52 protein-coding genes and 1 pseudogene (2 of these 53 only partly in view) are annotated in these 55,649 nt (G+C 64.9%); 12 read left to right on the plus strand and 41 right to left on the minus strand.

What is annotated here, in order from left to right; genetic code table 11:
• The 11 genes from ACK4FJ_RS00325 to dusB all read right to left on the minus strand — a co-directional run.
• Positions 1-5, minus strand: partial view of an inositol monophosphatase family protein gene (locus ACK4FJ_RS00325; protein WP_409762271.1) — the beginning only. Its footprint begins 850 nt before the window's first position; the window shows 5 of its 855 coding nt (coding positions 1-5); its start codon is at positions 3-5; its stop codon lies beyond the left edge, outside the window.
• A gap of 7 nt (positions 6-12) precedes the next feature.
• Positions 13-843: an inositol monophosphatase family protein gene (locus tag ACK4FJ_RS00330; protein ID WP_409762275.1), complete on the minus strand. Its 831-nt coding sequence runs from the start codon at positions 841-843 to the stop codon at positions 13-15.
• Positions 840-2,168 (minus strand): GTPase HflX, encoded by a 1,329-nt coding sequence (gene hflX / locus ACK4FJ_RS00335; RefSeq protein ID WP_409762278.1) that lies wholly within the window; start codon positions 2,166-2,168, stop codon positions 840-842. Before hflX ends, ACK4FJ_RS00330 begins: the two co-directional genes overlap by 4 nt.
• A 66-nt stretch (positions 2,169-2,234) precedes the next feature.
• The gene (hfq, locus tag ACK4FJ_RS00340) at positions 2,235-2,507 is read right to left on the minus strand and encodes an RNA chaperone Hfq (RefSeq protein WP_409762281.1); all 273 of its coding nucleotides are present in this window, start codon (positions 2,505-2,507) and stop codon (positions 2,235-2,237) included.
• 216 nt (positions 2,508-2,723) lie between these two features.
• Positions 2,724-3,620 (minus strand): D-amino-acid transaminase, encoded by an 897-nt coding sequence (locus ACK4FJ_RS00345; protein ID WP_409762284.1) that lies wholly within the window; start codon positions 3,618-3,620, stop codon positions 2,724-2,726.
• Positions 3,621-3,643: 23 nt separating this feature from the next.
• The gene (trkA, locus tag ACK4FJ_RS00350; RefSeq protein ID WP_409762287.1) at positions 3,644-5,020 is read right to left on the minus strand and encodes a Trk system potassium transporter TrkA; all 1,377 of its coding nucleotides are present in this window, start codon (positions 5,018-5,020) and stop codon (positions 3,644-3,646) included.
• Positions 5,021-5,038: 18 nt separating this feature from the next.
• Positions 5,039-6,430, minus strand: coding sequence for a sigma-54-dependent transcriptional regulator (locus ACK4FJ_RS00355; RefSeq protein ID WP_409762290.1), 1,392 nt, complete (start codon positions 6,428-6,430; stop codon positions 5,039-5,041).
• Complete coding sequence (locus tag ACK4FJ_RS00360; protein ID WP_409762293.1) at positions 6,420-8,753, minus strand: ATP-binding protein; 2,334 nt, start codon at positions 8,751-8,753, stop codon at positions 6,420-6,422. The genes ACK4FJ_RS00355 and ACK4FJ_RS00360 overlap by 11 nt, the downstream gene beginning before the upstream one ends.
• Positions 8,754-8,830: 77 nt before the next feature.
• The gene (gene ntrC / locus ACK4FJ_RS00365; protein WP_409762296.1) at positions 8,831-10,279 is read right to left on the minus strand and encodes a nitrogen regulation protein NR(I); all 1,449 of its coding nucleotides are present in this window, start codon (positions 10,277-10,279) and stop codon (positions 8,831-8,833) included.
• The gene (locus ACK4FJ_RS00370) at positions 10,276-11,400 is read right to left on the minus strand and encodes a two-component system sensor histidine kinase NtrB (protein WP_409762299.1); all 1,125 of its coding nucleotides are present in this window, start codon (positions 11,398-11,400) and stop codon (positions 10,276-10,278) included. Before ACK4FJ_RS00370 ends, ntrC begins: the two co-directional genes overlap by 4 nt.
• Positions 11,400-12,386: a tRNA dihydrouridine synthase DusB gene (gene dusB, locus ACK4FJ_RS00375; protein ID WP_409762302.1), complete on the minus strand. Its 987-nt coding sequence runs from the start codon at positions 12,384-12,386 to the stop codon at positions 11,400-11,402. Before dusB ends, ACK4FJ_RS00370 begins: the two co-directional genes overlap by 1 nt.
• Positions 12,387-12,541: 155 nt before the next feature.
• On the opposite strand from dusB, the gene ACK4FJ_RS00380 reads away from it, so the two are divergent.
• The 3 genes from ACK4FJ_RS00380 to ACK4FJ_RS00390 are packed head-to-tail and all read left to right on the plus strand — an operon-like array spanning position 12,542 to position 14,680.
• Positions 12,542-13,711: a bifunctional 2-C-methyl-D-erythritol 4-phosphate cytidylyltransferase/2-C-methyl-D-erythritol 2,4-cyclodiphosphate synthase gene (locus ACK4FJ_RS00380; protein ID WP_409762305.1), complete on the plus strand. Its 1,170-nt coding sequence runs from the start codon at positions 12,542-12,544 to the stop codon at positions 13,709-13,711.
• The gene (locus ACK4FJ_RS00385; protein WP_409762308.1) at positions 13,711-14,166 is read left to right on the plus strand and encodes a phosphatidylglycerophosphatase A; all 456 of its coding nucleotides are present in this window, start codon (positions 13,711-13,713) and stop codon (positions 14,164-14,166) included. The genes ACK4FJ_RS00380 and ACK4FJ_RS00385 overlap by 1 nt, the downstream gene beginning before the upstream one ends.
• Positions 14,167-14,170: 4 nt before the next feature.
• Positions 14,171-14,680 carry a CinA family protein gene (locus tag ACK4FJ_RS00390; RefSeq protein ID WP_409762311.1) on the plus strand — a complete coding sequence of 170 codons (510 nt, stop codon included), beginning with the start codon at positions 14,171-14,173 and terminating at the stop codon, positions 14,678-14,680.
• Here the strand turns inward: ACK4FJ_RS00390 and ACK4FJ_RS00395 are convergent.
• The 9 genes from ACK4FJ_RS00395 to ACK4FJ_RS00435 all read right to left on the minus strand — a co-directional run bounded on the left by ACK4FJ_RS00395 (position 14,677) and on the right by ACK4FJ_RS00435 (position 24,003).
• The gene (locus tag ACK4FJ_RS00395; protein WP_409762314.1) at positions 14,677-16,116 is read right to left on the minus strand and encodes a malonyl-CoA decarboxylase; all 1,440 of its coding nucleotides are present in this window, start codon (positions 16,114-16,116) and stop codon (positions 14,677-14,679) included. The genes ACK4FJ_RS00390 and ACK4FJ_RS00395 overlap by 4 nt on opposite strands.
• Before the next feature lie 42 nt (positions 16,117-16,158).
• The gene (locus tag ACK4FJ_RS00400) at positions 16,159-16,635 is read right to left on the minus strand and encodes a type II toxin-antitoxin system RatA family toxin (protein ID WP_409762317.1); all 477 of its coding nucleotides are present in this window, start codon (positions 16,633-16,635) and stop codon (positions 16,159-16,161) included.
• 7 nt (positions 16,636-16,642) lie between these two features.
• The gene (lipA, locus tag ACK4FJ_RS00405) at positions 16,643-17,599 is read right to left on the minus strand and encodes a lipoyl synthase (RefSeq protein ID WP_409762320.1); all 957 of its coding nucleotides are present in this window, start codon (positions 17,597-17,599) and stop codon (positions 16,643-16,645) included.
• A gap of 91 nt (positions 17,600-17,690) precedes the next feature.
• Positions 17,691-19,097, minus strand: a complete 1,407-nt coding sequence (gene lpdA, locus ACK4FJ_RS00410; protein ID WP_409762323.1) for a dihydrolipoyl dehydrogenase — start codon at positions 19,095-19,097, stop codon at positions 17,691-17,693.
• A gap of 11 nt (positions 19,098-19,108) precedes the next feature.
• Positions 19,109-19,810 carry an SDR family oxidoreductase gene (locus tag ACK4FJ_RS00415; RefSeq protein WP_409762326.1) on the minus strand — a complete coding sequence of 234 codons (702 nt, stop codon included), beginning with the start codon at positions 19,808-19,810 and terminating at the stop codon, positions 19,109-19,111.
• Positions 19,811-19,820: 10 nt separating this feature from the next.
• A complete protein-coding gene (locus ACK4FJ_RS00420) occupies positions 19,821-21,095 on the minus strand; it encodes a pyruvate dehydrogenase complex dihydrolipoamide acetyltransferase (RefSeq protein ID WP_409762329.1) in 1,275 nt (424 codons plus the stop codon).
• Positions 21,096-21,109: 14 nt separating this feature from the next.
• Positions 21,110-22,501 carry a pyruvate dehydrogenase complex E1 component subunit beta gene (locus ACK4FJ_RS00425; RefSeq protein WP_409762332.1) on the minus strand — a complete coding sequence of 464 codons (1,392 nt, stop codon included), beginning with the start codon at positions 22,499-22,501 and terminating at the stop codon, positions 21,110-21,112.
• A 21-nt stretch (positions 22,502-22,522) separates the two neighbouring features.
• Positions 22,523-23,539, minus strand: coding sequence for a pyruvate dehydrogenase (acetyl-transferring) E1 component subunit alpha (gene pdhA / locus ACK4FJ_RS00430; protein WP_409762335.1), 1,017 nt, complete (start codon positions 23,537-23,539; stop codon positions 22,523-22,525).
• Between the two features lie 152 nt (positions 23,540-23,691).
• Positions 23,692-24,003, minus strand: coding sequence for an FtsB family cell division protein (locus ACK4FJ_RS00435; protein WP_409762338.1), 312 nt, complete (start codon positions 24,001-24,003; stop codon positions 23,692-23,694).
• A 155-nt stretch (positions 24,004-24,158) separates the two neighbouring features.
• Here ACK4FJ_RS00435 and ACK4FJ_RS00440 point away from each other — a divergent pair, with 155 nt between their 5' ends.
• From ACK4FJ_RS00440 to ACK4FJ_RS00450, 3 genes are read left to right on the plus strand one after another with little or no spacing between them, the layout of a single operon-like run.
• Complete coding sequence (locus ACK4FJ_RS00440) at positions 24,159-24,770, plus strand: DUF1190 domain-containing protein (RefSeq protein ID WP_409762341.1); 612 nt, start codon at positions 24,159-24,161, stop codon at positions 24,768-24,770.
• 15 nt (positions 24,771-24,785) lie between these two features.
• The gene (locus ACK4FJ_RS00445; RefSeq protein WP_409762344.1) at positions 24,786-25,916 is read left to right on the plus strand and encodes a glutathionylspermidine synthase family protein; all 1,131 of its coding nucleotides are present in this window, start codon (positions 24,786-24,788) and stop codon (positions 25,914-25,916) included.
• Positions 25,917-25,953: 37 nt separating this feature from the next.
• Positions 25,954-26,379 (plus strand): DUF350 domain-containing protein, encoded by a 426-nt coding sequence (locus tag ACK4FJ_RS00450; protein WP_409762347.1) that lies wholly within the window; start codon positions 25,954-25,956, stop codon positions 26,377-26,379.
• Here the strand turns inward: ACK4FJ_RS00450 and ACK4FJ_RS00455 are convergent.
• The 6 genes from ACK4FJ_RS00455 to mtnA form a co-directional block, all read right to left on the minus strand.
• Positions 26,376-27,743, minus strand: a complete 1,368-nt coding sequence (locus ACK4FJ_RS00455) for an adenylate/guanylate cyclase domain-containing protein (protein WP_409762350.1) — start codon at positions 27,741-27,743, stop codon at positions 26,376-26,378. The genes ACK4FJ_RS00450 and ACK4FJ_RS00455 overlap by 4 nt on opposite strands.
• A 190-nt stretch (positions 27,744-27,933) precedes the next feature.
• On the minus strand, positions 27,934-28,272 hold the full coding sequence (locus ACK4FJ_RS00460; RefSeq protein WP_409762353.1) for a hypothetical protein: 339 nt from the start codon (positions 28,270-28,272) through the stop codon (positions 27,934-27,936).
• Complete coding sequence (gene eno, locus ACK4FJ_RS00465) at positions 28,272-29,549, minus strand: phosphopyruvate hydratase (RefSeq protein ID WP_409762356.1); 1,278 nt, start codon at positions 29,547-29,549, stop codon at positions 28,272-28,274. Before eno ends, ACK4FJ_RS00460 begins: the two co-directional genes overlap by 1 nt.
• 178 nt (positions 29,550-29,727) lie before the next feature.
• Entirely contained in the window at positions 29,728-30,294 is a 567-nt protein-coding gene (locus ACK4FJ_RS00470; protein WP_409762359.1) for a septation protein A, read from the minus strand.
• Positions 30,295-30,303: 9 nt separating this feature from the next.
• Entirely contained in the window at positions 30,304-32,358 is a 2,055-nt protein-coding gene (locus ACK4FJ_RS00475; protein WP_409762362.1) for a bifunctional aldolase/short-chain dehydrogenase, read from the minus strand.
• A gap of 17 nt (positions 32,359-32,375) precedes the next feature.
• Positions 32,376-33,470: an S-methyl-5-thioribose-1-phosphate isomerase gene (mtnA, locus tag ACK4FJ_RS00480; RefSeq protein ID WP_409762365.1), complete on the minus strand. Its 1,095-nt coding sequence runs from the start codon at positions 33,468-33,470 to the stop codon at positions 32,376-32,378.
• Positions 33,471-33,597: 127 nt separating this feature from the next.
• Here mtnA and ACK4FJ_RS00485 point away from each other — a divergent pair, with 127 nt between their 5' ends.
• Positions 33,598-34,770 carry an MFS transporter gene (locus ACK4FJ_RS00485; protein ID WP_409762368.1) on the plus strand — a complete coding sequence of 391 codons (1,173 nt, stop codon included), beginning with the start codon at positions 33,598-33,600 and terminating at the stop codon, positions 34,768-34,770.
• On the plus strand, positions 34,767-35,738 hold the full coding sequence (locus ACK4FJ_RS00490; protein ID WP_409762371.1) for an NADPH:quinone oxidoreductase family protein: 972 nt from the start codon (positions 34,767-34,769) through the stop codon (positions 35,736-35,738). The genes ACK4FJ_RS00485 and ACK4FJ_RS00490 overlap by 4 nt, the downstream gene beginning before the upstream one ends.
• Before the next feature lie 42 nt (positions 35,739-35,780).
• On the opposite strand, the pseudogene ACK4FJ_RS00495 reads toward ACK4FJ_RS00490, so the two are convergent.
• The 7 genes and pseudogenes from ACK4FJ_RS00495 to ACK4FJ_RS00525 form a co-directional block, all read right to left on the minus strand.
• Positions 35,781-37,373: pseudogene (locus tag ACK4FJ_RS00495) on the minus strand (ATP-binding protein); the annotation flags it as partial.
• A gap of 322 nt (positions 37,374-37,695) precedes the next feature.
• Entirely contained in the window at positions 37,696-38,814 is a 1,119-nt protein-coding gene (locus tag ACK4FJ_RS00500) for a type III PLP-dependent enzyme (protein ID WP_409764858.1), read from the minus strand.
• 501 nt (positions 38,815-39,315) lie between these two features.
• Positions 39,316-39,972, minus strand: coding sequence for a FecR domain-containing protein (locus ACK4FJ_RS00505; protein ID WP_409762374.1), 657 nt, complete (start codon positions 39,970-39,972; stop codon positions 39,316-39,318).
• A gap of 126 nt (positions 39,973-40,098) precedes the next feature.
• On the minus strand, positions 40,099-40,737 hold the full coding sequence (gene upp, locus ACK4FJ_RS00510) for a uracil phosphoribosyltransferase (protein ID WP_409762377.1): 639 nt from the start codon (positions 40,735-40,737) through the stop codon (positions 40,099-40,101).
• A gap of 40 nt (positions 40,738-40,777) precedes the next feature.
• Entirely contained in the window at positions 40,778-42,010 is a 1,233-nt protein-coding gene (locus ACK4FJ_RS00515; protein ID WP_409762380.1) for a URC4/urg3 family protein, read from the minus strand.
• A gap of 24 nt (positions 42,011-42,034) precedes the next feature.
• Positions 42,035-43,321, minus strand: coding sequence for a GTP cyclohydrolase II (locus tag ACK4FJ_RS00520; protein WP_409762383.1), 1,287 nt, complete (start codon positions 43,319-43,321; stop codon positions 42,035-42,037).
• The gene (locus ACK4FJ_RS00525) at positions 43,318-44,865 is read right to left on the minus strand and encodes an acyl-CoA carboxylase subunit beta (protein WP_409762386.1); all 1,548 of its coding nucleotides are present in this window, start codon (positions 44,863-44,865) and stop codon (positions 43,318-43,320) included. The genes ACK4FJ_RS00520 and ACK4FJ_RS00525 overlap by 4 nt, the downstream gene beginning before the upstream one ends.
• A gap of 202 nt (positions 44,866-45,067) precedes the next feature.
• Between ACK4FJ_RS00525 and ACK4FJ_RS00530 the strand changes: the two genes are divergently transcribed.
• Positions 45,068-45,535, plus strand: coding sequence for a carboxymuconolactone decarboxylase family protein (locus ACK4FJ_RS00530; RefSeq protein ID WP_409762389.1), 468 nt, complete (start codon positions 45,068-45,070; stop codon positions 45,533-45,535).
• A gap of 89 nt (positions 45,536-45,624) precedes the next feature.
• On the opposite strand, the gene ACK4FJ_RS00535 is transcribed toward ACK4FJ_RS00530, so the two are convergent.
• The 7 genes from ACK4FJ_RS00535 to ACK4FJ_RS00565 form a co-directional block, all read right to left on the minus strand.
• The gene (locus ACK4FJ_RS00535) at positions 45,625-46,050 is read right to left on the minus strand and encodes a PaaI family thioesterase (RefSeq protein ID WP_409762392.1); all 426 of its coding nucleotides are present in this window, start codon (positions 46,048-46,050) and stop codon (positions 45,625-45,627) included.
• Entirely contained in the window at positions 46,047-46,637 is a 591-nt protein-coding gene (locus ACK4FJ_RS00540; RefSeq protein WP_409762395.1) for a TetR/AcrR family transcriptional regulator, read from the minus strand. The genes ACK4FJ_RS00535 and ACK4FJ_RS00540 overlap by 4 nt, the downstream gene beginning before the upstream one ends.
• An 80-nt stretch (positions 46,638-46,717) precedes the next feature.
• Positions 46,718-47,500 (minus strand): SDR family oxidoreductase, encoded by a 783-nt coding sequence (locus tag ACK4FJ_RS00545; protein ID WP_409762398.1) that lies wholly within the window; start codon positions 47,498-47,500, stop codon positions 46,718-46,720.
• Between the two features lie 82 nt (positions 47,501-47,582).
• Entirely contained in the window at positions 47,583-48,356 is a 774-nt protein-coding gene (locus ACK4FJ_RS00550) for a glucose 1-dehydrogenase (RefSeq protein WP_409762401.1), read from the minus strand.
• 1 nt (position 48,357) lies between these two features.
• Positions 48,358-49,470, minus strand: a complete 1,113-nt coding sequence (locus tag ACK4FJ_RS00555) for a CaiB/BaiF CoA transferase family protein (RefSeq protein WP_409762404.1) — start codon at positions 49,468-49,470, stop codon at positions 48,358-48,360.
• A complete protein-coding gene (locus ACK4FJ_RS00560; RefSeq protein ID WP_409762407.1) occupies positions 49,467-49,886 on the minus strand; it encodes a rhodanese-like domain-containing protein in 420 nt (139 codons plus the stop codon). The genes ACK4FJ_RS00555 and ACK4FJ_RS00560 overlap by 4 nt, the downstream gene beginning before the upstream one ends.
• A gap of 36 nt (positions 49,887-49,922) precedes the next feature.
• Positions 49,923-51,074, minus strand: a complete 1,152-nt coding sequence (locus tag ACK4FJ_RS00565) for a hypothetical protein (protein ID WP_409762410.1) — start codon at positions 51,072-51,074, stop codon at positions 49,923-49,925.
• Between the two features lie 106 nt (positions 51,075-51,180).
• On the opposite strand from ACK4FJ_RS00565, the gene ACK4FJ_RS00570 reads away from it, so the two are divergent.
• Positions 51,181-52,059: a transglycosylase SLT domain-containing protein gene (locus ACK4FJ_RS00570; RefSeq protein WP_409762413.1), complete on the plus strand. Its 879-nt coding sequence runs from the start codon at positions 51,181-51,183 to the stop codon at positions 52,057-52,059.
• 3 nt (positions 52,060-52,062) lie between these two features.
• Here the strand turns inward: ACK4FJ_RS00570 and ACK4FJ_RS00575 are convergent, their stop codons facing one another.
• Entirely contained in the window at positions 52,063-53,001 is a 939-nt protein-coding gene (locus tag ACK4FJ_RS00575) for a 2-hydroxyacid dehydrogenase (RefSeq protein WP_409762416.1), read from the minus strand.
• A 174-nt stretch (positions 53,002-53,175) separates the two neighbouring features.
• Between ACK4FJ_RS00575 and ACK4FJ_RS00580 the strand changes: the two genes are divergently transcribed.
• Positions 53,176-54,897 (plus strand): IlvD/Edd family dehydratase, encoded by a 1,722-nt coding sequence (locus tag ACK4FJ_RS00580; protein WP_409762419.1) that lies wholly within the window; start codon positions 53,176-53,178, stop codon positions 54,895-54,897.
• 47 nt (positions 54,898-54,944) lie between these two features.
• Positions 54,945-55,649: the 5' portion of a hypothetical protein gene (locus ACK4FJ_RS00585; RefSeq protein ID WP_409762421.1), read on the plus strand. Its footprint extends 12 nt past the window's final position; the window shows 705 of its 717 coding nt (coding positions 1-705); the start codon lies at positions 54,945-54,947; its stop codon lies beyond the right edge, outside the window.

Genomic DNA, 55,649 nt, shown 5'->3' on the forward strand with positions numbered 1-55,649 from the left:
GTCATGGCAGGATCAGGGGTCGAAGATGCCGGCCTTGAGCCAGTTCCACTGATCCTCGCCGCAGGCCGCCACCAGGGGGCTGCCCCAGGGTTTGTCGGCGGCGCGATAGAGGCTGCCGTCCAGGCGTTTCGCCACGCCGCCGGCCTCGGTGATCAGCAGGCAGCCGGCCGCATGGTCCCATGGCAGGGCGCGGTTATAGACGGCGTAGTGGATATGGCCGTCGGCGATGGCAAGGTATTCCTGCCCGGCGCAGCGCAGGATCAGCACGCCGGCGGTCTTGTCGGCGCGGTGGCCGATGCGGGCGGCGAAATCGCGGTCGCCGTAGCGGATATTGGGCGCACCGGAAAGATGCGCCAGCGAAGGCGGCTTTGGCGTGGCTAGCCGGCGCTGGCTGCCATCGGCCTCGCGCATCCAGGCACCGCCGCCTTTCTCGGCCATGGCAGTAATGCCGCGCACCGGGTCGTGGATCCAGCTCGCCACGGCATCGCCATCCTGCACCAGCGCGACCATCACGGCGAACAGCGCATTGCCGACGGCGAAATTGGCAGTGCCGTCCACCGGATCGATCAGCCAGGCCGCACCGGGACGACGCAGGGCGTCCATGATGCTCTCCTCAGCGCTGGCTGCCTCCTCACCCACCACGGTGGAACCCGGGATAAGGTCCTGCAGTCGCGGGGTCAGGAAAGCCTCGGAATCCTTGTCCGCAATGGTCACGACGTCATGCGGCCCGGCCTTCTGGTCGATATCGCCGGTCTTGAGCTGGCGGAACCGCGGCATGATCGCCGTGTGTGCCGCCTCCTCGATCAGCAGCCGCACCACATCCATGTCGATCCTTGCGGTCATGCCCGCTGTCCTTCCTGTCGTTTGAGCCATTTGCCGGCTTCGGCCTGCGACAAGGCGACCGAAAGTTTCAGATGGCCGTCCTGTTCCCGTATATCCAGCACTTCGCCATGCCTGTGCAGCCAAGCCAAAGCCGCGCCGTCGCCGGCATCCAGCGTGACGGCCAGCTCGACCCGGTCGCTGGCCAGCATGCCATCGATCCGTTGCAGCAATGCGTCGCAACCCGCGCCCTCCAGGGCGGAAATCACGATGGCGTCCTGCTGGCGCGCGGCCTGGTTCTGCAGGGTTTCGCGCGCCTCGGGATCGAGCTGGTCGGCCTTGTTCCAGGCCTCAAACAGGCGATGGCCGCTGTCTTCCGTCACGCCCAGCGAAGCCAGCACATCGCGCACATCGGCGGCCTGCGCTTCGCAATCGGGATGCGACATGTCGCGCACATGCAGGATCAGGTCGGCCGAGATCACCTCTTCCAGCGTGGCACGGAAGGCCGCCACCAGATGGGTCGGCAGTTCGGAGATGAAACCAACCGTGTCGCTGAGGATCACGTTCCGGCCCGATGGCAGGCGCACCGTGCGCATGGTCGGGTCCAGCGTGGCGAACAGCAGGTCCTTGGCCATCACCTCGGCCGCCGTCAGGCGATTGAACAGGGTGGATTTACCGGCATTCGTGTAGCCCACCAGCGCCACGACCGGATAGGGCACCTTCTGCCGCGCCCGGCGATGCAGCGAGCGGGTATTCACCACCTGCTCGAGGTCGATCCTGATGCGGGCGATGCGCTCGCCGATCAGGCGGCGATCGATTTCGAGCTGGCTTTCGCCGGGGCCGCCAAGGAAGCCGAAGCCGCCGCGCTGCCGCTCAAGGTGGGTCCAGGACCGCACCAGCCGCGAGCGTTGGTAGTTCAGGTGCGCCAGTTCGACCTGCAGGCGGCCTTCCTTGGTGCGGGCGCGGGCGCCGAAGATTTCGAGGATCAGGCCGGTGCGGTCGATCACCTTGGCCTTCAGCGCGCGTTCCAGATTGCGCTGCTGCACCGGGGTTACGGCCGCATCCACGATCACGACATCGACCGGATGCTCGGCGATCCAGGCCGCCAGTTCCTCGGTCTTGCCGCTACCGATCAGGGTGGCGGGCCGCCAGGCCGACAGCCAGACGACCTCGGCATGCACGACCTCAAGGTCGATGGCGGCGGCCAGGCCAACCGCCTCGGCCAGGCGAGCCTCGGGGCGGCGGCGCAAGTCGGCTGCCGTTGCCTTGGGACCGGGGGATTTGAGCGTGGGATGCAGGACGAGCGCACGCCGGGTGCGCTCGTCGCCGCCTTCGATGTGATCTGGCATTACCGCCATATAAGCAATGCCCGCGGGATTACCAACCGGGACATCGCCATCGGGAACAAAAAAGGCTTAGCCCTGCTCTCCCGCCGACTGGGCGCCGCCGCCCTGGGCGGCCGGGTCGAACAGCTGGATCGGGCCGGACGGCATCACCGTGGAGATGGCGTGCTTGTAGACCAGCTGCATGTGACCGTCCCGGCGCAGCAGCACCGAGAAATTGTCGAACCAGCTGATGATGCCCTGCAGCTTGACGCCGTTGACGAGAAAGACCGTGACGGGGGTTTTGGTTTTGCGGATGTGGTTGAGGAAGACATCCTGGACGTTTTGAGGCTTGTCGGCGGCCATAGTTGTTGGACCTTTCTTTTCTTATCTTGTTGTCTTTGTTTTGTTTTTTACGCAATTCGGCCAAGTCGCACCGGACTGCACATGCGGAGGCGGCGGCCGCAGCCCCACGCATGTGCAGATTAAATCACTAATTGGCGAAAGTGGCAAAACAATGGCGCCTTCCGGCCAGCCGTCGGGCCGTGACGGGCATCACCAATGGTTGCTACAGAGACGAAATCAGGGAGCGAGGAACCCGGCTTCCCAGTCGGCAGAGCCGGCACCATGACTTGCGGCATGCGCTTCATAAAGCGCCCGCAGCCGGGCCGCCACCACACCGGGGCCGCCATTGCCGATCAGCTGGCCATCGAGGCTGACCACCGGCATGGCATAGGAGGTGGTCGAAGTGACGAAAGCCTCCTTGGCCGCCCGGGCTTCATCCACCGTGAAGGCCCGGTTTTCGACTTTCAGGCCTTCGCGGCGGGCCAGTTCCAGCACCGCGCTGCGGGTGATGCCGCCCAGGATGGCCGTGCTGAGCGCCCGGGTCACCAGCACGTTGTCCTTGGTCACGATCCAGGCGTTGGACGAACTGCCTTCCGTCACATACCCGTCGCGGTCGACCAGCCAGGCCTCATAGGCCCCGGCCTCCTTCGCCGCCTGCTTGGCCAGCGCGGCCGGCAGCAGCCCGACCGACTTGATGTCGCAGCGGCCCCAGCGGATGTCCGGACGAGTGATCGCCGCCACGCCCTTGGCAGCATTGGCTGCCGCCTTGGTCATGTCGACGCTGCGGGCAATCGCCACCACCGTCGGCGGAATATCGCCGGGGAAAGCGAATTCGCGCCGCGCCGCGCCGCGAGTGATCTGCAGATAGATATTGCCCTGCCTCACCCGGTTGCGGCGGATCGTTTCATTCAGCACCACCGTCAGGGCCGCACGGCTCATGGGATGCGGGATCCGCAATTCATCGAGGCTGCGCTCCAGCCGGACCAGATGCCCTTCCGCATCCACCAGCCGGCCATTCAGGATGGCGATCACCTCGTAGACGCCATCGGCGAACTGGAAGCCGCGGTCCTCGACATGAACGGCGGCCTGGCCGTAGGGAACATACTGGCCGTTGACATAAACGACGCGTGCCATCGCGCATTACCTTTGCTGGGAAATTAAAAGAATTCGAGACGTACGGCGAAGAGTTTTTCGACTTTCTTCACCGCATCGCGGCGCGCGAACAGGATCACCCTGTCGCCGGCCTCGATTTCGCTGTCGCCGCGCGCAATCATCACCCTGTCGCCCCTGATGATGGCGCCGATCATCAGGCCATCGGGAAGATTCAGCTCCGACAATGGACGGCCGACCAACGCACTGGTTTCCACTGCCTCCGCCTCGATCACCTCGGCCGCGCCATCCATCAGCGAATGAACCCCGCGGATGCGGCCGCGCCGCACATGCTGGAGGATGGAGGAGACGGTCGTAGAGCGGGGATTGACCACCACATCGACGCCCAGCGAACCGATCAGTGGTTCGTAGGCCGGATTGTTGACCAGCGTGATCGCCCTTTGTGCACCGGCACGCTTGGCCAGCAGGGACGTCAGGATATTCACTTCGTCGTCGTTGGTCAGCGCGATGATGGCTTCCGCCGCGCCCACCTTCGCCTCGTTCAGAATGTCCATATCGAGGGAATCACCATTCAGCACGACGGCATTCTTGAGCTGCCCGGCGACGAATTCGGCGCGGTCGCGGCTGGCCTCCACCACCTTCAGCAGCACCGAAGGCTGCGCCGCCTCGATTTCGCGCGCCAGGAACATGCCGATATTGCCGCCGCCACAGAGCACGATACGACGGGCTTCGCGTTCCTCGTGGCCGAACAGGCGCATGCCGCGCTGCACATGGTCCTTCAGGGCGCAGAAATAGATTTCGTCGCCGGCCTCGAGGTGGTCGTTGGCGTCCGGCACCAGCAGCGCGCCATTGCGGTTGATGCCGCAGACATTGATCGCCAGATCGGGGAAGAGCCCGGTCAGCTGACGCAACGGCGTGTTCAGGACCGGGCAATCCTCATCGAGGCGCACGCCGATCAGGCGCAACCTGTCGTCGGCAAAGGGGATCATGTCGAACGCTCCCGGCGTCATGATGCGGCGATGAATCGCCCGCGCCACTTCGATCTCGGGAGAAATGATGTAGTCGATTGAAATGTGTTTCTGGTTGAACAGGTCGGCCCATTCCGGCTTCAGATAGCTCTGCGCGCGCACGCGGGCGATCTTGGTCGGCACATTGAACAGGGCATGCGCAACCTCGCAGGCCACCATATTCACCTCGTCGGCGAAGGTGACCGCGATCAGCATGTCTGAATCTGCGGCGCCGGCCTGCTCCAGCACATCGGGATGCGAGGCATGACCGACGATGCCGCGCAGGTCGTAGCTTTCCGCCGCCTTGTTGGCGCGGTCGGACGACACGTCGATCATGGTCACTTCATTGCCATCGGCAGCAAGCTGGCGGGCGATGGTTGTTCCCACCAGGCCGGCGCCGCAAACGATTACCTTCATGGCAAATCCCCGCTCCCGTTATCCGTTGCGGTCGAGATTGATGACGCCCAGAGCCTTCAGCTTGCGGTGCAGCGCCGAACGTTCCATGCCGATGAAACTGGCCGTGCGGGAAACATTGCCGCCGAAACGGGTGATCTGTGCAAGCAGGTATTCCCGCTCGAACATTTCCCGTGCATCGCGCAATGGCAAGGCCATCACTTCTGTCGTCGTTTCAGGCCGCAATGCGACAGGTGGAGTCGCTCCCAGATCGGGAGGCAGCATATCCGCATGGATGGCACCCTTCTGGTCGGCAGGCATCATGATCAGCAGGCGCGCCAGCGCATTGCGCAACTCGCGGACATTGCCGGGCCATTCCGCCGATTGCAGAGCCAGAAGGGCATCTTCCGCCAGTTCACGCTCCGGCACGCCCTGGCGCTGGGCCTCGATACGGATGAAATGACGTGCCAGCAGCGGGATGTCCTCGCGCCGGTCACGCAGGGCAACGACTTTCAGCGGCACGACATTCAGCCGATGAAACAGGTCCTGACGAAAAGCCCCCTGCCCGACGCGTATGGAAAGATCATGCGACGTGCAGGATATGATACGGACGTCAACCTGCACCCGGGTGCGCCCGCCGACACGCTCGAAACCCTGCTCGGTCAGTACGCGCAGCAGCTTGGCCTGGGCCTCGGCCGACATTTCCGCCACTTCGTCGAGGAACAGCGTGCCGCCATGGGCTTCTTCCAGCACGCCGATCTTGTGCTGGCGCTGGCCATTTGTGACCTCCTCGATGCCGAAAAGCTGCGCCTCGACCTGATCGGGCGACATCGCCGCGACATTGAGGCTCACGAAAGGCCCGCCGGCACGCCGAGACCGTTTATGCAGAAGCCGCGCAACGAGTTCCTTGCCGCCGCCAGCCGGCCCGGAAATCAGGACGCGGCTATTGGTGGGCGCAATCCGCTCGATGGCCTGACGCAACGCGACGATGGCAGGTGACGAGCCAACCAGTTCCGAAACGGTCCCGGAACGCTGGCGTAGATCCTCGTTCTCGCGTTTCAGCCGCGCCTGTTCCAATGCACGCTCGACCAGCAGCAGCAACCGGTCGCTCTTGAAAGGCTTCTCGATGTAGTCGTATGCGCCGCGCTTGATTGCCGACACCGCCGTCTCGATGTTGCCATGACCGGAGATCATGATGACCGGCACATTGGCATGGTCCCGCATGATACGGTCCAGTATCTCCAGGCCATCCAGCTTGCTGCCCTGCAGCCAGATATCGAGGATGACCGCGCTGGGGCGGCGCGCCTCGATCTCGCGCAACGCGCCATCGGAGTCGGAAGCCATCCGGGTCTCATAGCCCTCGTCCTGCAGGATGCCTGCAATCAGATTACGGATGTCAGCTTCGTCGTCGACGATAAGAATATCACGCGCCATGACTACTCGATCCCAGCTTGCGAGCCGCTTCCGCATTGGCGGCCGGCTCGGCCGCGTCGGCATTTCCGACAACAAGATGCGGCAAGCGAATCCGCGCCAAACTACCATTTCCCGCAGCGGGATCAACCGCCGCCGCGTCCGTCAGCGTAATGCTGCCGCCATGTTCTTCGATGATTTTCTTGACGATTGCCAATCCGAGCCCGGTGCCCTTGCTACGCGTCGTGACATAGGGCTCGAACAGGCGATCGCGATTCTCGACCGGCAATCCGCGTCCATTGTCCTGCACCGTGATTTCCGCTGCGCCCGCGGCAACCGCGAGCGAAACGGCAATCCGGCCCTGTGGCAGGGCCTCCCCGGCATGCCGCTCGCGCCCATCGATGGCATCGATGGCATTCTGCAGGATGTTGGTCAGCACCTGGGCGATCTGGCGCGCGTCGCAGCTCAGATGGACAGGTTCGGCCGGGATGGAACTTTCGAAACGGATATCGTTGCGCGCCACCTGCTGCATGAATACGCCCTGCCGCACCAGTTGCCCCAAATCCTCCTCCCGATACACCGGCCGCGGCATCCGGGCGAAGGTCGAGAACTCATCGACCATGCGGCCGATATCGCCGACCTGCCGGATGATCGTGTCCGTGCATTGCGAGAAAACCTCCGGGTCGGTCTGCACTTCCTTCAGATACTTGCGCTTGAGCCGCTCGGCGGAAAGCTGGATCGGCGTCAATGGATTCTTGATTTCATGGGCGATGCGGCGCGCGATATCGGCCCAGGCCGCGTTGCGCTGGGCCGCCATCAGTTCGCTGACATCATCGAAAGTCGCCACATACCCCAGCAATTCGTTACCAGTGGATTCGCGGGCAATACGGACCAACAGGGTGCGATTGCCATCGGGCCGCGACACGACGACCTGCCCACGCTCTACGCTCTCATTATCGCCCCTCGCCAAGCGCTGGAACAATTCAGCCATTTCGGGTGCCACTTCGGCAAACGACCGGCCCACCATCTCATCATACGCTTTTTGCAGCATTGCCTGGGCGGACGGATTCGGCAGCGTCACCAAGCCCTGCGGGTCAATGCCGATCACACCGGCGGACACACCGCCCAGCACCGTTTCGGTGAAGCGGCGCCGTTCGTCGAGCTGGCGGTTGGCCGCGATCAGTTCGGCCTGCTGGGCGGCAAGTTGGCCGGTCATGCGATTGAAGGTGCGGCCCAGCGTGGCGATTTCATCACCATCGGCACGTTCTGTCACACGCGCGGTCAGGTCGCCGCTGCGGATTCGCTCGGCTGCGCCCACGACTTCACCGATTGGTGTCACGAGGCGATTGGCAATCAGCAACGCGAACCAGATCGCCGCCAGCAACAGCAGCAGTGAAACCAACAGAAACAGTATGGCGAAATTGATTTCCAGCGCCGAGCGAGCCTGCTCCAGCCGGCTATACTGCTGCGCCGCCATACGAGTCCGCTCCAACTCTCCCAGAACCTTGGCGTCAATGAAACGCCCCACATACAGGTATGCATCCAGATAGGCATCGAGCCTGACCAGCGCCCTGACGCGATCATCCGTTTCCGCCGTGATGATGACCACCTGGCCGGCATTGGCATCCTGGATGGCCCGCGTGGGGATGCGGTCGAACTCCATCAGCAGGCTAAGTTCGTTGCGTGCGAGGATTTCACCGGTCGAGGTAAAAACAATCGCCTCGCCCAGGCCGCGCAGACGGGAAAGCTGGCGGACGGCCTGTTGAAACGCATAAGGGTTGCGCGTCAGGCGCGGCGCTTCGCGGTTGAGATCAACAGCCATGGCCAGCACGTCGGCGCGTATGGTCTTGCGATGCTCCTGGATATAGGCCTCGGCAATGGCCACCGATGCCTTCACCGCCGAGTTCACCCGCTCGCTGAACCATGTCTGCAGGCCGAGATTGAAGAACAGCACGGCGAATACCGTCATCATCACTGTCGGCAGCGCCGTGACGGCGGCGAATAGCATCACCATGCGGGCATGCAGGCGCGAACCGGCCGCGCCGCGCCGCCGCTGCATCCACAACACCACCAGCCGCCGGGCGACCAGGCTGGTCAGGCTCAGCAGGATCACCAGGTCGGTCAGCAGCAGGATCTGAACGTCGCGCGGCGTCAGTTCCCGGTTGGCTCCCGGCGTCATCGCCAGGTAGGTCAGGGTGCCGGCGACAAGAGCGGCAATCGCGAGCGAAATTTCCAGATGGCGGATCAGCCGGCGGCGCCGGAACCAGTCGACCATCCGGCGCAGCAGACGCAGGGCCGGAGGACCCGCCGGCTGCCCGCTGGCAGCATGGATCGTCTCGTCGGTCATGGCTGGTGAATCACGGGCCGGAACATCCGGCGATCATACTCCAGCCCGGTCTGGCTAGCACCAGTCCGGAGACCGCCCTATTTCAGGCCGCGAATCACCTGGATGTTATGATCCCTGATCTTCTTGCGCAGGGTGTTCCGGTTCAGCCCCAGCATGTGGGCCGCCTTGATCTGGTTGCCGCGCGTGGCCGCCAGGCTCAGGGAAATCAGCGGAATTTCCAGTTCGCGCAGCATCCGGTCATACAGGCCCGGGGGCGGCAGGTCATCGCCCTGGGCCGCAAAATACTTGGTCAGGTGCCGTTCGATGGCGCCGGTCAGGGTCTCTTCCTCACCCGGTTCGGCGGGGCGCGGGGCCTGTGGCGGCTCGGCCAGTTCGTTGTCGATCACCTCGATGCCAATGACGTCGTCGGCATAGAGGGCCGCCAGCCGCCGGACCAGGTTTTCCAGTTCGCGCACGTTGCCCGGCCAGCGATAGCGCCGTATCCGCTCCATGGCTTCCGGCGACACCGTCTTGGTCGGCAGCCCCTGCGCCGAGGCCTGGTTCAGGAAATACCGGACCAGGTCGGGGATATCCTCGCTGCGCTCGCGCAGCGGCGGCAGGCGCAACGGCACGACGTTCAGGCGGTAGAACAGATCCTCGCGGAACAATCCCTGATTCACTGCCTGCCGCAGGTCGCGGTTGGTGGCGGCGACGATGCGCACATCGGTGCGGATCGGCGTGCGGCCGCCCACCGTGGTGTACTCGCCCTGCTGCAGCACGCGCAGCAGCCTAGTCTGCGCCTCGATCGGCATGTCGCCGATCTCATCGAGGAACAGCGTGCCGCCCTCGGCCTGCTCGAAACGGCCGGCATAGCGGTTCGCGGCACCGGTGAAGGCGCCCTTCTCATGGCCGAACAATTCGCTTTCGATCAGTTCGCGCGGGATCGCCGCCATGTTGATGGCGACGAAGGGGCCGTTGCGACGCTTGCCATAATCATGCAGGGCGCGCGCGACCAGTTCCTTGCCGGTGCCGGACTCGCCGTAGATCAGCACGGTGAGGTCCGTGCCCATCAGGCGCGCCATCACGCGGTAGATTTCCTGCATCGCCGGCGAACGGCCGATCAGCGGCAGCTTTTCCTCGTCGGCGGCGGCTTCGATGTCTTCCTGCAGGGCCGCCTTCGGCTGGCTCAGGGCGCGCTCGACGACGCGCAGCAACTCCTTCAGGTCGAAGGGCTTGGGCAGGTAGTCATAGGCGCCGCGTTCGGCGGCCTTCACGGCCGTCAGCAGGGTTTTCTGCGCGCTCATCACGATGATGGGCAGATCGGGTCTGATCCGCTTGATGCGCGGCAGAAGATCAAGGCCATTCTCGTCAGGCATCACCACGTCGGTGATGATCAGTTCGCCCTCACCTTCCGATGCCCAACGCCACAGCGTGGCGGCATTGCCGGTCGAGCGCACCTGATAGCCGACCCGGCCCAGCGCCTGATCCAGCACGGTGCGGATCGAGCGGTCGTCGTCGGCGACAAGAATGGTGCCCTTGTTACTCATTCAGACTCTCCGGATGCTTCCACGGCCGGGTTGTGAACCGGCAAACGCGCACTGAAAACGGTACGGCGCGGGCGGCTGTCGCACTCGATCACGCCGCCATGGTCGCCGATGATCTTGGCAACCAATGCAAGACCGAGGCCAGAACCGCTGACCTTGGTTGTCACAAACGGGTCGAACAAGTGCGGCCGGATGTCTTCCGGCACGCCGGGGCCGTTGTCCTGGACCGAGACTTCAAGCGGCAGGTGCAGACGGTCGCGCGAACCGCGCACGGCCAGCCGCACGCCATGGCGGTAGGCGGTGGTCAGCACGATCTCGCCACCCGGATCGTCGCCAACCGCCTCGACGGCGTTTTTCACCAGATTGAGGAAGACCTGCACCAGCTGATCGCGGTTGCCATAGACCGGTGGCAGCGAGGGATCGTAGCGCTCGACGAAACGGACATGCTTGCCGAAGCCCGCCTGCGCCACCTTGCGCACATGCTCCAGCACCTGGTGGATGTTGACCGGGCCGCGCTCGATCGGGCGCTTGTCGGAAAACACCTCCATGCTGTCGACCAGGGCGCAGATACGATCCGTCTCATCGCAGATCAGCCGGGTGAGCTCGCGATCCGCCTGGCTGGCATTCAGCTCCAGCAGCTGCGCTGCGCCACGGATGCCGCTCAAGGGATTCTTCACTTCATGCGCCAGCACGGCGGCCATGCCGGTGACCGAACGCGCTGCCCCGCGATGGGTCAGCGCGCGACCGATCTTCGCCGCCATGCTGCGCTCATCGAAGCGCACGATCACATGATCGGGCGCCTCCGGCACCGGGGAAACCTGCACATCCACCAGACGCTCGCCCAGGCGCGGGGTGCCGAGATCGACATCGTATTCCGACACGCTGTAGCGTTCGCGGAAAACCTGACTGACAAGCTGCAACACCGGGCTGCCGAAGGGCACCAGATCGCGCAGGTTCTGCCGCGCCAGTACGGCAGCGCCAGAGTCGAAAAACTGCTCGGCCGCCGGGTTGGCGTATGTGATGTCGCCCTGCCGGCCGATCACCAGAATGGGGTTCGGAATGGCGCCGAGAACCTGCGTCGCATCGATCGGCGGCGCGACCACCTGGTGTTCAGCCGACTGCATCAGGCCGCCATCCTGTCGAGTTGTGGCGCATAGAAATCACGCACGGCCTGACGGACCTGCGCGGGTTCGTCGATCTGCATGATGCGGGTACGGAACTCGGCCGAGCCGGGCAGGCCCTTGGAATACCAGACCACATGCTTGCGTGCGATCTTCAGGCCTGTCTGCACGCCATAATGCTCAAGCATGGCGTCGTAATGCTCCAGCACCGTATCGCGCTGGTCCTGCAGCGACGGATCGGGCAGGCGTGCGCCGGACTTCAGGAATTCCATCACCTGGCGCAGGAACCACGGACGGCCATAGGCACCACGGCCGATCATCACGCCATCGGCGCCCGATTGCTCCAGTGCATCCCGAGCCTCTTCCAGCGTGGTGATGTCGCCATTCACGATCACCGGGATCGAAACGCTTTCCTTCACCTTGCGCACAAACGCCCAGTCGGCGCGGCCGTTATACATCTGGTTGCGCGTGCGTCCGTGCACGGTAAGCATCCGGATGCCCTCGCCCTCGGCGATACGCGCCAGTTCAGGCGCGTTGCGGTTGGCTTCATCCCAACCAGTGCGCATCTTCAGCGTCACCGGCAGCTTCACGGCCTTCACGGTGGCGGTGAGCAGGCCCTTGGCATGCTGCAGATCGCGCATCAGCGCGGAACCGGCATGGCCGTTCACCACCTTCTTCACCGGGCAGCCCATGTTGATGTCGATGATCGCGGCGCCCTTGTCTTCGTTCAGCCGCGCGGCTTCCGCCATCACATGGCCTTCGCAGCCGGCAAGCTGCACCGACATTGGAAATTCTTCCGGCGCAACCTCGGCCATCTTCAGGGACTGGCGCGATGACCGCACCATGGCCTCCGAGGCGATCATTTCCGACACGACAAGACCCGCTCCGCTGCGTTTCACCAGACGGCGGAACGGCAGATCGGTGACGCCTGACATCGGTGCCAGGATCACAGGGTCTTCAATCGAGACGGGACCAATCTTTATGCTCATTTTTTGCACACATTCCTGAGTGCCCAGTTGTTGTTCACTCTAGGGCCTTTCCTACTGCGCTGCAACATCATTCCGCGACCGGATTAAACCGCACCAGGAAAACGGTACAAAGCCTGACCTTTGCCGGCTTGCGCCGCTCAGGCTAGGGTGCGGCCATGACAGCCACGGCCCTGATCGTCGCCGCCGGCCGGGGAAGCCGGGCCGGCGGAGAGAAACCAAAACAATACCAGATGCTTGGGGGAAAACCCCTCCTCCGGCACAGCATCGATGCCTTCCTAGCGCACGGGGCAATAGCACGGGTCATGGCCGTGATCCACCCCAGTGATATGGATGAGTATCGCGCCGCGACAAAAGGCCTCGAATACGAACCCCGCCTGCTACCGCCCTGCCTGGGCGGCTCGGCCCGACAGGACAGCGTAAGGCTCGGCCTGGAGGCGCTGGCCCATGAACCGCCCTCCTTTGTGCTGATTCATGACGCAGCCCGCCCATTTCTGAGGCAGGACCGGATCGACGCCCTGCTCGACATGCTCAAACAGGCGCCAGGTGCCATTCTGGCCATCCCGGTGGTCGATACCCTGAAGCGGGATGGCCAGGGTCTGGCCCATGGCGGCGTGGAGCGCCAGGGCCTGTGGCGCGCCCAGACCCCGCAGGCTTTCCGCTTCAGCGACATCCTGGCCGCCCATCGCCAGAGTGCCGGCCTCGCCCTCACCGACGATGCGGCCGTGGCCGAGCATGCCGGCCTCGGCGTGCGCCTGGTGCCGGGCATGGAGGAGAACTTCAAGGTGACCGAACCGGCGGATTTCGCCCGCGCCGAACGCCAGCTGCTGATGCAGCTGGCCGATATCCGCACCGGCCAGGGTTTCGATGTGCATGCCTTCAGCGACCAGCCCGGTCGCAAGCTGATGATCGGCGGCATCGAGATCGCCCACGACCGTGGCCTGGCCGGCCATTCCGATGCCGATGTGGCCCTGCATGCTTTGACCGATGCCATCCTCGGCGCATTGGCGGAAGGCGATATCGGCCAGCATTTCCCGCCCTCCGATGCGCGCTGGAAGAATGCCGATTCCGCCGCCTTCCTGCGCCATGCCGCCGACATGGTGGTTCAGCGTGGCGGCATCATCGCCCATTGCGATGTCACGATCATCTGCGAGGCGCCGAAGATCGGCCCGCACCGCGATGCGATCCGCGCGCGCATCGCCGATATCCTCGGCATCGCCATCGACCGCGTGAGCGTGAAGGCGACAACCACGGAAAAGCTTGGCTTCACCGGCCGGCGTGAAGGCATCGCCGCGCAGGCCGTCGCCACGATCCGGCTGCCGGCGTGATGCGCAACATCGCCTTCCTGCTCTGCACCTGGTTCGGCTTGGGCAAGCTGCCGAAAGTGCCGGGCACCTGGGGTTCGGCCGGCGCCCTGCCCTTCGCCTGGGCGCTGCAATCCCTGGGCGGACCATGGTTGCTGGCCGTTGCCGCCATGGCCGTTGCCCTGCTGTCGCTATGGGCCATCCGCCTGTATCTCTCGCATTGGCCGGGCGAAGATCCCGGTGAAATCGTGATCGACGAGGTGGCCGGCCAGTGGCTGACGCTTGTGTTTGTGCCGCTCGATCCTGTGCTCTACCTGATCGGCTTCGTCGTTTTCCGTTTTTTCGACATGACGAAAATCTGGCCGGCCTCCTGGGCCGACCGCAACTTGAGCGGTGCGCCGGGCGTTCTGATCGACGACCTGTTTGCCGGCCTGTATGGCATGGGCGTCATGCTGGCACTGACGTATTACTGGTGGTGACACGATGGACGACACCCTGATCCGACTGGCCGAATCCTTGCTGGCCGAATGCCGCAAGCACAATGCCATGCTGGCCACGGCAGAATCCTGCACCGGCGGCCTGATCGCCGCGACGCTGACCGAAATCGCCGGTTCGTCGGATGTGTTTGAGCGCGGCTTCGTCACCTATTCCAATGCGGCGAAATCGGCCTCACTGGGCGTGCCGGCGGAAATCATCGCCGGCCATGGCGCCGTTTCGGAAGCGGTCGCCCGCGCCATGGCTGAAGGCTGCCTGCGCAAGAGCGAAGCCGACATCGCCATCGCCTGCACCGGCATCGCCGGCCCGGGCGGCGGCAGCGACGAGAAACCGGTGGGGCTGGTGCATATCGCGGTCGCCGGCGCGGGACAGGAAACCATGCACCAGCGCATGACCTATGGCGATATCGGCCGCGCCGCCGTGCGCGCCGCGACAGTCGAAGATGCCCTCACGCTGGCCGGCGAGATGCTGAAGCAGATGGTGGCCGCCGCCGATTAAAGATCGGCCAGCCGCTTAACCTCGCCGGACGCAGCCACAGTTCCCTCGCGCACGAAGCGTTCGTGGTTCTGGTCGATATCGTCCAGGCGATAGAGGTAATTCACCATCATGCCGGCCGACTGTTTCATGCCGTTCTTTGAGCGGTCGCCCAGCCAGTTCAGGCGATGCACGGTCGCGCCGTTGCTCAAATGGAAACGCGCCACCGGATCGCGCGGTTTGCCGCCCTTGTCCTGGGCTGACAGCAGATACCGCGCACACAGCCGCAACAGCACGGGCTTCAGCGCATCGGCCAGGGCCGCATTCTCGGCCCAGCTCCGATCCTGCAACAGGCCCGGCAGCATGCCCTTGGAGAAACGCTGCCCCAGCACCTCGCGCAATGCATCGCGCGCCTTGGCATCCACCAGGTCGGGCGCACCCTCGGCGATGGTCTCGTCCAGCCAGGCGCGGAAACCCGGAATGGGCGACAATGTCGAGAACTGCTTCAGGTTCGGCAGGTCGCGACTCAGGTCATCCACCACGCGCTTGATCAGGAAATTGCCGAAGGAAATGCCGCGCAGGCCGGTCTGCGTGTTCGAGATCGAGTAGAAGATCGCCGTATCCGCCTCGCGCGCATCCATCACCGGCTGGGTCTGGTCGAGCAGCGCCTGCACATTGCCGGCGATGCCCTTCACCAGCGCCACCTCCACGAAGATCAGCGGTTCCAGCGGCATGCGCGGATGGAAGAAGGCATAACAGCGCCGGTCGGCATCCAGCCGGTTGCGCAGGTCGTCCCAGCTTTCGATGGCATGCACGGCTTCGTAGGCGATCAGCTTTTCCAGCAACGCCGCCGGGCTGTTCCAGGAAATACGCTGCAGCTCCAGGAAACCCACATCGAACCAGGCGATGAACAGGTCTTCCAGGTCGGCATCCACGATGGCCAGTTCCGGCGCCTCCTTGCGGAAGCGCAGGGCATCGGCGCGCAGGTCGACCAGGAATTTCACGCCCTGCGGCAAAGCCGTGAACTGGGTCAGCAATCGCTGCCGCGGCGGCGTCAGGGCCTGCCGCAGCTTGCGTTCGGCCTTGTGCCGTGCCGCCGGGTCGGCGGCCTGCTGCATGTCCGCGATTTTTTTATCCAGCAGGCCGGGATCGGCACCGAAGCCGCCGGCAAGCACCTTCAGGAAGCTCACCTTCCCGGCATCGTTCAGCCCCAGGTAAAGCCGGCCCAGGGCCGCCGCGCGGGCACGCGCGGAAACCTCGCCGCCGCGGGCTTCCAGGCAGTCGTTGAACAGGCCGCGCAGGCGTTCGATATCCCGGGCATCCAGTTCCCCGCTGCGGCCGAGCTGGGCCGTCTCGTCGCCGCCGGCAATGCCGCGCCAGGCACCGACCAGGCTGCGTAAACCGCGCTCCAGCAGGGTGCCGGACATCGAGATGTTGGGAAGTGTCGGCAAGGCAACCATCGGACTCTCCGTTCGGGGCCCGGATGTAACGTCCGGGACGTTTCAGAGTGCCGTTATCGTAGCACCGGGCGCGAGGGATAATCCATTCTCGCCGTAAAGCTGCCGCGCCCTTGTCTCAAAGGCGCCGACCATGCGCTTGACGGCCTCGTTGAACAGCAGCTCGATGGTTTTCTGCAGCAGTTTGGAGCGGAATTCGAAATCGACATAAAAATCGATCTCGCAGCCCTGGGGATGCGGCCGAAATATCCAGTGGTTCTTCAGGTATTTGAACGGGCCGTCGGTGTATTCCACGTCGATCCGCTTGGCTTCCGGGTTCAGCGTCACACGCGATGTGAAGCGTTCGCGGAACATTTTGAAACCGATGATCAGGTCGGCCACCATCAGCCGCTCGCTGCGTTCGCGGATGCGCGCGCCCAGGCACCAGGGCAGGAATTTCGGGTAATGCTCCACGCCGGCCACCAGCGCATAAAGCTGGTCCGGCGTGTATGGCAGGATGCGTTTCTCGGCGTGGGTGGGCACGGCCCGGTCAGGCTCCGGCCTGTGCCAGCCGTGCGGCGCGGTTCGCCTTCAGCCGGGCGAAATCGGCACCGGCATGATGCGACGAGCGGGTCAGTGGCGAAGCCGAGACCATCAGGAAGCCCTTGGAATTGGCAATCGTCGTATAGGAGGCGAACTCGTCCGGCGTGACGAAGCTTTTCACCTCGGCATGCTTGCGGGTCGGCTGCAGGTATTGCCCAATGGTCAGGAAATCCACATCGGCGGCGCGCAGGTCGTCCATCACCTGCATGATCTCGATCTTCTCCTCGCCCAGGCCGACCATCAGGCCGGACTTGGTGAACATCGCGGGATCGAGTTCCTTCACTTTCGCCAGAAGCTGCAGCGAGGCGAAATAGCGCGCGCCGGGGCGGATGGTGGGATAGAGCCGCGGCACGGTCTCGAGGTTGTGGTTGAACACATCCGGCTTTGCGGCCACCACGGCCTCGATGGCGCCGGGCTTGCGGATGAAATCGGGCGTCAGGATCTCGATCGTGGTGCCGGGCGAGGCCTTGCGGATTTCCTCGATGGTGCGCACGAACTGCGAGGCGCCGCCATCGGCCAGGTCGTCGCGGTCGACCGAGGTGATCACCACATGGTGCAGGCCGAGCTGACCCACCGCCTCGGCCACATGCTGGGGCTCGTCGGCATCCACCGCCAGCGGCTTGCCGGTGGCGACGTTGCAGAAGGAGCAGGCCCGGGTGCAGATCGCGCCCAGGATCATGAAGGTGGCGTGCTTCTGCTTCCAGCATTCGCCCAGGTTCGGGCAGGCCGCTTCCTCGCAGACGGTGTGCAGTTTCAGGTCGCGCATCAGCCGGCGCGTCTCGGCCGCCTCCTCCGAGGTCGGTGCCTTGACGCGGATCCAGTCCGGCTTGCGCAGCACCGGCTTGTCGGGCTTGTGCGCCTTCTCGGGGTGACGGACGGGAACGGGATGGATGTTGACGACCACGATTGCAAAACCTTCTGCCAACCTCGGGGATTGAGGTAGCGCGGGCCCAGTATACAGAAAAGCCCCCGCCCCCGCACCTGACGGCAAAATGCTAGTAATTCAGCGCCTTGCCATACGCATCCAGCACCGATTCATGCATCATTTCCGACAGGGTTGGATGCGGGAAGATGGCATGCATCAGCTCGGCCTCGGTGGTCTCCAGGGTCTTGGCGATGCCGAAGCCCTGGATCATCTCGGTCACTTCGGCGCCGATCATATGCGCGCCGAGCAGCTCGCCGGTCTTGGCGTCGAACACGGTCTTGACCAGACCTTCCGGCTCGCCCAGCGCAATGGCCTTGCCGTTGGCGAGGAAGGGATAGCGCCCCACCCGCACCTCATGCCCCTTCGCCTTGGCGGCCGCTTCGGTGAGGCCCACGCTGGCGATCTGCGGCGTGCAATAGGTGCAGCCGGGGATGTTGCTCACATTCAGCGGATGCACGTCCTTCACGCCGGCGATCTTCTCGACGCAGATCACGCCTTCATGGCCGGCCTTGTGCGCCAGCCAGGGCGGACCGGTCAGGTCACCGATGGCATAGATGCCGGGCTCTGCCGTGCGGCTGTATTCATCGATCACCACATGGGTCTTCTCGACCTTCACCTTGGTGGTCTCCAGGCCGATATTCTCGACATTGCCGACGATGCCGACGGCCAGGATCACGCGCTCGACGGTGATCTGGCTTTCCTTGCCGGCCTTGTCCTTCAGCGTCGCCGTCACGCTGTCGGCGCCTTTCTTGAGCGCCGTAACGGTTGTGCCGGTGAAGATCTTCATGCCCTGCTTCTCGAAGGCCTTCTTGGCCAGGCCGGAGATTTCCTCGTCTTCCACCGGCAGCACACGATCCATCACCTCAACGACCGTCACCTCGGCGCCGAGCGTGCGGTAGAAGCTGGCGAATTCGATGCCGATGGCGCCTGAGCCGATCACCAGCAATGATTTCGGCAGGGCCGGCGGCACCATGGCTTCCTTGTAGGTCCAGACCAGCTTGCCATCCGGCTCCAGGCCGGGCAGCGCGCGGGCGCGGGCACCGGTGGCAAGGATGATGTGCTTGGCGGTCAGGTCCGCGACCGGCTTGCCATCTTTGGTCACCTTGACCTTGCCGGCACCATTCAGCGTGCCATGGCCGTCGAACACCGTGACCTTGTTCTTTTTCATCAGGTGCTTCACGCCGCCGGAAAGCTGCGCCGCCACCTTGCGCGACCGTTCCACCACCTTGGCGGCATTGATCGTCACCTTGCCCTCGACCGTGAAACCGAAGGCCTCGGCATGCTTGATGTTGGAATAGATCTCGGCCGAGCGCAGCAAGGCCTTGGTCGGGATGCAGCCCCAGTTCAGGCAGATGCCGCCCAGATGCTCGCGCTCGATGATCGCCGTCTTCATCCCAAGCTGGGAAGCGCGGATCGCCGTGGTGTAACCGCCCGGGCCGCTGCCGACCACGATCACATCGAAACTGGTGTCAGACATGGTGGCTCTCCTCAGACAGAGCGGGTAATGCCGCCGTCGACGCGGATATTCTGGCCGGTGATGTAGCTCGCCTGTTCCGATAGCAGGAAGGCGACCGTGTCGGCGATCTCGCGCACCGTGCCGTAACGCTTCATCGGAATACGCGCCACGCGCTGTTCCTTGGCCGGCAGGCTGTCGATGAAGCCGGGCAGCACGTTGTTCATGCGGATGCCCTGTGCGGCATACTGGTCGGCATAGACTTTCGAGAAAGCCGCCACCGCCGCGCGCACCGGCCCGGAAATCGGAAAATCGGCCTCGGGCTCGAAAGTGGCATAGGTGAGCAGGTTCACGAAGGCGCCCTTGCCCTGTTTGAGCATCACCGGCGTCACCAGTCGCACCATGCGGATCACCGCCAGATGCACCAGCTCGAAACCGGTGAGCCAGGCGGCATCGTCCAGATCCAGCAGCGCGCCCTTGGGCGGATGCCCGGTGTTGTTCACCACCGCGTCGATGCGGCCGTACTTATCCAGCGTCAGGTCGACCAACGCCTTGATATCTTCGGCCTTGGCATTCGAACCGTTGACGCCGACACCACCCAGGCTCTCGGCCAGCGTCTTGGCCGCGCCGGACGGCGACATGGCCGCCACGCGATAGCCGTCGGCGGCGAGCTTCTTCAGGATGCCCGCGCCCATGCCCTTACCGGCGCCGGTGACGATAGCGACCTTCTCCGTCATTGCCGTCGCCTCACAGCAGCATGGTCAGCGGGTCGTCGATGAAGCCCTTGAAGGCCTGCAGGAACTGCGCGCCCACCGCGCCATCCACCGCGCGGTGATCGACCGACAGCGTGCAGGTCATGATCGTGGCCGGCACGATCTGGCCGTTTTTCACCACCGGACGCTGCTCGCCCATGCCGATGGCGAGGATGCAGCCCTGCGGTGGATTGATCACCGCTTCGAACTGCTTCACGCCGAACATGCCGAGATTGGAGATCGAGAAGGTGCCGCCCTGGTATTCGTCAGGCTTGAGCTTGCCATCCCTTGCCCGCGCCGCGAGATCCTTCATCTCGCCGGCAATCTGGGTCAGGCCCTTGGCTTCAGCCTGCTTGATGATCGGCGTGATCAGGCCGTTCGGCGTGGCCACCGCCACCGAAATATCGGCATGCTCGTAATACATCATGCCGCTGTCATCATAGCTGGCATTGGCCTCGGGCACTTTCTTCAGCGCCAGCGCCACCGCGCGGATGACAAAATCGTTCACGCTGATCTTGGTATCTGTCTTGTCGTTGAGCCGCTTGCGCAGACTCAGCAGCTCGTCGATCTCGGTGTCGATGGTGAGATAGAAATGCGGCACCGTCTGCTTGGACTCGGTCAGGCGGCGCGCGATGGTCTTGCGCATGCCTGAAAGCGGCTCGAGCCGGTAGGGCATCTTGAGCAGGTCGGCGAGCTGACGTGCACCCGGGCCGGATGCGACCGGCGCGGCCGCTGCCTTCGCGGCTGGGGCGGCGGCGCCTTTCGGTGCTTTCTCCACATCGGCCTTCACGATGCGGCCATGCGGGCCGCTGCCCGTCACGGCTTTCAGGTCGATATTGTTCTGCTGGGCAATGCGGCGCGCCAGCGGCGAAGCGAAGACGCGGTCGCCGCTTTTCGCAGCGGGCGCCGCGGCAGGCGCTGGTGCAGCCGCCGGCTTGGCCGGTGCTGTCGGCACGGCAGGCGCGGCGGCAGCCGGCTTGGCGGCAGGCTGGGCTGCCGGAGCCGCCTTCACGTCGGAAGCGCTTTCACCCTCTTCCAGCAGCACGGCAATCGGCGTGTTCACGGCAACGCCCTCGGTGCCCTCGGGCACCAGGATCTTGCCGATCTTGCCTTCATCCACGGCCTCGAATTCCATCGTGGCCTTGTCGGTCTCGATCTCAGCCATGATGTCGCCGGCCTTGACCGTGTCGCCTTCCTTGACCAGCCACTTGCCCAGCTTGCCCTCGGTCATGGTGGGCGACAGGGCGGGCATCAGGATTTCTATCGGCATGATGCGCCTCCCGTTCAGCGGTAACAGACGGCCTTGGCCGCCTGCACGATCTCGTCCACCGTCACCAGCGCCAGCTTTTCCAGGTTGGCGGCATAGGGCATCGGCACGTCCTTGCCGGTAACGCGGGTGACCGGTGCGTCGAGATAGTCGAAGGCGGCTTCCATGATCGCCGCCGAGATTTCGGCGCCGACACCCGATTGCGGGAAGCCTTCTTCCACGGTGACCAGGCGGTTGGTCTTCTGCACCGACTTCACGATGGTTTCCTTGTCCATCGGGCGGATGGTGCGCAAATCGATCACCTCGGCCTCGATGCCTTCGGCGGCCAGCTTCTCGGCGGCAGCCAGCGCATGGCCGACGGCAATCGAATAGCCCACCAGCGTCACGTCCTTGCCCTCGCGGGCGATGCGCGCCTTGCCGATCGGCACGACGTAATCGTCCAGCTTCGGCACCTCGAAGCTGCGGCCGTAAAGGATTTCGTTTTCCAGGAACACGACCGGATTCGGGTCGCGGATGGCGGCCTTGATCAGGCCCTTGAAGTCGGCCGCCGAATACGGCGCCACAACCTTCAGGCCCGGGATATGCGAATACCAGGCGGCATAGCACTGGCTGTGCTGCGCGGCGACGCGGGCGGCGGCGCCGTTCGGGCCGCGGAACACGATGGGGCAGCCCATCTGGCCGCCGGACATATACAATGTCTTGGCTGCCGAGTTGACGATCTGGTCGATGGCCTGCATCGAGAAATTGAAGGTCATGAACTCGACGATGGGCCGCAGGCCGCCGAAGGCGGCGCCAACGCCCAGGCCGGCGAAACCCTGCTCGGTGATCGGCGTATCGATCACGCGGTCGGGCCCGAATTCATCCAGCATGCCCTGGCTGATCTTGTAGGCACCCTGGTACTGCGCCACTTCCTCGCCCATCAGGAACACGCGCGGATCGCGGCGCATCTCTTCCGACATGCCCTCGCGGATCGCCTCGCGCACCGTCATGGTGACGAATTCGGTGCCGGCTGGAATGGCCGGATCCTTCAACTCCGGCGCCGGTGTCTTTGCCGCGGCGACGGCGGATTCCTTCGCCGATGTCTCCTCAGGCTGTTTCTTTTCGCCGGCCGGCTGTTTCGCCGCCGTCGCAGGCGCCGACTGCGCGGGTGTAGCGCCCGCCTTTTCGTCTTCGCCACGCAGCTTGGCAATCGGCGTGTTCACCGCAACGCCTTCGGTGCCTTCCGGCACCAGAATCTTTTCGATCACGCCTTCATCGACCGCCTCGAATTCCATCGTGGCCTTGTCGGTCTCGATCTCGGCCATGATGTCGCCGGCTTTCACGGTGTCGCCTTCACGCACGAACCATTTGGCCAGCTTGCCTTCCGTCATGGTCGGCGACAGGGCGGGCATCAGAATCTCGATGGACATCTTCAAATCCTCCCGACCCGCTCAGGCTTCCACATACACATCGGTCCAGAGTTCCGACGGATCGGGCTCCGGGCTTTCCTGTGCGAAGTCAGCGGCCTTCTGGACGATGTCCTTCACTTCCTTGTCGATGGCCTTCAGCGCATCTTCATCGGCCAGCTTGTTGCCCAGTAGCATGCTGCGCACCTGATCGATCGGATCATGCTCCGAGCGCATCTTGCTGACCTCGTCTTTGGAGCGGTATTTCTGCGGATCGGACATCGAATGGCCGCGATAGCGGTAGGTCATCATTTCAAGAATGATCGGGCCCTTGCCGGCGCGGCAATGGGCCACGGCTTCCTCGCCGGCCTCCTTCACCGCCAGCACGTTCATGCCATCGACCTGGCGGCCGGGCAGACCGAAGCTTTCGCCACGCTTGTACAAGGCCGGCTGCGCCGAGGACCGCGTGATCGCGGTACCCATGGCATACTGGTTGTTCTCGATCACGTAGATGACCGGCAGTTTCCACAACTCGGCCATATTGAAGCTCTCGTAGACCTGGCCCTGGTTGGCCGAGCCGTCGCCGAAATAGCAGAAGGTGACATTGTCGGTCTTGTTGTACTTCTGGGCGAAGGCCAGGCCGGTGCCCAGCGGCACCTGCGCGCCGACGATGCCGTGGCCGCCGTAGAAATGCTTCTCGCGGCTGAACATGTGCATCGAGCCGCCCTTGCCCTTGGAATAGCCGCCGATGCGCCCGGTCAGTTCGGCCATCACGCCGCCGGCATCCATGCCGGTGGCCAGCATGTGGCCGTGGTCGCGGTAAGAGGTGATGACGGCATCGCCCAGCTTGGCGCAGGCCTGCAGGCCGACCACGACGGCTTCCTGGCCGATATAGAGGTGGCAGAAACCACCGATCAGGCCCATGCCGTATAGCTGGCCGGCCTTCTCCTCGAAGCGGCGGATCAGCAGCATGTCGCGGTAATAGCGGAGCATCTCGTCGGCGGGCGGCAGTTTCGCCTTCTTGCCCGCGGCGGATTCACCCGCCTTGCCCGGTTTCGCCATGGTTTTCCTCCCGACTTCCCTTACGGCATTGCCTGATCAATACCACCGATGGAAGGGGAAGATGGAGGCTAACTTTAGTTAAAACAATGGTTTTTCGATAATTAACTTGATTTCAGTTAATTCAGGTAATTCCGTTTCCCGGAACCCCGGCTTCAGCGTCCGAGAATTACCAGATCGCCCGGCCGGACCAGCCCGAGCACCCGGCGCGCCTGCTCGTCCAGCATGTCGGCATCCAGTCCGTCGGCCGACAGCAGCGCGACCCGGGCCTCCAGCGTCCGCCGTTCGGCCGTCACCTCGGCCAGGGCGGCCTGGGTATCCTGGATCTGCAAGGTCAGCCGGGTATAGGCATTGATGCCGTGTTCGCCTTCCATGGCATGATAGGCGAAATAGCCGATGGCGGCGAAACAGATCACCGGAATGATGGCTGCCAGGGAGTGACGGCGGATTTCGTATAGGGCACTCATGCGATTCGCAGCGAATCACATCCGAGTCGCGGGGTCAACGCGTTTCCGAGTCGCGCGCCCGATTCTCGCCAAGGAGTCAAAGAATTAGATGAAATTTCGGCATTCCGGCCGCAACTGCCCTTTCCTTGCCCCAACCCCGCCCTTATCTTCAGGCCATGCGCAAATCCCGTGTCATCCGCTTAGCCCTGCTTGGAACCGTCGGCCTGGTCGGCCTCACCGCCTGCGAGGAGAACGACCCGCTGGCCGGGCATGACGTGCTACGCGACCAGAAGGAATGCGCCTCGCGGCCCGATCCCGATGGCTGCCGCATCGCCCTGGCCGATGCCCGGGCCCAGCACGTGCAGACCGCGCCCCGCTTCACCAGTCGCGAGGATTGCGAGACCCAGTTCGGCCTCGGAAATTGCGGCACACCCCAGCAGATCCTGAGCGCCAACGACGAATTCTCCACGGCGCAGCCAGCACCCCAAACTGCACCACTGACCGGCGAGCAGGCCCAGCAGCAGCAGGCCCAGTCTTCTGGCGGCATCTTCATGCCCATGCTGATGGGCTACATGATCGGCCGCAGCCTGTCCGGCCCAAGCCCCTGGGCCAACCGCGGCGCGGCCCAGCCGCTCTACCGCGATCCGGGCAACACGGCCTATACCGGCAACCGGCCGCTGGGCCAGCTCAGCGCCAACCGGTTTCCCGATGCGCCCAAGGCCGCGCCCGGCTATGTCAGCCGCGGCGGCTTCGGGCGCACCGGCAGCAGCTATTCCGCTGCCAGCTAGCAAGGTTTTCAAAACATGGAACGCCTAGCCGTCGAGCCCCGCCCCGACTGGCGCGAGCGTGCCGAGAAGATCGGTTTCGCCTTTCACACCATCAACGGCGAACCCTATTGGTGCGAGGACGCCGCCTACAGCTTCACGCCGGCCCAGATCGACGAACTGGACGATGCGGCCCAGCGACTGGAGGACATGTGCCTCGAACTGGTCGATGGAATCATCCAGCGCGGCGATTACGCGGCCTTCCACCTGCCCGACAATGCGGTCGCCCTGATCGAACAATCCTGGCAGCGCCAGGACAAGAACCTCTACGGCCGCTTCGACCTGGCCTGGAACGGCAGCGGCGCGCCGAAGCTGCTCGAATACAATGCCGACACCCCGACCGCACTCTATGAAGCCAGCGTGGTGCAGTGGGAATGGCTCGACAGCTTCTGCAATCACTGCGACCAGTTCAACGGCATCCACGAGACGCTGATCGAGGCGTGGAAGCATTTTGGCCTCTGGGGCCATCGCGTGCATTTCACCTGCGTGCGCGACCATGAGGAGGATTTCGGCACGGCCGAATACCTGCGCGATACCGCCGTGCAGGCCGGGTTGGATACCGACCGCCTCTACATCGACGAGATCGGCTGGAACGGCAAACGCTTCGTCGACCTCGCGGCCAAGCCGATCACCGTGCTGTTCAAGCTCTATCCCTGGGAATGGCTGCTGCGGGAGGATTTCGCGGCCAACATCCAGCCCTCCGGCATCCGCATGATCGAGCCGGCCTGGAAGATGCTGCTCTCCACCAAGGCGATCCTGCCGCTGCTGTGGGACAAATGGCCCGATCACGAAAACCTGCTGCCGGCCAGTTTCGACCGCGCCGCCATCAGGGGGCCCTGCATGGCCAAGCCCTTCTGGGGCCGCGAAGGCGCAGGCATCAGCCACCTGTCGGAAACCGGCTCAACGCTCGACAGCGTGCCGGCGCAGGGCGATCCCTCACCCGAATTGCAGATTTACCAGCAGGCCATCGAGATGCCCTGCTTCGACGGCTTCTATCCCGTGCTGGGCGTATGGGTGATCGCATCCCGCGCCTGCGGTTTGGGCATTCGTGAGGATCGCAGCCCGATCACCCGCAATACCAGCCGCTTCGTGCCGCACCTGTTCGAATGAAATTGCGCAACGATCAAAAAGGATTCTGGGGATACCGATGATCAGCACCACGCCGCCGAATTTCAGCCGCTATCTTTATACCCTGCCCGATTTCGCGCTGTATTTCGTGTGCGCGCTGATCATGCTGATGCTGTTCCTGGCGATCTATACCCGCCTGACGCCCCAGCGCGAATGGCGCCTGATCAAGGACGGCAACCAAGCCGCCGCGATCTCGCTGGGCGGCGCCATACTGGGCTTTGCCATGCCGCTGGGCAGCGCGATCATGAACTCGCAGAGCCTGATCGACATGCTGGTCTGGGGCGCCGTGGCGCTGGTGGTGCAATGCCTCACCTTCCTGGCCGCCCGCATGCTGTTCCCGCGCCTGCCGGAACGGATCAGCCGCGGCGAAACCGCCGCCGCCATCGCCGTGGCCGCGCTCTCGCTGGCCGTCGGGCTGCTGAACGCAGCGAGTATGACCTACTAGGCCTTTGCCGGCTCCGCCTGCCGATCAGCTGGCCACACCCAGACAGCCACGCTCTGCTCCCGGCCATCGAGTTGAACGATGCCGGCCGAGGCGAAAGCCGGCAGGTCGGCGACATGCTTTTGCGCCGTCGCCAGGCAATCGGCCGAGACCGCGATGCGGCAGCCCAGCCGGCGGGTCAGGGTTTCCAGGCGGCTGGCGATATTCACGGCATCGCCCACGACAGAGAATTCCAGCCGGCGGTCGCTGCCTATATTGCCCACCACGACCGGGCCGCAATGCACGCCGGTCGACAGCCGGATCGTGTCGGCACCGCGCATGGCCCGCTTGGCATTCCAGCGCTCGAGCTCATGCTGCAGGTCGATGGCGCAGCGCACGGCAAGGGCCGCGGCATCGGGAGCGTCGGAAATCGTGCCGAAGGTGGCGAGAAAGCCGTCGCCCATATACTTGTCGAGCGTGCCGCCATGGCGGAACACCACCCGGCTGCCGCGTTCGTGGAAGCTTTTCAGCAGCCGCACCACCCGATCCGGCGGCAGCCGTTCCGATAATGCAGTGAAACCGACGATATCGGCGAACAGCACCGCCACGTCACGCGTGGTCGGCACGCCGAAGGTTCGGTCGGATGCGATGATGGCATCGGCGACGTCGGGCGACACATAGCGCGCCAGATCGGCGCGGGCGATCTCGGCCCGGGTCTGGCGCAGCAGCATGCGGCGCGACCGCCACACGGCGGCGGCAAGGATCGCGGTGGCGATGATGGCCAGCACCAGCTGGTTCATCAGGTTGAAGTAGCCGACGAAATACGGATCGGTGACAAGGCGGAGTATGGCTTCCGGCGAAGCCTCGGCCGCCGGATCGTATTGCCGGGTATCGGCCCGCATCTGCACCAGGAAAACGCCGATGCCCCAGGCCATGACAACGCAGAACCCGGTCCAGATCACCTGCAGCGGCGAGTAGGACAAGGCCGCGCCGACGATCAGCAGCATCAGATAAAGGAATTCCGGGCCGCGCACCCGCATCTGGATCGGAAAACCGGAATCGATATCGCCCGGGGGCGTCAGGACGATCACCGCCGTGATCAGGATGGCATCCAGCAGCACGAAGGCGAGCCGGATCGGCACGGCGTGGCGATGATGCCGCAGCAGATGGGGGATCGCCCCGAGCAGGAGCAGGACGAAACTGACCGACAGATAATATAGCTGCCGCTGCGGTTCGATCAGTAGCACCAGCCAGAGCATCACCGCGATGACGGCGATGACGCGCGCCCGGAATGCGAAGACCAACCCGCGCTGTTCCTCGTCGGTAATGGCGTGGCTGAGTCGGATACCGAGAGAGCTGCGCGGCTGGCGTTTGGGCCAGACCATCATTGCAATGCCACACGACTGCTTGGCGTTGCTAGGTTCCGTTTTCCCCCCATTGCCGCACCTCCCGCCAATCTGGATCACCGATGCGGCAGTATTCTACCGTCGCGTGGCTTTCATCATAGCGGTTCGGCTGGGATCAGGCTGTGACGCCCGCCGCATATCCGGCCGAGGCCGGGGGTTGGGGAAATCCGCTCTACCGGCATTTCACCAGGCGGCGATCGGCCTCGATGGTCTCGTCGAAGGCCACCAGGCGGGTAGCCGTCAGGTCCAGGATGATCAGCGCCAGTTCGCGGTCGGGTTCGGCCTCGTCCAGCAGGACGATGCGGTCGGCGCCGGTACGGTAACTGCCCTGGCGGGTGGCGTCCTCATCCAGCGTCGAGACGAATTTGCCGTCCGCGCCGAATTCGATGCTTTCGGTGGCGCAGCGCTCCTGGCTCACCGCCCACCGGCCCTGCACCGGCAGCGAAGCCTGCGCGACGGCGGCACCGGAAACCAGCGCCGCCGCCAGGACGATGAGTCCGCCGCGCGGCATCAGCGCTTCAGCGCCGCCAGGCCCGGATACTTCGCCGCCACATCCAGCTGCTCCTCGATGCGGATCAACTGGTTGTACTTGGCCATGCGGTCGGAACGCGCCAGCGAGCCGGTCTTGATCTGGCCGCAATTGGTGGCCACGGCCAGGTCGGCGATGGTGTTGTCTTCGGTCTCGCCCGAACGATGTGACATCACGGCGCGATAGCCGTTCTTGTGCGCCAGCTCCACGGCTTCCAGCGTCTCGGTCAGGGTGCCGATCTGGTTCACCTTCACCAGGATGGCGTTGCCGACGCCCTTGGCGATGCCGTCGGCCAGGCGGGCCGGATTGGTGACGAACAGGTCGTCGCCGACGAGCTGGCACTTGGCGCCGATGGTATCGGTCAGCTGCTTCCAGCCGGCCCAGTCATCCTCGGCCATGCCATCCTCGATGGAAACGATGGGATAATCGCCCACCAGCTTCTCCCAGTATTTCACCATACCGGCCGGATCGAGCTTCAGGTTCTCGCCGTCCAGGTGGTATTTGCCGTCCTTGAAGAATTCGGTGCTGGCGGCATCCAGCGCGATCATCACGTCCGAGCCTGCCTTGTAGCCCGCCGCCTCGATGGCCTGCATGATGAAATCCAGCGCGCCGCGCGTGCTGGGCAGGTTCGGAGCAAAGCCGCCCTCGTCGCCCACATTGGTGTTGTGGCCGGCATCTTTGAGCTTCTTCTTCAGCGTGTGGAACACTTCGGCGCCCATGCGCACGGCATCGGCCACCGTCTGGGCGGCCACCGGCATGATCATGAATTCCTGCACGTCGATGGGATTGTCGGCATGGGCGCCGCCATTGATGATGTTCATCATCGGCACCGGCAGCACATGGGCGGCCGCGCCGCCGACATAACGATAGAGCGGCAGGTCGGCTTCCTGCGCCGCCGCCTTGGCCACGGCCATCGAGACGCCCAGAATGGCGTTCGCACCCAGACGCGACTTGTTGGGCGTACCGTCAAGCGCGATCATGGTGCGGTCGATCTTGAGCTGCTCGCTGGCCTCAAAGCCGGCGATGGCGTCGTAAATCTCGGTGTTGACGGCCTCGACGGCCTTCAGCACGCCCTTGCCTAGATAGCGGCCCTTGTCGCCATCGCGCAGTTCCACGGCTTCATGGGCACCGGTCGAGGCGCCCGAGGGCACGGCGGCGCGGCCGAAGGCGCCGCTTTCCAGCACCACGTCGACCTCGACGGTCGGGTTGCCGCGGGAATCGAGAATTTCGCGTGCCACAATGTCGGTGATGCCGCTCATGCCGAAGGTCCTCTTGAGGCTGGAAGGCAGGAAAAAGATGGCCGAAGGGATAGCCCGGCGGGGCGGTTCGGGCAAGGCCCGAACCATGGCTATACGGTGGCAAAACCCGGGAAAACCGGCCCTTGGCCCTCCCTTGAAATGCCGGCCCGGGCCGGCCGCGACACCGGCAGGAAGCGGCTTAGTTCTCTCGCGAGCTTTCCCTGGGCCGGTGGCGCAGGATCAACGGCGTCTGCGCCATCATGAAGGCCACGGTCAGCCCGATCAGGCCAAAGACCTTGAAAGCGACCCAGACATCCGTGCTCTGGGTGCGCCAGACCAGTTCGTTCAGGCCGGCCAGCACGGCAAAAAACAGGCCGAGCCGCAGGGTCAGCTGGCGCCAGCCGGTCTCGGTCATCGGCAACGACGTGCCGAGCACCAGCTGCAGCGGATACCGGCGGATGGCATGGCCACCGAGCAGGATGGCGGCGAAGATCGCATTGATGATGGTGGGCTTCATCTTGATGAAGGTCTCGTCCTGCAGCCACAGGGTCAGGCCGCCGAAGACGCCGACCACCCCGGCGGTGACCAGCGGCATCATCGGCACGCGGCGCAGGAAAAACAGCGACAGCAACAGACCCAGAGCGGTCGCCGCCAGCAGTACCGCCGTCGCCGGCAGCAGGCCTTCCACGCTGTAGGCGATGAAGAACAGCGCCAGCGGCCCGTATTCGGTGGCGGGCTTCAGCCAGCGCGGTGCCGTGCGTTGCATGAGCCGTCTTTACCGCAGGGCGGCCGCGATATTGCCGCCGTCCACCGTGGCCACGGCCGCCGTGGTCTTGCTCGCCACGGCCAGCTGCACGAAGGCCTGGGCCACGTCGGCCGCCTTCACCTCGCGCTTCAGCAGGTTGCCCGACATGTAATCCTTTTCCGACACGCCGCGCGCCTTCGAGCGCTTGGCCACCATCTCGTCCGTGAGAAGCCCCGAGCGGATGCGGTCGGCATTCACGGCCGAGGAACGGATGCCCTGATCGCCGTAATCCAGCGCATACTGCCGCGACAGGAACAAGGTGGCCGCCTTGGGCAGGCCATAGGGCCCGAAATCCGGGCCCGGATTCACCGCCTGCTTGGAGGCGTTGAACAGCAGGCAGCCGCCGGTCTTCTGCGCCAGCATGACCTTGGTCGCCGCCTGCGCCACATATTGATGGCTGAAGAAGTTCAGCTCGAACGACTTGCGCAGCAGATCGTCAGAGACCTCGCCGATCCTGCCGCCCCAGGCATTACCGGCGTTTGAGACCACGATGTCGACGCCACCGAAATGCTGCACGACTTTGGCAAAGGCCGCCTGCACGGCTTCCGGTTTCGTCACGTCGCAGGCAACGCCGATGCCGCCCAGTTTCTTCGCGACTTCAGTGGCCCTGGCGCCATCGAGATCGAACACCGCCACTTCGGCGCCCTCGGCGGCGAAAGCCTTGGCCGTTGCCGCGCCGATGGCCCCTGCCCCGCCGGTGATGACGACAACCTGCCGCGACAGCGGCTTCTCAGCCCCCTTGCCCAGCTTGGCCTGTTCCAGCGACCAGTATTCGACATCGAAGATGTCGCGTTCCCGGATGCTGGTGAATTTGCCAATGGCTTCGGCCCTGGTGATGATGCTGACGGCCATTTCGGCCACGTCGCCGGCGATCACCGCATCCTTGCGTGTCTTGCCCACGCCGACCAGACCAAGGCCCGGGATCAGCAGAGCACGCGGCATCGGATCCAGCATGATCTTCTTCGGCTGCGCCTTGGCATTGTGACGCTCGAAATAGGCCTTGTATTTCTTGATATAGCCGTCCACCGCCTTCTGCGCCGCCGCCTTGAAGGCATCCAGCTTGCCGGCTTCCGGCGCCGGCAGCACCAGCGGCCAGGGCTTGGTGCGGATCACATGGTCCGGCGTCACCGTGCCGGCCTGGCTGTAGCGCATCACATCCTTGCCGCGCGCAAAGGCCTGGATCTCGTCGCTGTTGCGCAGGTTGAAGACCCAGCGCGTGAAGGCGCCGTCATCGCCCGCCGGCAGGCTGAGCAGACCGCGTAGGATCGGCAGCACCTCTTCCGCCGCCGCGACCTTCTTCGGCAGCGCCTTGCCCGGCACGAAGGGCTGCTTCCTGCCCTTGGCGAGATGACGCTCGGCCTTGCTGACAAATTCGATCATCAGGTCGTAGGCTTCCTTCGCCGTCTCGGCGAAGGTGAAGATGCCATGCTTGAGCAGGATCAGGCCCTGGGCCTGCGGATTGGCCTTATAAGCAGCAGCCGCTTTCTTGGCGAGGCCGAAACCCGGCATCTCATAATCCACCAGGGCCACGCGGTTGCCGTAGAGCTTTTTGCAGATCTCGGCACCGTCCGGCTGATCGGTGATCGCCAGCACGGCCGAGGCATGGGTGTGGTCGATAAACTTGTGTGGCAGGAAGGCATGGAACAGCGTCTCCACCGACGGATTGGGCGAGCTGCTGTCCAGCAGGTTGCAGCGCTGGATGTTGACCATGTCCTCGTCGGTGAGGGTTTTAAGCGCGATCAGTTCCTGCAGCGGCTGCAGCTTCACGGCCGGCAGGCCCGGCGGCTCGATCACCGCCATGTCCCAGCCCGAACCCTTCACGCAGAGCACATCCACCGGCTTGCCCAGCGGATCGGGCATCTGCGTCTTCACCGAGGTATTGCCCCCACCATGCTGCACCAGGTCGGGCACGCCGCCGAGCAGGCGCGTGGTGTAGGTGCGCAGGGCCAGATCCTCGTTCACGCCCTGCCTGGCGTAATGGGCGATGGCGGCCTTGGCGTCGCGGTCGGACCAGAGATTCTTCATTAGGATGTTCCTACTCTTTACGCGAATTCGGGATAGAGCTTGGTAAGGCCGGCTTCACTCGCCGCGCAGACACCGCGTTCGGTGACCAGCCCGGTGACAAGCCGCGCCGGCGTGACATCGAAGCCGAAATTGGCGGCCCTGGTGCCCTCGGGCGTGATGGTGACGGGCACGACCTCGCCCGTTGCCGTGCGGCCGCTCATCACCGTCACTTCTTCCTGGACCCGTTCCTCGATGGGGATTTCCTTCACGCCATCGCGGATCGTCCAGTCGATGGTGGAATGCGGCAGCGCGACGTAGAACGGCACGCCGTTGTCCTTCGCCGCCAGCGCCTTGAGATACGTGCCGATCTTGTTGCAGACGTCGCCATCGCGGGTGGTGCGGTCGGTGCCGACGATGCACATGTCGACGCTGCCATGCTGCATCAGGTGGCCGCCGGCATTGTCGACGATCACGGTATGCGGCACGCCATGGCTGTTCAGTTCCCAGGCGGTCAAGGATGCGCCCTGGTTGCGCGGACGCGTCTCGTCGACCCAGACATGCACCGGGATGCCCTTGTCATGCGCCTTGTAGATCGGCGCGATCGCCGTGCCCCAGTCCACTGTCGCCAGCCAGCCGGCATTGCAATGGGTCAGGATGTTGATCGTGCGTTTGCGACCCGCCTTCTCGTACAGGTCCTCGATGATCCTCAGTCCGTGGTCGCCGATGGCCGAGCAGGTGGCCACATCGTCGTCGCAGATGTCGGCCGCCACTTTATAGGCTGCCGCCGCACGCTGCTCGATGGGCAGGTTATGCAGCGCGTTGCGCACACGATCCAGCGCCCAGCGCAGGTTGATCGCCGTCGGCCGCGTCTCGTTGATCACGTGATACGCCTTGTCCAGCATGGCATCGGACGGATCGATCCGCATCGCCAGCGCCAGGCCATAAGCCCCGGTGGCGCCGATCAGCGGTGCGCCGCGCACCACCATCGCCTTGATGGCGTGCGCCGCCTCTTCCCAGGTCTTCAGGCTGGTGGTGACGAAGGCATGCGGCAGCCGGGTCTGGTCGATGATCCCGACCGACCAGCCGTCGGAATTGACCCAGATCGTGCGGTAGGCTACGCCTTTAACCTTCATGTCTCGCCCTTTGAAAAGCGGCCCGAAAATCGCGCGGCCAAAAAACGCGCGGAAAGTAGCGGACCCGGCCCCCGGGGGCAATGCCGGATTCCGGCCAAAAGGCCTCTTGTCACAGAGGTTTCGCTGAATGTTGCCGGTTCTGCTGCTGACCGTGGTGATCGACCTGATCGGCTTCGGCCTGATCCTGCCGCTGCTGCCGTTTTACGCGACCAGTTTCGGCGCTTCGCCCTTCACTATTGCCATGCTGGCGGCGGTGTTTTCCATCGCCCAGTTCCTCTCTGCGACACCCCTCGGCGGCCTGTCGGACCGGATCGGCCGCCGGCCGGTTTTCCTCGGCTGCATGGCACTCTCCGTGGTCGGTTACACCTGGCTGGCCAACGCCGACAGCCTGCTGGCGATTTTCCTGGCGCGCACCATCGCCGGCATCGGCAGCGGCAAGATCGGCGTCGCGCGCGCCATCATCGCCGACAGCACCCCACCGGAACAGCGCGCCCGCGGCATGGGCCTGATCGGCGGCGCTTTCGGCATCGGCATGATCCTGGGGCCCCTGATCGGCGGCCTGCTGGTCGGCCCCGATCCGCTGCATCCGAACTATACCCTGCCGGCGCTGGCCGCTGCAGGCACCTCGGGCCTCGCCCTGCTGCTCGCCGTCTTCGTGATCCGCGAGACGCGCCCCGATGCCCCGCATACCCTGGCCGGACTGCAACTGTGGCGGAATCCCTTCGCATCCCTCTCGCAGTTGAGCCGCACCGTGCTGGCGCTGATCGCGATCAACTGCGTCATCAACTTCGTTTTCTCGCAGATCGAAGTGCTGTTTCCGCTGTTCTCGGCAGCACGGCTCGACTGGCATGCCTATGAGGTCGGGCTTGCCTTCACCTTCATCGGCAGCATCGTGGTGACCATGCAGGGCGTCCTGATCGGACCACTGACCCGGCTGTTCGGCGAGCGCCGGCTGCTGACGCTTGGCATGATCAACCTCACTGTCGGCACCGCGATGGCACATCTGATTGTCTCCACCCCGATGATGGGCCTCTCGATCCTGCTCACCGCAACAGGGGTGGCGATGATCGGCCCGACGATCAGCAGCCTGGTCTCGCGCAGCGCCCCTGCGACGCAGCAAGGCATCGCACTGGGCACCATGGAATCGCTGGCGGCACTCGGCCGTACCTTCGGGCCGCTCTGGGGCGGCTGGCTGTTCGGCTCTGCTGGCATCAACGTGCCGTACTGGATCGGCGGCGCGCTCCTGCTGACAACGCTGGCGCTGGGCTGGCGCGCGATCCACCCGAAAGCCACGCTGTGACGGAAACCTATCGTGCCATGCTCTGTCGCCGGCTTGGGCCGCCCGAACTGCTGGAAGACGCGCAACTGCCGCGCCGTGGACTGCAGCCCGGCGAAGTCCGCGTCGCCATCCGGGCGGCGGGGATCAACTTCCCCGACCTGCTGCAGATCGCCGGCGAATACCAGCACAAGCCGTCCCTGCCCTTCGTGCCGGGCTTCGAGGCGGCCGGCGAGATCGTCGAAACGGCGCCGGACGTAAAAGAAGAATACAAGGCGGGCGATGCGGTCATCCTGCGCCTGCGCGGCGGCGGCTATGCCGAGGAGGCCGTGACAAGGGCGGAAACGCTGCTGCCCAAACCCGATGACTGGAGCTTCGAGGAAGCCGCCGCCTTCCCGGTTGCCGCCATCACGGCCTGGACGGCGCTGGTCCAGCGCGGCCGCCTGCGGGCCGGCGAAACCCTGCTGGTGCTGGGCGCCGGCGGCGGCACCGGACTGGCCGCAGTCACGCTCGGAGCCCGGTTGGGCGCGCGCGTGGTCGCCGTCGCTTCATCGGAAGATAAACGCGGCGCGGCACGCGAGGCCGGCGCCACGCTTTGCCTCGATCCGGCCCAGCCGGACTGGTGGCGGGATGTGCGGGCCGATGTCGTCTTCGATCCGGTCGGCGGCGCGCTGTTCGACCAGGCGTTTCGCGCCCTGGCGCCGGCCGGCCGCTGGCTGGTGATCGGTTTTGCCGGCGGCGCCAGCCCAGCACCGGCCGCCAACCGCCTGCTGCTGCGCGAGGTCGAACTGATCGGCGTGCGGGCCGGCGAACAGGGCCGCCGGAATCCGGCCGCCGGAGCGGAGCAGGAAAAGGCGTTGCGAGCGTGGTTAGTCAGCAGCCAGGGGCGGCCGCGGCTCGGCGCTGTCTACCAGCTTGATCAGGCTGGGGCCGCGCTCCGCCGCTTGGCCGACCGGATGGCCACCGGAAAAATCGTGCTGCGCGTCGGCTAACAATCCGCCCAGCGGGCCGGGCCGGCAGCGTTCCGCCGGCAGGGTCACGGTCACCGTGGTGCCCTCGCCCAGGCGGCTCTCCAGATGCAGCTCGCCGCCATGCAGCGCGATCAGGTTGCGCGACAGCGACAGGCCCAGGCCGGTGCCTTCGTGGCTGCGCGACAGGGCATTGGCCACCTGGCTGAAGGGCTGCTGCACGCGTTCGATGTCTTCCTCCGCGATGCCGATGCCGGTATCGGCCACCGCGACCTCCAGCCGCCCGTCGGGCAGGATTTCGCAGCGCACGTCCACGCTGCCGCCCTGCGGCGTGAACTTCACGGCATTGCTCAGCAGGTTGATCCAGACCTGGCGCAGGCGCCGCGTATCGCCCCACACCGCCGGCGCGGGGCCGGGCAGGGTCTTGCGCAGGGCAATCTGACCGCTCAGGGCATGCTCGCGCACCAGCAGCAGGGCGGCCTCCAGGCTTTCATTCAGATCCAGCCATTCCTCGTCCAGCGCCATCTTGCCGGACTCGACCTTCGCCATGTCCAGGATATCGCCGATCAGCGCCAGCAGGTGCTCCCCGCTCTGCACGATGTCGCGGCAGTATTCGCGATACTTGGCATTGCCCAGCGGCCCCATCATTTCGTCCAGCAGCACCTGGCTGAAGCCCAGGATGGCATTCAGCGGGGTGCGCAGTTCGTGGCTCATATTGGCCAGGAAGTCCGATTTCGCCCGGTTGGCCTCCTCGGCCTGCTCCTTGGCCTGCAGAAGCTGCAGCTCGGCGCGGCGCTGCGTGCTGACATCGCGGAACATGCCCTCGATCATCACCACGCTGCCCTGCTCGTCGGCCACACGGCGCAGCGTCTTGGCGACCCAGATCGTGCTGCCGTCGCAGCGGCGCATCTCGGACCGGAAGTCCCGCACCAGGCCGTAGCGTTCCAGGTGGCGCATCATCTCGCGGCGGCGCTCGGGGTTCACATAGAGCTGCTCGCCGGCCCGCGTCACGGTGGCCAGCATCTCTTCCGGCGAATGGAAACCGAAAATCGCCGCGCCGGCGCGGTTGACCGCCAGCACCCGGCCCTCCGGCGTCACCTGGATGATGCCCTCGTGCACATTGTCGAAAATCTGGCGGTATTTGGCTTCGGCCTGCCGCAGGCGGATCTGGGCGCGCTTGCGCAGCGTGATATCGGTGAAGACCGAGACATAGCCGCCCGTGGCCAGACGGCGCCAATCGAAATTCAGCCAGGTGCCGTCGGTGAGGCGGACTTCCTGCTTGCGGTCGGCCTTGGTGGAGGCGTCGATATAGGCATTGATCCAGGCCGTCGCCTCCTCGGCGCGGATGGTGAGCACACCGCGCGCAACCAGCAGCGCGAGGAAATCGCGGGCCGGCAGGCCGCGCCAGAGCGCGTTGTCGGGCAGGCCGAACAGTTCGGCCAGACGGCGGTTGAAATGGATCAGGTTCGGGCCGGCATCCCAGACCGCCAGCCCCTCGCCCATCGTGTCGAGTGCGGCATAGAGCAGGGATTCTTCGTTCGGCGGCTCCGGTGCCGGCGCAGACTCGTCCGCCGCCTCGCGATGGCGCGCGAGTGACGACAGAAACCGGTCTTCGCCGAACGGCGGTTCGCTCACCTCACCCCCCTTGCCCGGACCCACGGCGGATGCAACGCCGTCGAACCTCCGGGTCCGTTGATCAAAGCTGGGGCCGGGGCGGCCTGCAACCGACCCCCACGCCGATCACCCGACAATTTAAGCTGATTCTTATCGTTTTACGCGTTTTCCGGGCGCAAATTTGTCACACAGGGCGCCGCCGGCCGCAACACAAAATCGGCCTTTCCATTATAGACGATGGATTTAGGCAAATGCGGGTTGGCCGAAAGGGACAACCGATGCTCACAGAGGTAGCAATGGCCATAAAAAAGCCGGCCGCTTGCGCGGCCGGCTTTTTGCTCCCACCGGAACCGTCGGGTTGGCTACGTCAGATGCAGTAGCTCTTCAGCGGCGGAAAGCCGTTGAAGCCGACCGACGAATAGGTCGTCGTATAGGCGCCGGTGGACAGGATCTGGATTTTGTCGCCCACCTCGAGTGCCAGCGGCATCTCGTAGGCGGTCTTCTCGTACAGGATGTCGGCGCTGTCGCAGCTCGGACCGGCCAGCGACACCGGACCGGTCGGGCCACCGTCGCGGGGCGTGACGATCCGGTACTTGATCGCCTCGTCCATCGTCTCGGCCAAGCCGGAGAACTTGCCGATATCCAGATACACCCAGCGGCGATCCTCTTCGTAATCCTTGCGCGAGATCAGCACGACCTCGGCCTGGATCACGCCGGCATCGCCCACCAGGCTGCGGCCCGGCTCGATGATCATGTCCGGCAGGTTGTTGCCGAAATGCTTGGTCATCGCCTGGCTGACGGCCTGGGCATAGGCTTCCAGCATCGGAATGTCGGACCGGTAGCGCGCCGGGAAACCGCCGCCCAAGTTGATCATGCGCAGATCGACATCGGCCTGCTGCAGCACGGTGAACATCTGGGCGACCTGGGCCACCGCCTTGTCCCACTGCGACAGGTCGGTCTGCTGCGAGCCGACATGGAAGGAAATGCCATAGGGGTCGAGGCCCATCTGGCGCGCCTTCACCAGCAGGTCGGCCGCCATCTCCGGCGCGCAGCCGAACTTGCGCGACAGCGGCCATTCGGCGCCCTCGCACTGCATCAGCACGCGGCAGAAGACCTGCGAGCCCGGGGCAACCTCGGCCAGCTTCTCCAGCTCGCACAGCGAGTCGAAGGCATAGAGGCGCACGCCCTTCTCATAGGCCCAGGCGATGTCGCGCTTCTTCTTGATGGTGTTGCCGAAGGAGATGCGGTCCGGCGTGACGCCCTGATTCAGGCACTGCTGGATTTCGTTGGCCGAAGCCGTATCGAAGCAGGAACCAAGCGAACGCAGGCGGCGCAGGATTTCCGGCGCCGGGTTGGCCTTGATCGCGTAGTAGACCTTGGCCAGCGGCAGCAGGCGGCGCAGCTCGCGGTAGTTATGCTCGACCACGTCGACATCGACGACGAGGAACGGCTCGGAGTCCTTCGCCTCGGCGAGGAACTTCTGCATCTTCGGGGTGAGTAGACCCGGCTCAATACGCGACTTGGACGAAGAACGTCGCAGACGGGTGTTGGTGCGGCCAGCGGCTGCAAGCATCGAAACCTCCCTCTCGGACCGGCTTTGAACCGGCACAGCTCACGCTGTGCGACCAAAAAGGACGCGTTCGTCGTTGCATAACCTGCCAGGGGCCATCGGCACGTGCGGGTGCGTCGTTGAAAGCGGTATTTACAGCATCGCGTCCCCATTGCAATAGGAAATCGCGGGCCGGCCAAAATTTTTTCCCGGCCGCTGCCGCGAGGCCGCGCGAGCAGGCCGACGCGACACCGTCACGACCAACAAAAAAGCCGCATGGAATGCGGCTTTCTTCAAATCAGACTTCGGCGCGGGTCCACGTCGGCGGCGAGCGGCAGTGTGATAAAAAAACAATAACCTTCCTCTGCGCCACGCCTCGCCGCCGGCTCGCCGCGCCTCGGAGCGCAGCCCAGACGAGTCTCCCGGCGCGCCGGCGACTCAGCGGGCGGCGATCTGGCTGGTGAGGCCCGTCAGATCCTGCAGCGCCTGAGGCGACAGCGGGGCCGGCTGGCTCGGAGCGCCGAGGCCAAGGATGCGCGTGGCATCACCGATAGTCTCCAGCCGCACGCTCTGGCCGCCAAAGCCCGTCACTTCGGCGCGGCCGGCGCTGAGCAGCGCGATCTGGGTGCTGTCGGGGCCGATGCGGCCGGCCACGATGGCGCTGCGCACGGTCACCGTGCCGGTCGGCAGCACGACATAGATGCTGCCCGGATTGGCGGAATCGAGGTGGAAACTGCCGCGCTCGAGCCGCAGCACGACCCGGTCGGCGGCGAATTCCTCGACGCTGATCACGCTGTTCGGGCCGATAATCACCACGCTGCGGTCGTTGAGGGTGAACTTGACCCCCGAGCCCGGGCCGCTGGCGATGCGACCGCCCAGGGCGACCGGCTGGCCACGGCGGCTTTCCTGGCCCACCACCTTCGCGGCCGGCCCCATGGCAGCCGCCACCGGCAGCGCCGGCAGGTCGGCAGCCAGTTCGATGCGGTCCGAGGCGGCGCGGCTGTCGGCCGCCCAGCTGCTGGCAGCAAGGCCTGCCGCAACGGCAGCGGCGAGGGTAAATGTGACGCGCAGGGCGCGGCGAAGGGCGACAGCCATGACACGGCTCCGGGGTTGTGGTGGGTTGCGGCTACTGTGCAACCCATCTGGTACATCCGCAGCGGGATGCCAGTCCGGAAACTGTGACGGCAGCTACGAAGCTGCGCGCTGCGACAGGCTGTGAGGCTATTTCGTGCCGTAGATGCGGTCGCCGGCATCGCCGAGGCCCGGGCGGATATAGCCATGGCCGTCGAGCTGGCGGTCGATGGCGCAGGTATAGACCATCACGTCGGGATGCTCGTCCTGCATGACGCGCAGGCCCTCGGGAACCGTCAGCAGGCAGACGAACTTGATCTGGCTTGCCCCCGCCTCTTTCAGGCGGGTGACGGCGGCGGCGGCGGAATGGCCAGTGGCCAGCATGGGATCGACCACGATCACCAGGCGCTCGCGCACATCATCGGGCAGCTTCAGGTAATACTCCACCGGCACCAGCGTTTCGGGGTCGCGGTAGAGGCCCACATGGCCCACGCGGGCCGAGGGCACGAGGTCGAGCATGCCGTCCAGGATGCCGTTGCCGGCGCGCAGGATGGAGACGAAGCACAGCTTCTTGCCGGCCAGGATCGGGGCCTGCATCTCCTCCAGCGGGGTTTCGATGGAAACCTTCTCCAGCGGCAGGTCGCGGGTGACCTCGTAGCAGAGCAGCAGGCTCAGCTCGCGCACCAGGCGGCGGAATTCGGCGGTCGAGACCTCCTTGCGGCGCAGGAGCGTCAGCTTGTGCTGCACCAGCGGATGATTGACCACCGTCGCATTCGGAAAGGCGTTCATTGTGTGTCTTCCCCCAAGAAATCAGAAACCGCGTCGGAAATCAGAAAACCGTGCCGTCGCTGGCGATGCTGAGCGGCGGGCCGCCATCGGCGCGCTTCTCCCTGGCGATCTTGCGCCCGGCCGCCCAGGTGCCGCCTTCCAGGATGCGCGCCAGCGGCATCTCGGCCGCCGTCTTGCCCAGGATGGCCCGCACCGGATCGGCGATGCGGTCGAGCAAAGCCACGGTCAGCGCGCGCCATTCCACCACGGCCTCGTCCTCGACCGGGATGGGATATTTCAGCAGCGCCTCGTGCCGCACGCTCAGCACGCCCGTGTCAATGAACAGGCCGCCGTTGCGGTATTCCGGCAGGCCGGTCAGATCGTCCAGCCCGCTTACCGCGATGCCGGCATCCTCGAAGATTTCCACCAGCGAGTAGCTCAGCCACTGCGACAGCTTGTGGAACGGCACCAGACCCGAGGTGAGGTCGCCGCTGACGATGCCGCGATGGCGCCACACATCGCCGAGATTGACGCCATCCAGTGTCATGCGCGACGGCCAGATCGGGCCCAGCCCATCCAGCACCGCCGCCAGGATCGCGCTGGCGGCGAGTTTGCCATTCTTCACCTGCGCCTTGAGGTGATCATATAGCCGGCCGATGCGGGCTTCCGCACCGAACAGGTCCGGTCGGGCCTTCAGCGCCGCGCCCAGGTTGCGCATCAGCGCCGCGCGGCCGTCCAGTCCCAGCAGCGGATTGGTATCGTCGGCCTGGAAGGCATGGGCGATGGCATTGGGCGCCAGCGGCATCAGGCCGGCGGCATCGGCGCGCAGGGGCTGCGCCTTGTCGCCCGAGAACAGCCCGCTTTTGAAGGCATGCAGGCTGGCCACCGCCAGGCCTTCCGAGCGCGCGATCTTGCGCCCCTCTTCCGTGAAGGCCCATTGCGCACCCGCGCCGGCATCCAGCAGCACGCTGACCACGCAGAGGTCGAAGCGGATGCGGGCGACCTCGTCGGCATCCACGCCTTTCAGCGTTGCCGCAAGCTGCCCCCAGCGGTCGACGCCACCGGCGGCGAAATGGCGCCAGCGCGCATGATAGGGGATCTGCAGGGTCGGATAATTCTCGCGGATCACCTGCGCCACATATTCCGCCGTCGCCGGCATGGCTTCCAGATGCATCTCGAAATTCGGCAGCGCATCGCGCTCGGCCAGCATGAAAAGCTGGTTGCAGCGGTCGCGCACCGCCTGCGGCGTACGCAGCCAGGCAACGGCCTGGGCCGGATCGTTCAGGTTACCCACTGATACCTACTCCTCGAGACCAAATTATTCCTCAAGACCGCGGCCCTTGGCCTTCTTCAGTTCGTCTTCGTCCGGCACCCTATCGGTGAAATAGCCGGCCGCCTTCTTGGCATCCATCTCCACCCTGGCATCGGCGGGGATCAGTTCGTCGGGGATCGGCACACGCTCGACCACCTGGATGCCGCTGTCGACGATCGGCTGGAACTTCATGTTGCTCATCGAGACCAGCCGGTCGATCCGGCCGATGCCCAGCCAGTGCAGGATGTCGGGCATCAGCTCCTGGAAACGCATGTCCTGCACGCCGGCTACGCATTCGGTGCGCTGGAAATAGGCCTCGGCGCGGTCGCCGCCTTCCTGCCGCTTGCGCGCATTGTAGACCAGGAACTTGGTCACCTCGCCCAATGCGCGGCCTTCCTTGCGGTTATAGACGATCACGCCCACGCCGCCCTGCTGCGCCTCTTCGATGCAGACCTCGATGCCATGCGCGAGGTAGGGCCGGCAGGTGCAGATATCCGAACCGAACACATCCGAGCCGTTGCATTCGTCATGGATGCGGCAGGCGATCTTGGTTTCCTTTTTGCCCAGCTTCGAGACATCGCCGAACAGGTAGACGGTCATGCCGCCGATGGGCGGCAGGAATACCTTCAGGTCGGGCCGCGTCACCAGCTCGGGGAACATGCCGCCGGTCTGCTCGAACAGGCCGCGGCGCAGTTCGGTCTCGCTGATCTTGAAGCGCTTCGCGACGCCGGGCAGCCACCAGACCGGCTCGACCGCCATCTTGGTCACCTTCACGTCGCCATTGGCGGCCAGGATGTCGCCGTCGGGCTTCAGCCGGCCGGCCTGGATGGCCTGGTGCAGCTCGGGCATGTTGATATGCGCCTTGGTCACCGCGATGGTTGGCCGGATGTCCCATCCGGCGGCGATCTGCGCTGCGAAGACGTCCGTCGTCATATGGCCCCACGGGTCCATCGAGACGATCTTTTCCGGATCCGCCCATTGCGGGAACGGGCCGATGGGTTCGGCCGGCGCAGTGTTGGTCAGGTCGGGCTTGTGCTCGGCCTTGAGCTGGCCGGCGGCGATGGCCAATGCGCGATACAGCGAATAGGCGCCCGAATGCGTGCCGATGGCATTCTTGCCGCCGGGATTCTTCAGCGTCGCCACAACAGGTCCGCGCTGGCGCGGATCGGCGGCGCCCCACTCCACCGGCAGCGGCTTGGCGCTCGCCGAAGTGCTGGGATGCGAAGTCAGGACAATCGACTTCGGCGCGGCTTTCTTCTCGTTCGGGATATTGGGGATGTCTGTCGTACTCATGGTCTGTACCCAAAGCTTGAGGGACCGGTTTTACGCAAAGGGGCCGCCAGGTTGGCGAATTCGCACAGCAGCGGACGGGTGTCGCGCGGATCGATGATCTCTTCCACCAGGAAGGCTTCTGCCGTGCGGAACGGCGAGCGCACGCGGTTCAGCCGTTCTTCGATATCCTTCAGCAGCGCGGCGGGGTCCTCGGCCTTCTCCAGGTCGGCGCGATAGGCCGCCTCGATGCCGCCTTCCAGCGGCAGGCTGCCCCAGTCGCCCGACGGCCAGGCATAACGGTAGCGCAGCCGCGTGTGATTGGAATGGGCCGCGCCGGCCACGCCGAAAGCCTTGCGCAGGATGATCGAGCACCAGGGCACGGTGGCCTGATACACGGCAGTGAGCGCGCGGGCGCCATGGCGGATGGTGCCGCTCTGCTCGGCCTCGGGGCCGATCAGGAAGCCGGGAATGTCGACGAAATGCACCACCGGCAGGTGGAAGGTCTCGGCCAGGTCGATAAAGCGCGTGATCTTGTGCGCGGCATCGGCGGTCCAGCCGCCGCCATAATGATAGGGATCGCTGGCCAGGATTGCGACGGGCCAGCCATCCAGCCGTGCCAGGCCGGTGATCACCGAACGGCCATACAGCCGCCCCATCTCGAAGAAGCTGCCCTCGTCCAGCACGGCATCCAGGATCTCGCGCGTCTTGTAGACGCGGCGGCGGTCGCGCGGGATCACGGACAGCAGTTTCTCGACCCGGCGCTGCGGATCGTCCTGCGGTGCGATGCGCGGCGGCAGGTCGTAAACCGATTGCGGCAGGTAGGACAGGAAGCGTTTCGCAGCAGTGAACGCCTCTTCCTCGCTGGCCACCGCCAGGTCGATGGCGCCGGCGCGGGCATGGATCTCGCTGCCGCCCAGTTCCTCCTTGGTCATTTCCACGCCGGTGCGCGCCACAACGGGGGGCCCGGCGATGAACATCTGCGAGATGCCTTCCACCATCACCGAGAAATGGCTGGTGACAGTGCGGGCAGCACCGAGGCCGGCCACCGAACCCAGCGCCAGCGCCACCACCGGCACGGTGCTCAGGTTCGTCACGCAATGTTCCCAGCCGGGCAGCAGCGGAACGTAGGTGCGGCCTTCCATCTCCAGCGATTTCACCGAACCGCCGCCGCCGGTGCCATCCACCAGGCGGATCATCGGGATGCGCAGTTCATGCGCCATCTGTTCGGCCATCACCTGCTTCTGCCAGATGGCGGCATCGGCCGCGCCGCCGCGCACGGTAAAATCGTCGCCGCCCACCACCACGGGCCGCGCATCGACCTTGCCGCGACCGAACACGAAATTGGTTGGCGAAAAATCCTGCAGCTGGCCGGTGGCGTCGTAGACGGCGCGACCGGCAATGGCACCGATTTCGTGGAAGGAACCAGGGTCGAGCAGCTGGTCGATGCGTTCGCGCACCGTCAGCTTGCCGCCGTCATGCTGGCGCTTGATCTTGTCGGGCCCGCCCATCCGGCGGGCCATCTCTTCACGCCGCCGCAACTCGGCGATCTCGGCTTCCCAGCTCATGTTTTTTGGCCTCTTGGCACTGGAAAGCGATGGAGTCTAACGCCGCCCGCAGGCCGGCACAATGGCCGGAATGGCTCTGTAACCGCCTGTCCCCAAAGCTTAACGCGGCGGCAGGACAGGATTTGCCCTGGCCGGCTGTCACACCGGCCATCCCTGCCCCGTCTTTGTCATGAGCGCGCATGGTGCGCGCAGGAGAAAAGCGATGACCCCCCGACTGAAATACCCGCACAAATCCGCCCCCGACGGCATCAAGGCCATGATGGCGCTGGAAGCCAGCTTCGAAAAAAGCGGCCCGGAAGAAAGCCTGCGCCATCTGGTGAAGCTGCGCGCCTCGCAGATCAACGGCTGCGCCTTCTGCATCCACATGCACGCCACCGACGCCCGCAAGCATGGCGACAGCGAAATGCGGCTTTACATGCTGAATGCCTGGCGCGAGAGCACGCTTTACAGCGACCGCGAACGGGCGGCACTGGCCTGGACCGAGGCGCTCACCCTGCTGCCGCAGACCGGTGCGCCGAATACCGATTACGAGCTGGTCAAGGCGCAGTTCTCGGAAGCCGAACAGGTACAGCTCACCCTGCTGATCGGCGCGATCAACGTGTGGAACCGCCTGCAGGTCGGCTTCCGCGCCTCGCACCCGGTGGATGAGAAGGACAAGGCTCCGGCGTGACCAAGTCCGTCATCCCGGCCTTGAGCCGGGATCCCATTCTGTTGATGGAAAATGGGGCCCCGGGTCAAGCCCGGGGTGACAACTATGGGTTACACCCGCGCGATCGTCGCCAGCGCCGTGGCGACGATCCGCTCCTGCCCGTCCTTCACGGCAAAAACATCGGCGCGCGTCACCACCTGGCGCTTGCCGGCCTTCACCACGATGCCGGTGGCGACCAGGCTGTCGCCCACCGCCGGCGCCAGCAGGTTGAGCTTGTATTCCGAGGTCACCACGTCGCCCACCACCGAGGCCGCCGCCCAGGCACAGACCGTATCGGCCATGTAGCCGACGATGGCGCCATGGGCGAAGCCATGGTGCTGCGTCATGTCGTTTCGCACGTCGATGGCGATCTTCACCGCGCCGGGTTCGAAATCCACCAGCTTCGTGCCGACCCAGTTGGTGAAGGGGCTGATGGCGATGGCCTGTTCCAGATGCGCGCGGGTGAACCGGGCTTCCGTCGTTTGTGGTTCGCTCATTTCAGACTCCTTCTCAGCAGGCGGCCGATCTGCCGCAGCGGCTCGGCGGAATGTTGCGTCCGCGCCAGGATCACGGCGCCTTCCAGCGACGTGACGGCCAGCAAGGCAAGGTCGGCGGCTTCCGCCGGTTTCCTGCCCTCGGCGCGCAGGGCAGCGGCAATCGCCTCGGCCCAGTCGCGATAGCCGGCCTCGCAGGCCAGGCGCAAAGGCTCGATGAATGGCCCGGTCTCGACAGCGACGATGGTGAGCGGCGAGCCGTCGCGGAATTTCGATGCCTCCAGCCAGCCAGCGATGGTCTCGGCCAGATTGCCGATGGCTTCGGCCACCGTGCCGCTGGCGGCCAGTTCATCGTGCAACGTGGCCATGAACCGCGCCGATGCCCAGTCCACGGCGGCGGCGGCCAGCTGCTCCTTGCCTGCGGGGAAATAGTGATAGAGCGAGCCTTTCGGCGCGCCGCTTTTTTCCACGATCTCGTTTAAGCCCGTGCCGGCATAGCCGCGCCGCGACATCAGCTTCGCCGTCATGGCGACGAAGCGGTCGCGGGCGGAAACGCGGGGTTGTTTCGCGGCGGCGGTCGATCTGGCCATGTCATAATTATATAGACTGGTCTAATTATGACAAGGCCCGAAAGAAGGGGCCCGGCGGCCCCTTCTCCGTTATCGGCGGTTCAGAAGCTGCCCGGATAATTGCCGCCGTCCAGCAGCACATTCTGGCCGGTCATGTAGGCCGCCTGCACCGAGCAGAGGAAAGCGCAGACCTGGCCGAATTCCTCGGCCGTGCCGAAGCGGCCGGCAGGGATGCTGGCGGCCTGTTTCTCGAATTCGGCCGCCAGCTCAGATCCGCTCTTGCCGGTCTGCGCGCCGATGGTCTGTTTCAGCCGGTCGGTCAGGAAACGGCCGGGCAGCAGGTTGTTGATGGTGACGCCATCCTTGGCCACCTGGCGCGACGCGCCGGCGACGAAACCATGCAGGCCCGAGCGCGCGCCGTTCGAAAGCCCGAGGATCGGGATCGGCGCCTTCACCGCGCTGGAGGTGATGTTGACGATGCGGCCGAACTTGCGCGCCGCCATGCCGTCCACCACCGCCTTGATCAGCAGGATCGGCGTGATCATGTTGGCGTCCACCGCCTTGATCCAGTCCTCGCGCCCCCAGTCGCGGAAATTGCCCGGCGGCGGGCCGCCCGCATTGTTGACCAGGATGTCGATCTGGCCGGCGGTTTCCAGCGCCTGCTGGCGGCCGGCCTCGGTGGTGATGTCGCCCGCCACGGTCTTCACCGTCACACCCGGCGCCTCGGCGCGGATCTTCGCGGCCGCCTGTTCCAGCACCTCGGCGCCGCGCGCCGTGATGGTGACATTCACGCCTTCCTTCGCCAGCGCCACAGCGCAGCCCAGCCCCAGACCCTTGCTGGCGGCGCAGACCAGAGCGTTACGGCCCCTGATGCCGAAATCCATGACTCGTTCTCCTGATGATCGGATCGAATAAAACCGCTCAACAGATAGCGCTACCGTGCCCCAGCTGCAATCGCTGCGGCAACTACTGGGCCGTCAGGCCGCCATCGACCAGCAGTTCCGAGCCGGTGGTGAATTTCGATTCATCGCTGGCCAGGTAGAGGATCGCCTGCGCCACATCCTCCACCGTGCCCATATGCCCGATGGGATGCAGGCCTTCCAGGAAGCGGCGCGTCTTCTCAGGGTCGCGCGAGCCGTTGATGTGGCTTTGCACCAGCGCGGTCTCGACATAGGCCGGATGCACGGAATTGACGCGGATGTTCCAGCGGCCATAGGCCGCTTCCATCGCCAGCGCCTTGGTGAACAGCGTGACGGCGCCTTTCGAGGCGCAATAGGCGCTCATCTGCGGCGCACCGACCTTGCCGGCAACGGATGCCACGTTGACGATCGAGCCGCCGCCGCCCGGTTTATCAGACGTAGATTGCCTCATCAGCGGAATGGCATGCTTGCAGCCGAGGAACACGCCGTCGGAATTCACCGCCTGCACCAGCCGCCATTCCGCCAGCGTCATCTCGGTGACGTTGCGATGCAGGCCGATGCCGGCATTGTTGACCAGCACGTCCAGCCGGCCTTCCCGTGCCGCCACATCGGCGACCACGGACCGCCACTGGTCTTCCTTAGTCACGTCCAGCGACAGGAAACGCGCCTTGGGGCCAAGCGCCGCTGCAACAGCCGCGCCATCGTTGCGGTCGGTGAGGATCACCTGCGCGCCCTCGGCAACAAAAAGTTCGGCGGCGGCCCGGCCGAAGCCCGATGCCGCGCCGCTGATCAGCGCGACCTTGCCCTGCAGGCGCGCCATGTCAGCTTTCCTTCGCCGCAAGGCCCCAGTCGCGCAGGGCCGCCTCGCCGCCCTCGCCGCGCTTCGGCGGCTGGTTGCGAATGGCGCCCGGCGTGCGCGAGAAACGCGGCGCCGGCGCCGGCTGCGTCACGCCGTCGGGCGCGACAAAACTCTGTCGCGCCGCCATATGGGCATGCTTCGGCGCTTCCTCCAGGCTCAGCACCGGCGCGAAGCAGATGTCGCTGCCTTCCATGATGGCGCACCATTCGTCGCGCGTTTTCGTGCGGAAGGTGGCGGCGATGGCGGCCTGCAGCGAGGGCCAGCGTTTGCGGTCATGCTGCTTGGGCAGGATGGCCGGATCGAGGCCCAGCTTCTGGATCAGCTCGGCATAGAACTTGCCCTCGATGGAGCCGATGGCGACGAAGCGGCCATCGCTGCACTCGAAGGTGCCATACCACGGCGCGCCGCCATCCAGCATGTTGGTGCCGCGCTGGTCGCTCCACAGGCCGGCCGCCTTCATGCCGTAGAACATGGTCATCAGCGATGCCGCGCCATCCACCATGGCGGCATCCACCACCTGGCCCCTGCCCGATTGCTGGCGCTCGTACAAAGCCGCCAGCAGACCCATCGCCAGATACAGCGAGCCGCCGCCGAAATCGCCCACCAGGTTGAGCGGCGGCACCGGCTGGCCGGTCGTGCCGATGGCATGCAGCGCGCCGGTCAGCGCGATGTAGTTGATGTCGTGGCCGGCCGCCGGCGCCATCGGGCCCTCCTGGCCCCAGCCGGTCATGCGGCCATAGACCAGCTTCGGATTGCGCTGCAGCGCTACGTCCGGCCCGAGGCCCAGGCGCTCCATCACGCCGGGGCGGAATCCTTCCAGCACCATATCGGCCTTCGCCATCAGGTCGAGCACCAGCGCGATGGCCTTCGGGTCTTTCAGGTCGAGCGCCAGCGAGCGTTTGCCGCGGCCGAGCAGTTCGTATTTCGGTTCGATGGGCAGGCCGAGATCGACATCGCCGGTGCGGTCGATGCGCAGCACGGCGGCGCCCAGATCGGCCAGCAGCATGCCGCAGAACGGCACCGGGCCGATGGCCGGCATCTCGATCACTTTCAACCCAGAGAGCGGACCGCTCATTTCTTTTCACCGTCGCTCTTGGGGCTCTTCGGCTGCCATTCGGCCACCGGCAGGCCCTGCTTCTTCCACTCGCCGAAGCCGCCTTCGATATGGGCGAGCTTTTCCAGCCCCATCTCCTTGGCGGTTTTGGTCGCCAGCGCCGAGCGCAGGCCGCCGGCGCAGTAGAAGATGAATTCCTTGTCCTCGGCGAAGGTCTTGCGGTGATACGGGCTTTCCGGATCGATCCAGAATTCCAGCATGCCGCGCGTGGCATGCAGCGCGTTGGGGATCATGCCGTCGCGTTCCAGCTCGCGCGGATCGCGGATATCGACGAACACGACATTCGGATCGTTGAATTTCGCGGCCGCCTGCTGCGGCGTGAGCGTGACGATTTCCGCCATCGCCTCGGCGACCAGGGCCTTGTAGCCTTTGCGCATCGGGTTTCCTCCGTATCCTGATGCGCCGACTATAGGTCAGCCTTTCGGATCAGGCCATGCCCACTCCGGAATCAGGCCCGGCCACAGTTGCGGCCACAAACGCGGCTGCCAGTCCCAGCCGGCTTCCGTCACGGCATGGCGCACCGCCGCGATCAGCGCGTCGTTCTCCTCGATCAGCAGCGTGTTGCCGCGCCAGCGTTCCGGCGGCGACGGCGCCTGGCCCAGTTCGCTCGCGGCATCGGGCCGGCCCACCACCGGCAAGACATTGACGACGCTGCGTTCGGAATCGAACGCGAGATCGAGTCCGGTGATCCAGTCGCGTCCGGCCAGCCGATCGAGGTCCTGCCGGCGCAGATCGGCGGTATGGCCGGCCAGCAGCAGCCGGCCGCTCCGCGGATCGTACATCGCCTCGATGCGCAGGTCGGCCGAGTTCAGGTCTTCCAGCCGCTCGCGCAGGTCGGCCAGTTCCACCGGCGCGGTTTTGCCGCCCCGGAAGGCGGCCTGTTCCAGCCACATCCCCGCCACCGCCAGATGCAGCGCCAGCCACAAGGCCACGACCACGCCATGGCCGGTGCGGCCATGCAGCAGGCGCAGCGGACCGGGGAAACGCCGCGCGCGCAAAGCCGGCGTGGCGCGGCGGCGCTGGACCAGCGCGTCGCTATGCGGGCCGTAGAAGGCGAACAGCGTATCGCCGATCACCAGCCACTGGCCACGCGCATACCCCTTCTTCTCTCCGCCGGTCTGGAACGACATGCCTGCATCGGCATATTCGACGCCGGCGGAAGCGAAATTGGCGAAACGCAATTCGGCCGCCTGTTCCGCTGCGCGCGCCGAGCGGAAGCGCGCCGCGATGCAGGCGGTGCCGTCGTGGAAGCGCGCCAGTTCGGCGGCCAGCGCCTCGGGGAACAGCGGATGCAGGTCGCGGTATTCGCTGGCATGGCGGCCGAACACCGCCCAGGAATTCATGAAGCCGCCATAGCGCGTGGCCAGCGCCACGGTGTCGATGCCCAGCCGCCGCGCCGCCCAGCGGTCGAACAGCGCATAGAGCCCCGCCGGCACGCCAATGCCGCTCACCAGCACCAGCAGCACGGCCAGCCACGGGCCATCGGCCGGCCAGTCGACTCCCGTTGCCGCCAGAATCTGGGCGATACGCTCCACCACCGCTTCCCCGCCTGCCCCGATTGCCACCCTTAAGATACTGAGGCGACAATAGAATATCCGTTACCCAGATGTTAACGGAATCTTTGCCCCGACTCCTATAAGCAGGACGGGATCAAAACAGGTTTCCGGACCCATGGCCCCGCTGCCGCCCTTCTCCGCCGCCCTCAATGCCGCCCGCGCCGACAGCTACCGCGTCGGCGGCCACCAGGTGAGCTACGAGCTGCTCAGCACGCTGAAGCAGGCCAGCAGCCGCACGGGCGTCGACTTCGCCTATCTGGTCGCCCAGGCCGGGCAGGAGAGCGGCTTCCGCCCCGATGCCCAGGCGAAGACCAGTTCGGCGCGCGGCCTGTTCCAGTTCATCGAAAGCACCTGGCTGGAGATGGTGCGCGATCATGGTGCCAAATACGGCCTGGCCGAACAGGCCGCCCAGATCAGCGCCGGCGGCGACGGCCGCCCGCGCGTGGCCGATACCGAGGCACGCAAATCCATCCTGGCCCTGCGCGACGATCCGCGCATCGCCGCCGCCATGGCCGCCGAATACGCGCGCAGCAACCAGCAGATCCTCGCCCGCGAATTCGGCGTCGATGCGCAGAAGGTCGACCTCTATCTCGGCCATTTCCTCGGCGCGAACGGCGCCACGAAATTCCTTGCCGCCCTGAAGGATAATCCGGCACAGAACGCCGCCAGCCTGCTGCCCGAGGCCGCCGCCGCCAACCAGGGCGTGTTCTACACCTCGGAAGGCAAGGCGCGGTCGCTGGGCGACATCTACGCCTTCTTCAAGGACAAGCTGAACAGCAAGGCCACCGGCCTTGAAGCCGTGCCGCTGGACGATGCCGCCGCCATCGCGCGCAGCGGCGGCGCCGGCCGGTCATCGGTTCAGAGCCAGCTCGACGAGCAGCGCCGCCTCACCGATGCCAGCGTGAAGATGATGGCGATGGAAATGCTGCACAAGATGATGCTGGGCCGGGCCAACGCCTTCGGCCGCAGCAGCGATACCGACAGCAGCTGGTAAGTATTACACCACTTTCGTCAACACCGGCTGGCCGGCGAAGAACGCCAGGATATTCTTCAGCACCAGATCGCCCATCGCCTGCCGCGTGGCATGGGTGGCCGAGCCGACATGGGGCGCCAGCGTCACGCTGTCGAGTTTCCACAGCGCCTCGGGCACGTTCGGCTCGTCGGCGAACACGTCCAGCCCCGCCCCGGCCAGCTTGCCGTCCACCAGCGCCTGCACCAGCGCCGGCTCCACCACCACCGAGCCGCGCGCGATGTTGACCACATAGCCCTTCGGCCCCAGCGCGTCGATCACCGCCTGGTTCACCAGCCCTTCGGTTTCCTTGCCGCCCGGGCAGGCGACCATCAGGATGTCGACATCCTTCGCCATCGCCACCAGGTTGTCGTAATAGCGCCAGGCAATGTCGGCCTTTTTGCGCGGGCCGAAATAGCTGATCTCGACATTGAAGGGTTCGGCGCGGCGCGCGATGGCCTGGCCGATGCGGCCCAGCCCCAGCACGCCCATCTTCTTGCCGCCGAGTTTGTCGGTGAGCGGGAATTTGTCCTTCGGCCAGCGGCCCTGGCGTACGAACTGGTCGCCCTGCGGAATGCGGCGCATCATGCCCAGCAGCAGCGCCATGGCGGTGTCGGCCACGTCGTCGGTCAGCACGTCGGGCGTGTTGGTCACCGTCACGCCGCGCTCCTTGGCGCAGCCGATATCGATGGAGTCGTAGCCCACGCCGAAACTGGAAATCATCTCCAGCTTGGGCAAGGCCTCGATCAGCGCACGATTGGCGCCGACGCCGCCCGAGGTGACCATGCCGCGCACATTGGGCGCCACCTGCTTCACCAGCGCGTCGCGGTCGGCCGCCTCCCACAGGCGATGCACCTTGAATTCCCGGTCCAGCACCTGCTGGATCGCCGGCGGCATGGCGGTGGTCTGCACGATCTCGACGGCCATGGTCTCCTCCCTCTAACTGATATATCAGTGGCAAACCTAGCGGCAGGGCCGGGTTTCCCGCAAGTCGCAGGCGCGGCGAACCAGATGGACCAATCCGCCCTGGACATTCGGCCCGCGAGAGATTGACAGGCGGTGCGTGTTGTTCCGATCCTGCCCGCCCCACAGGAGTTCAGAATGTCGAAGCCCTCGCCCAAAGGCATGCAGCGCAACCTCGCCAATTACGGCGATGCCGGTTTTTCCGTTTTCCTGCGCAAGGCCTTCATCAAGGCGCTGGGTTATACCGACGAGGCCCTCTCGCGCCCGATCATCGGCATCGTTGATACGGCGTCCGGCTACAATGCCTGCCACCGCAACGTGCCCGAGCTGATCGAGGCGGCCTCGCGCGGCGTGATGCTGGCCGGCGGCATCCCCGTGCCCTTCCCCGTGATCTCGATCCAGGAAAGCTTCGCCAATCCCACCAGCATGTATCTGCGCAACCTGATGGCCATGGACGCGGAAGAGATGATCCGCGCCCAGCCGATGGATGCCGTGATCCTGCTCGGCGGCTGCGACAAGACCGTGCCGGCGCTTCTGATGGGCGCGGCCAGCGCCAACGTGCCGGCCATTATGCTTGTAACGGGTCCCATGCTTGCAGGGTCATGGCGCGGCGAAAAGCTGGGCGCCTGCACCGATTGCCGCCGCTTCTGGGCGCGCTATCGCGCCGGCGAGATGACCGACGCCGAGATCAACGAGGTGAATGCCGAACTTGCCCCCACCATCGGCACCTGCGGCGTGATGGGTACGGCCAGCACCATGGCCCTGACGGTGGAAGCCATGGGCATGATGCTGCCCGGCGGCGCGGCCGTGCCGGCCGTGCATGCCGAACGCCGCCGCCTGGCCGAGCAGACCGGAGCGCGCGCCGTATCGATGGCGGCCGAGGGCCTGACGCCCGACAAAATCATGACGCCGGCCGCGTTCAGGAATGCGCTGCGTGTTCTGCTCGCCGTGGGCGGCAGCACCAATGCGCTGATCCATCTCACCGCCATGGCGGGGCGGCTGGGCATTGGCATCGACCTTGAAGGCTTCGACAAACTCGGCCGCGAGACGCCGGTGCTGGTCGATCTCAAGCCCACCGGCCAGCATTACATGGAAGACCTCTACAAGGCCGGCGGCCTGACGCCGATCCTGCGCGAGCTGGGTCCGCTGATCGACCGCGCCTGCCTCACGGTCACGGGCAAAACGCTGGGCGAGAATATCGACGCCGCGCCGCAATCGTGGAAGCAGGACGTGATCCGGCCGCTTGGGAATCCCGTCTATGCCAACGGCGCGATGGCCGTTTTGCGCGGCAACCTCGCGCCCGACGGCGCCATCATCAAGCAGGCCGCCGCCACACAGAGCCTGTTGCAGCATGAAGGCCGCGCCGTGGTGTTCGACGGCCTGCCCGATCTGGCGGCACGGCTGGACTCACCCGACCTCGACGTGAAACCTGATGACATTCTGGTGCTGCGCAATGCCGGGCCGAAAGGCGCACCCGGCATGCCCGAGGCCGGCTATATCCCGATCCCCAAGAAACTGGCGTTACAGGGCGTGAAGGACATGGTGCGCATTTCCGATGCGCGCATGAGCGGCACGGCCTATGGCACCATCGTGCTGCATATCGCGCCGGAATCCGCAGCGGGAGGCCCGCTCGCCCTGGTGCAGACCGGCGACCGCATCCGGCTGGATACTGCCGGCCGCCGCATCGACCTGCTGGTGGATGAGGCCGAACTGGCCCAGCGCCGCGCGGCATTGCCGCCCCTGCCAACGGGCACAGGCCGGCGCGGCTACGAGAAACTCTATTTCGACAGCGTGACCCAGGCGGATAGCGGCTGCGACTTCGATTTCGCGGTGCCGGGGATCAGGGAATGGGTACGATAGCGAAAATAATTGTTGTCGCTATGATGAGTGACTAACATCCACCTTGCATGTGGAAGTTCATTATAAGGATAATTTGGACCGAAAGGAGCCTCGCTCAACGCGTCGGGCAGGCAATAGCATTTGGTCTGCCACAGTTAGCGGCGATACTAAGTCCATACCTTGGTGGCGCAACATTCCACTGGACGCATCTAACTCTAATCGGGTTCGCCGCTCTTTCATTTATTATTGCGTGGCACTGCCTTTCAAAAGCTTATGCTTACGAATTAGAAAAACAGCCTGTCTTTAAACATAATGTTCAATGGCTTGAGAATAATCTCCAACTTTCGCTGAAAAATGCATCCAGTCGAAGCATAGAGAATTGCTGCGTCAAAGTTCGCAATCAACGTACATTAGACGGAAGCATGCTTATCGAGATGCAAAAGGTTTTGACACCACTGGATGGAGGACCATCCAGATTTACGATTGATCCGAATGATTGGCGTTATTTTAACTTCGCTCGCATTGCACGGATCCGTGATCAAGAAACATTAGTAATTGGTCCAGATGAACATGGAAAATTTTATGAAGCCGCCGGGCGTGATTGCGCTGTAAAAATTGGCATAACCTTCAAAGATATCGCGATGCCTGTTTTTCATATTCTAATTAAATTGGATGCTAGTGAAGCTCGAATAGCTTCAAGACATGAAGCGAAATACTACAAAAATATTCGGCGGAGCAATCCAACCCCAAGGAAAATGCCAACAGAAGTAATT

It is taken from the genome of Ferrovibrio sp., assembly GCF_046297595.1.
Taxonomy (GTDB): domain Bacteria; phylum Pseudomonadota; class Alphaproteobacteria; order Ferrovibrionales; family Ferrovibrionaceae; genus Ferrovibrio.

What these genes read in the sequence shown, in the direction of transcription:
- ACK4FJ_RS00330 (WP_409762275.1), bottom strand. Translation starts at nt 843, where the DNA reads ATGACCGCAAGGATCGACATGGATGTGGTGCGGCTGCTGATCGAGGAG.
- hflX (WP_409762278.1), bottom strand. Translation starts at nt 2,168, where the DNA reads ATGCCAGATCACATCGAAGGCGGCGACGAGCGCACCCGGCGTGCGCTC.
- hfq (WP_409762281.1), bottom strand. Translation starts at nt 2,507, where the DNA reads ATGGCCGCCGACAAGCCTCAAAACGTCCAGGATGTCTTCCTCAACCAC.
- ACK4FJ_RS00345 (WP_409762284.1), bottom strand. Translation starts at nt 3,620, where the DNA reads ATGGCACGCGTCGTTTATGTCAACGGCCAGTATGTTCCCTACGGCCAG.
- trkA (WP_409762287.1), bottom strand. Translation starts at nt 5,020, where the DNA reads ATGAAGGTAATCGTTTGCGGCGCCGGCCTGGTGGGAACAACCATCGCC.
- ACK4FJ_RS00355 (WP_409762290.1), bottom strand. Translation starts at nt 6,430, where the DNA reads ATGGCGCGTGATATTCTTATCGTCGACGACGAAGCTGACATCCGTAAT.
- ACK4FJ_RS00360 (WP_409762293.1), bottom strand. Translation starts at nt 8,753, where the DNA reads ATGACCGACGAGACGATCCATGCTGCCAGCGGGCAGCCGGCGGGTCCT.
- ntrC (WP_409762296.1), bottom strand. Translation starts at nt 10,279, where the DNA reads ATGAGTAACAAGGGCACCATTCTTGTCGCCGACGACGACCGCTCGATC.
- ACK4FJ_RS00370 (WP_409762299.1), bottom strand. Translation starts at nt 11,400, where the DNA reads ATGCAGTCGGCTGAACACCAGGTGGTCGCGCCGCCGATCGATGCGACG.
- dusB (WP_409762302.1), bottom strand. Translation starts at nt 12,386, where the DNA reads ATGAGCATAAAGATTGGTCCCGTCTCGATTGAAGACCCTGTGATCCTG.
- ACK4FJ_RS00380 (WP_409762305.1), top strand. Translation starts at nt 12,542, where the DNA reads ATGACAGCCACGGCCCTGATCGTCGCCGCCGGCCGGGGAAGCCGGGCC.
- ACK4FJ_RS00385 (WP_409762308.1), top strand. Translation starts at nt 13,711, where the DNA reads ATGCGCAACATCGCCTTCCTGCTCTGCACCTGGTTCGGCTTGGGCAAG.
- ACK4FJ_RS00390 (WP_409762311.1), top strand. Translation starts at nt 14,171, where the DNA reads ATGGACGACACCCTGATCCGACTGGCCGAATCCTTGCTGGCCGAATGC.
- ACK4FJ_RS00395 (WP_409762314.1), bottom strand. Translation starts at nt 16,116, where the DNA reads ATGGTTGCCTTGCCGACACTTCCCAACATCTCGATGTCCGGCACCCTG.
- lpdA (WP_409762323.1), bottom strand. Translation starts at nt 19,097, where the DNA reads ATGTCTGACACCAGTTTCGATGTGATCGTGGTCGGCAGCGGCCCGGGC.
- ACK4FJ_RS00415 (WP_409762326.1), bottom strand. Translation starts at nt 19,810, where the DNA reads ATGACGGAGAAGGTCGCTATCGTCACCGGCGCCGGTAAGGGCATGGGC.
- ACK4FJ_RS00420 (WP_409762329.1), bottom strand. Translation starts at nt 21,095, where the DNA reads ATGCCGATAGAAATCCTGATGCCCGCCCTGTCGCCCACCATGACCGAG.
- ACK4FJ_RS00425 (WP_409762332.1), bottom strand. Translation starts at nt 22,501, where the DNA reads ATGTCCATCGAGATTCTGATGCCCGCCCTGTCGCCGACCATGACGGAA.
- pdhA (WP_409762335.1), bottom strand. Translation starts at nt 23,539, where the DNA reads ATGGCGAAACCGGGCAAGGCGGGTGAATCCGCCGCGGGCAAGAAGGCG.
- ACK4FJ_RS00435 (WP_409762338.1), bottom strand. Translation starts at nt 24,003, where the DNA reads ATGAGTGCCCTATACGAAATCCGCCGTCACTCCCTGGCAGCCATCATT.
- ACK4FJ_RS00440 (WP_409762341.1), top strand. Translation starts at nt 24,159, where the DNA reads ATGCGCAAATCCCGTGTCATCCGCTTAGCCCTGCTTGGAACCGTCGGC.
- ACK4FJ_RS00445 (WP_409762344.1), top strand. Translation starts at nt 24,786, where the DNA reads ATGGAACGCCTAGCCGTCGAGCCCCGCCCCGACTGGCGCGAGCGTGCC.
- ACK4FJ_RS00450 (WP_409762347.1), top strand. Translation starts at nt 25,954, where the DNA reads ATGATCAGCACCACGCCGCCGAATTTCAGCCGCTATCTTTATACCCTG.
- ACK4FJ_RS00455 (WP_409762350.1), bottom strand. Translation starts at nt 27,743, where the DNA reads ATGATGGTCTGGCCCAAACGCCAGCCGCGCAGCTCTCTCGGTATCCGA.
- ACK4FJ_RS00460 (WP_409762353.1), bottom strand. Translation starts at nt 28,272, where the DNA reads ATGCCGCGCGGCGGACTCATCGTCCTGGCGGCGGCGCTGGTTTCCGGT.
- eno (WP_409762356.1), bottom strand. Translation starts at nt 29,549, where the DNA reads ATGAGCGGCATCACCGACATTGTGGCACGCGAAATTCTCGATTCCCGC.
- ACK4FJ_RS00470 (WP_409762359.1), bottom strand. Translation starts at nt 30,294, where the DNA reads ATGCAACGCACGGCACCGCGCTGGCTGAAGCCCGCCACCGAATACGGG.
- ACK4FJ_RS00475 (WP_409762362.1), bottom strand. Translation starts at nt 32,358, where the DNA reads ATGAAGAATCTCTGGTCCGACCGCGACGCCAAGGCCGCCATCGCCCAT.
- mtnA (WP_409762365.1), bottom strand. Translation starts at nt 33,470, where the DNA reads ATGAAGGTTAAAGGCGTAGCCTACCGCACGATCTGGGTCAATTCCGAC.
- ACK4FJ_RS00485 (WP_409762368.1), top strand. Translation starts at nt 33,598, where the DNA reads ATGTTGCCGGTTCTGCTGCTGACCGTGGTGATCGACCTGATCGGCTTC.
- ACK4FJ_RS00500 (WP_409764858.1), bottom strand. Translation starts at nt 38,814, where the DNA reads ATGCAGAAGTTCCTCGCCGAGGCGAAGGACTCCGAGCCGTTCCTCGTC.
- ACK4FJ_RS00505 (WP_409762374.1), bottom strand. Translation starts at nt 39,972, where the DNA reads ATGGCTGTCGCCCTTCGCCGCGCCCTGCGCGTCACATTTACCCTCGCC.
- upp (WP_409762377.1), bottom strand. Translation starts at nt 40,737, where the DNA reads ATGAACGCCTTTCCGAATGCGACGGTGGTCAATCATCCGCTGGTGCAG.
- ACK4FJ_RS00520 (WP_409762383.1), bottom strand. Translation starts at nt 43,321, where the DNA reads ATGAGTACGACAGACATCCCCAATATCCCGAACGAGAAGAAAGCCGCG.
- ACK4FJ_RS00525 (WP_409762386.1), bottom strand. Translation starts at nt 44,865, where the DNA reads ATGAGCTGGGAAGCCGAGATCGCCGAGTTGCGGCGGCGTGAAGAGATG.
- ACK4FJ_RS00530 (WP_409762389.1), top strand. Translation starts at nt 45,068, where the DNA reads ATGACCCCCCGACTGAAATACCCGCACAAATCCGCCCCCGACGGCATC.
- ACK4FJ_RS00535 (WP_409762392.1), bottom strand. Translation starts at nt 46,050, where the DNA reads ATGAGCGAACCACAAACGACGGAAGCCCGGTTCACCCGCGCGCATCTG.
- ACK4FJ_RS00540 (WP_409762395.1), bottom strand. Translation starts at nt 46,637, where the DNA reads ATGGCCAGATCGACCGCCGCCGCGAAACAACCCCGCGTTTCCGCCCGC.
- ACK4FJ_RS00545 (WP_409762398.1), bottom strand. Translation starts at nt 47,500, where the DNA reads ATGGATTTCGGCATCAGGGGCCGTAACGCTCTGGTCTGCGCCGCCAGC.
- ACK4FJ_RS00550 (WP_409762401.1), bottom strand. Translation starts at nt 48,356, where the DNA reads ATGGCGCGCCTGCAGGGCAAGGTCGCGCTGATCAGCGGCGCGGCATCG.
- ACK4FJ_RS00555 (WP_409762404.1), bottom strand. Translation starts at nt 49,470, where the DNA reads ATGAGCGGTCCGCTCTCTGGGTTGAAAGTGATCGAGATGCCGGCCATC.
- ACK4FJ_RS00560 (WP_409762407.1), bottom strand. Translation starts at nt 49,886, where the DNA reads ATGCGCAAAGGCTACAAGGCCCTGGTCGCCGAGGCGATGGCGGAAATC.
- ACK4FJ_RS00570 (WP_409762413.1), top strand. Translation starts at nt 51,181, where the DNA reads ATGGCCCCGCTGCCGCCCTTCTCCGCCGCCCTCAATGCCGCCCGCGCC.
- ACK4FJ_RS00575 (WP_409762416.1), bottom strand. Translation starts at nt 53,001, where the DNA reads ATGGCCGTCGAGATCGTGCAGACCACCGCCATGCCGCCGGCGATCCAG.
- ACK4FJ_RS00580 (WP_409762419.1), top strand. Translation starts at nt 53,176, where the DNA reads ATGTCGAAGCCCTCGCCCAAAGGCATGCAGCGCAACCTCGCCAATTAC.